The 57,182-nt window shown below is 41.8% G+C and carries 47 protein-coding genes and 2 pseudogenes; 30 read left to right on the forward strand and 19 right to left on the reverse strand.

What is annotated here, in order from left to right; translation table 11 throughout:
* Positions 1–91 (forward strand): annotated as a pseudogene (locus FTV37_RS13135) (IS5/IS1182 family transposase); the annotation flags it as partial.
* A 115-nt stretch (positions 92–206) separates the two neighbouring features.
* On the opposite strand, the gene FTV37_RS13140 reads toward FTV37_RS13135, so the two are convergent.
* A complete protein-coding gene (locus FTV37_RS13140) occupies positions 207–1,559 on the reverse strand; it encodes an 8-oxoguanine deaminase (RefSeq protein ID WP_180064059.1) in 1,353 nt (450 codons plus the stop codon).
* 447 nt (positions 1,560–2,006) lie between these two features.
* Between FTV37_RS13140 and FTV37_RS13145 the strand changes: the two genes are divergently transcribed.
* From FTV37_RS13145 to FTV37_RS13175, 7 genes are all read left to right on the forward strand, one after another.
* Complete coding sequence (locus tag FTV37_RS13145; protein ID WP_257224343.1) at positions 2,007–3,032, forward strand: BMP family ABC transporter substrate-binding protein; 1,026 nt, start codon at positions 2,007–2,009, stop codon at positions 3,030–3,032.
* A 75-nt stretch (positions 3,033–3,107) separates the two neighbouring features.
* A complete protein-coding gene (locus tag FTV37_RS13150) occupies positions 3,108–4,097 on the forward strand; it encodes an isopenicillin N synthase family oxygenase (protein ID WP_180064061.1) in 990 nt (329 codons plus the stop codon).
* Positions 4,098–4,400: 303 nt separating this feature from the next.
* Entirely contained in the window at positions 4,401–5,501 is a 1,101-nt protein-coding gene (locus FTV37_RS13155) for a BMP family ABC transporter substrate-binding protein (RefSeq protein ID WP_180064062.1), read from the forward strand.
* Between the two features lie 78 nt (positions 5,502–5,579).
* Positions 5,580–7,175: an ABC transporter ATP-binding protein gene (locus FTV37_RS13160; protein ID WP_180064063.1), complete on the forward strand. Its 1,596-nt coding sequence runs from the start codon at positions 5,580–5,582 to the stop codon at positions 7,173–7,175.
* 18 nt (positions 7,176–7,193) lie between these two features.
* Positions 7,194–8,291 carry an ABC transporter permease gene (locus tag FTV37_RS13165; RefSeq protein WP_180041880.1) on the forward strand — a complete coding sequence of 366 codons (1,098 nt, stop codon included), beginning with the start codon at positions 7,194–7,196 and terminating at the stop codon, positions 8,289–8,291.
* Between the two features lie 15 nt (positions 8,292–8,306).
* A complete protein-coding gene (locus FTV37_RS13170; RefSeq protein WP_180064064.1) occupies positions 8,307–9,227 on the forward strand; it encodes an ABC transporter permease in 921 nt (306 codons plus the stop codon).
* A 37-nt stretch (positions 9,228–9,264) separates the two neighbouring features.
* Positions 9,265–10,632 carry an amidohydrolase family protein gene (locus FTV37_RS13175; protein ID WP_180064065.1) on the forward strand — a complete coding sequence of 456 codons (1,368 nt, stop codon included), beginning with the start codon at positions 9,265–9,267 and terminating at the stop codon, positions 10,630–10,632.
* Between the two features lie 83 nt (positions 10,633–10,715).
* On the opposite strand, the gene pcaD is transcribed toward FTV37_RS13175, so the two are convergent.
* The 6 genes from pcaD to FTV37_RS13205 form a co-directional block, all read right to left on the reverse strand.
* Complete coding sequence (gene pcaD, locus FTV37_RS13180) at positions 10,716–11,495, reverse strand: 3-oxoadipate enol-lactonase (RefSeq protein ID WP_180064066.1); 780 nt, start codon at positions 11,493–11,495, stop codon at positions 10,716–10,718.
* 67 nt (positions 11,496–11,562) lie between these two features.
* Positions 11,563–12,768, reverse strand: a complete 1,206-nt coding sequence (gene pcaF, locus FTV37_RS13185; protein ID WP_180064067.1) for a 3-oxoadipyl-CoA thiolase — start codon at positions 12,766–12,768, stop codon at positions 11,563–11,565.
* A 124-nt stretch (positions 12,769–12,892) separates the two neighbouring features.
* Positions 12,893–13,543, reverse strand: a complete 651-nt coding sequence (locus tag FTV37_RS13190) for a 3-oxoacid CoA-transferase subunit B (RefSeq protein WP_180009434.1) — start codon at positions 13,541–13,543, stop codon at positions 12,893–12,895.
* Positions 13,544–13,562: 19 nt separating this feature from the next.
* The gene (locus FTV37_RS13195) at positions 13,563–14,249 is read right to left on the reverse strand and encodes a 3-oxoacid CoA-transferase subunit A (protein WP_078193765.1); all 687 of its coding nucleotides are present in this window, start codon (positions 14,247–14,249) and stop codon (positions 13,563–13,565) included.
* A 153-nt stretch (positions 14,250–14,402) separates the two neighbouring features.
* On the reverse strand, positions 14,403–14,693 hold the full coding sequence (catC, locus tag FTV37_RS13200; protein WP_180009435.1) for a muconolactone Delta-isomerase: 291 nt from the start codon (positions 14,691–14,693) through the stop codon (positions 14,403–14,405).
* Between the two features lie 20 nt (positions 14,694–14,713).
* Positions 14,714–15,823 (reverse strand): muconate/chloromuconate family cycloisomerase, encoded by a 1,110-nt coding sequence (locus tag FTV37_RS13205; RefSeq protein WP_180064068.1) that lies wholly within the window; start codon positions 15,821–15,823, stop codon positions 14,714–14,716.
* Between the two features lie 103 nt (positions 15,824–15,926).
* On the opposite strand from FTV37_RS13205, the gene catM reads away from it, so the two are divergent.
* Positions 15,927–16,850, forward strand: a complete 924-nt coding sequence (gene catM, locus FTV37_RS13210) for a cis,cis-muconate-binding transcription regulator CatM (protein WP_180059977.1) — start codon at positions 15,927–15,929, stop codon at positions 16,848–16,850.
* 76 nt (positions 16,851–16,926) lie between these two features.
* Here catM and FTV37_RS13215 read toward each other — a convergent pair whose 3' ends face one another.
* Both FTV37_RS13215 and FTV37_RS13220 read right to left on the reverse strand, forming a co-directional pair.
* Positions 16,927–17,922 carry an ABC transporter substrate-binding protein gene (locus FTV37_RS13215; protein ID WP_180064069.1) on the reverse strand — a complete coding sequence of 332 codons (996 nt, stop codon included), beginning with the start codon at positions 17,920–17,922 and terminating at the stop codon, positions 16,927–16,929.
* Between the two features lie 3 nt (positions 17,923–17,925).
* A complete protein-coding gene (locus FTV37_RS13220) occupies positions 17,926–18,513 on the reverse strand; it encodes an ANTAR domain-containing response regulator (protein WP_078190882.1) in 588 nt (195 codons plus the stop codon).
* Positions 18,514–18,959: 446 nt separating this feature from the next.
* Here FTV37_RS13220 and FTV37_RS13225 point away from each other — a divergent pair, with 446 nt between their 5' ends.
* The 18 genes from FTV37_RS13225 (at position 18,960) to FTV37_RS13310 (ending at position 42,874) form a co-directional block, all read left to right on the forward strand.
* Complete coding sequence (locus FTV37_RS13225) at positions 18,960–20,309, forward strand: MFS transporter (RefSeq protein WP_180064070.1); 1,350 nt, start codon at positions 18,960–18,962, stop codon at positions 20,307–20,309.
* Positions 20,310–20,375: 66 nt separating this feature from the next.
* Positions 20,376–22,922 (forward strand): nitrite reductase large subunit NirB, encoded by a 2,547-nt coding sequence (nirB, locus tag FTV37_RS13230; RefSeq protein WP_218947604.1) that lies wholly within the window; start codon positions 20,376–20,378, stop codon positions 22,920–22,922.
* A 113-nt stretch (positions 22,923–23,035) separates the two neighbouring features.
* Entirely contained in the window at positions 23,036–24,646 is a 1,611-nt protein-coding gene (gene nirD, locus FTV37_RS13235; RefSeq protein WP_180064071.1) for a nitrite reductase small subunit NirD, read from the forward strand.
* Positions 24,647–24,913: 267 nt separating this feature from the next.
* Positions 24,914–27,706 carry a nitrate reductase gene (locus FTV37_RS13240; protein WP_180064072.1) on the forward strand — a complete coding sequence of 931 codons (2,793 nt, stop codon included), beginning with the start codon at positions 24,914–24,916 and terminating at the stop codon, positions 27,704–27,706.
* Positions 27,706–28,329 (forward strand): molybdenum cofactor guanylyltransferase, encoded by a 624-nt coding sequence (locus FTV37_RS13245; RefSeq protein WP_373683585.1) that lies wholly within the window; start codon positions 27,706–27,708, stop codon positions 28,327–28,329. The genes FTV37_RS13240 and FTV37_RS13245 overlap by 1 nt, the downstream gene beginning before the upstream one ends.
* Before the next feature lie 356 nt (positions 28,330–28,685).
* A complete protein-coding gene (gene moaA, locus FTV37_RS13250; protein WP_180064074.1) occupies positions 28,686–29,726 on the forward strand; it encodes a GTP 3',8-cyclase MoaA in 1,041 nt (346 codons plus the stop codon).
* Positions 29,727–29,728: 2 nt separating this feature from the next.
* A complete protein-coding gene (locus FTV37_RS13255; RefSeq protein WP_180004419.1) occupies positions 29,729–29,980 on the forward strand; it encodes a MoaD/ThiS family protein in 252 nt (83 codons plus the stop codon).
* 2 nt (positions 29,981–29,982) lie between these two features.
* The gene (locus tag FTV37_RS13260) at positions 29,983–30,546 is read left to right on the forward strand and encodes a molybdenum cofactor biosynthesis protein MoaE (protein WP_180004420.1); all 564 of its coding nucleotides are present in this window, start codon (positions 29,983–29,985) and stop codon (positions 30,544–30,546) included.
* A 60-nt stretch (positions 30,547–30,606) separates the two neighbouring features.
* Positions 30,607–31,530 (forward strand): bifunctional molybdenum cofactor biosynthesis protein MoaC/MoaB, encoded by a 924-nt coding sequence (moaCB, locus tag FTV37_RS13265; protein WP_180064075.1) that lies wholly within the window; start codon positions 30,607–30,609, stop codon positions 31,528–31,530.
* Entirely contained in the window at positions 31,527–32,777 is a 1,251-nt protein-coding gene (locus tag FTV37_RS13270; RefSeq protein WP_180064076.1) for a molybdopterin molybdotransferase MoeA, read from the forward strand. Before moaCB ends, FTV37_RS13270 begins: the two co-directional genes overlap by 4 nt.
* Before the next feature lie 9 nt (positions 32,778–32,786).
* Positions 32,787–33,548, forward strand: a complete 762-nt coding sequence (gene modA, locus FTV37_RS13275; RefSeq protein WP_180064077.1) for a molybdate ABC transporter substrate-binding protein — start codon at positions 32,787–32,789, stop codon at positions 33,546–33,548.
* 3 nt (positions 33,549–33,551) lie between these two features.
* A complete protein-coding gene (gene modB / locus FTV37_RS13280; RefSeq protein WP_180027004.1) occupies positions 33,552–34,250 on the forward strand; it encodes a molybdate ABC transporter permease subunit in 699 nt (232 codons plus the stop codon).
* Positions 34,237–34,875 carry an ATP-binding cassette domain-containing protein gene (locus tag FTV37_RS13285; protein ID WP_180064078.1) on the forward strand — a complete coding sequence of 213 codons (639 nt, stop codon included), beginning with the start codon at positions 34,237–34,239 and terminating at the stop codon, positions 34,873–34,875. Before modB ends, FTV37_RS13285 begins: the two co-directional genes overlap by 14 nt.
* Before the next feature lie 213 nt (positions 34,876–35,088).
* The gene (locus FTV37_RS13290; RefSeq protein WP_180064079.1) at positions 35,089–36,492 is read left to right on the forward strand and encodes an amino acid permease; all 1,404 of its coding nucleotides are present in this window, start codon (positions 35,089–35,091) and stop codon (positions 36,490–36,492) included.
* A 195-nt stretch (positions 36,493–36,687) separates the two neighbouring features.
* Positions 36,688–37,119: a cation efflux protein, CzcI-like gene (locus FTV37_RS13295; protein WP_218947605.1), complete on the forward strand. Its 432-nt coding sequence runs from the start codon at positions 36,688–36,690 to the stop codon at positions 37,117–37,119.
* 47 nt (positions 37,120–37,166) lie between these two features.
* Positions 37,167–38,489, forward strand: a complete 1,323-nt coding sequence (locus tag FTV37_RS13300) for a TolC family protein (protein WP_180064080.1) — start codon at positions 37,167–37,169, stop codon at positions 38,487–38,489.
* A 13-nt stretch (positions 38,490–38,502) separates the two neighbouring features.
* Positions 38,503–39,729 (forward strand): efflux RND transporter periplasmic adaptor subunit, encoded by a 1,227-nt coding sequence (locus FTV37_RS13305; protein WP_180064081.1) that lies wholly within the window; start codon positions 38,503–38,505, stop codon positions 39,727–39,729.
* The gene (locus FTV37_RS13310) at positions 39,719–42,874 is read left to right on the forward strand and encodes an efflux RND transporter permease subunit (protein ID WP_180064082.1); all 3,156 of its coding nucleotides are present in this window, start codon (positions 39,719–39,721) and stop codon (positions 42,872–42,874) included. Before FTV37_RS13305 ends, FTV37_RS13310 begins: the two co-directional genes overlap by 11 nt.
* A gap of 114 nt (positions 42,875–42,988) precedes the next feature.
* Here FTV37_RS13310 and FTV37_RS13315 read toward each other — a convergent pair whose 3' ends face one another.
* The 9 genes from FTV37_RS13315 to FTV37_RS13355 all read right to left on the reverse strand — a co-directional run bounded on the left by FTV37_RS13315 (position 42,989) and on the right by FTV37_RS13355 (position 53,429).
* Entirely contained in the window at positions 42,989–43,687 is a 699-nt protein-coding gene (locus FTV37_RS13315) for a DUF1826 domain-containing protein (protein WP_180004439.1), read from the reverse strand.
* A gap of 128 nt (positions 43,688–43,815) precedes the next feature.
* The gene (locus FTV37_RS13320; protein ID WP_180004441.1) at positions 43,816–44,052 is read right to left on the reverse strand and encodes a VF530 family DNA-binding protein; all 237 of its coding nucleotides are present in this window, start codon (positions 44,050–44,052) and stop codon (positions 43,816–43,818) included.
* 519 nt (positions 44,053–44,571) lie between these two features.
* Complete coding sequence (locus FTV37_RS13325) at positions 44,572–45,909, reverse strand: MFS transporter (protein ID WP_180064083.1); 1,338 nt, start codon at positions 45,907–45,909, stop codon at positions 44,572–44,574.
* 200 nt (positions 45,910–46,109) lie between these two features.
* On the reverse strand, positions 46,110–47,141 hold the full coding sequence (locus tag FTV37_RS13330; protein ID WP_180064084.1) for an enoyl-CoA hydratase/isomerase family protein: 1,032 nt from the start codon (positions 47,139–47,141) through the stop codon (positions 46,110–46,112).
* Positions 47,142–47,158: 17 nt separating this feature from the next.
* Positions 47,159–47,932 (reverse strand): enoyl-CoA hydratase, encoded by a 774-nt coding sequence (locus FTV37_RS13335; RefSeq protein WP_180064085.1) that lies wholly within the window; start codon positions 47,930–47,932, stop codon positions 47,159–47,161.
* Between the two features lie 80 nt (positions 47,933–48,012).
* Complete coding sequence (locus tag FTV37_RS13340) at positions 48,013–49,140, reverse strand: acyl-CoA dehydrogenase family protein (protein ID WP_180064086.1); 1,128 nt, start codon at positions 49,138–49,140, stop codon at positions 48,013–48,015.
* Positions 49,141–49,260: 120 nt separating this feature from the next.
* Positions 49,261–50,916 carry an AMP-binding protein gene (locus FTV37_RS13345; RefSeq protein WP_180064087.1) on the reverse strand — a complete coding sequence of 552 codons (1,656 nt, stop codon included), beginning with the start codon at positions 50,914–50,916 and terminating at the stop codon, positions 49,261–49,263.
* A gap of 80 nt (positions 50,917–50,996) precedes the next feature.
* On the reverse strand, positions 50,997–51,896 hold the full coding sequence (gene mmsB / locus FTV37_RS13350; protein ID WP_180064088.1) for a 3-hydroxyisobutyrate dehydrogenase: 900 nt from the start codon (positions 51,894–51,896) through the stop codon (positions 50,997–50,999).
* Positions 51,897–51,911: 15 nt separating this feature from the next.
* Complete coding sequence (locus FTV37_RS13355) at positions 51,912–53,429, reverse strand: CoA-acylating methylmalonate-semialdehyde dehydrogenase (RefSeq protein ID WP_180064089.1); 1,518 nt, start codon at positions 53,427–53,429, stop codon at positions 51,912–51,914.
* Positions 53,430–53,592: 163 nt separating this feature from the next.
* On the opposite strand from FTV37_RS13355, the gene FTV37_RS13360 reads away from it, so the two are divergent.
* Together FTV37_RS13360 and FTV37_RS13365 are read left to right on the forward strand one after the other, a co-directional pair.
* Positions 53,593–54,474 (forward strand): LysR family transcriptional regulator, encoded by an 882-nt coding sequence (locus tag FTV37_RS13360; RefSeq protein WP_078193328.1) that lies wholly within the window; start codon positions 53,593–53,595, stop codon positions 54,472–54,474.
* 121 nt (positions 54,475–54,595) lie between these two features.
* Positions 54,596–54,754, forward strand: coding sequence for a hypothetical protein (locus FTV37_RS13365; RefSeq protein ID WP_168379604.1), 159 nt, complete (start codon positions 54,596–54,598; stop codon positions 54,752–54,754).
* Between the two features lie 201 nt (positions 54,755–54,955).
* Here FTV37_RS13365 and FTV37_RS13370 read toward each other — a convergent pair whose 3' ends face one another.
* Positions 54,956–55,771: a hypothetical protein gene (locus FTV37_RS13370; protein WP_180064090.1), complete on the reverse strand. Its 816-nt coding sequence runs from the start codon at positions 55,769–55,771 to the stop codon at positions 54,956–54,958.
* 197 nt (positions 55,772–55,968) lie between these two features.
* On the opposite strand from FTV37_RS13370, the pseudogene FTV37_RS13375 reads away from it, so the two are divergent.
* A pseudogene (locus FTV37_RS13375) lies at positions 55,969–57,057 on the forward strand (PLP-dependent aminotransferase family protein); the annotation flags it as partial.
* Between the last annotated feature and the right edge of the window lie 125 nt (positions 57,058–57,182).

Below are 57,182 nucleotides of genomic sequence, written 5' to 3' on the forward strand. Positions count from 1 at the left end.
TAGAGGAATTGCCACAAGATACGATAAGCTAAAACGTAACTATCAAAGCGCTGTTGCTTTAGCTTGTATATTTATATGGTTGCCTCTTTAGCTCAATTTATCGGCTGTAAATGTCAACACACCCTAAGCACTAATATTTGGGCATTAAAAGTATCGCCAAAATTAACAGTTTAGACCGAAGGACTCCAATACTTCGGTCTTTTTGATCATGCCGCAAGCAAGGCTTTTGCTACTACACGGTGTTTGGCCTGAAGTTCATCGACATCAACATTAACCAAGCTTTGATTTTTGACGACCCAATCGCCTTTGACCATGACATGTTCAGCACGGTCAGCACCACAGAGTAGCAAAGCCGCGATCGGATCATGTGAGCCTGAAAAACGTATGTCATCTAATCGGTAAAATGCAAAATCAGCTTGGAAACCTTCAGCAAGTTGTCCTAGGTGTTGCTCACGCCCCAACAGCTGTGCAGAGCCATGTGTTGCCCAGCGCAAGGCAAGTTCAGGTGTAATCTTTTCTGCGCCATATTTTAAGCGCTGCAAGTACATGGCCTGACGCGCTTCAAGGAGTAGGTTTGATGCATCACCTGATGCTGAGCCATCTACGCCTAAACCAATTTTGCTTCCTGCTTGGATTAAATCGAGTGTTGGACAGATACCAGAAGCCAAGCGCATATTGGAATGCGGGCAATGACAAATGCCTACTTTGGCTTGACCTAAACGTCGAATTTCTTCGGTATTAAAATGAATGCCATGTGCCAACCACGTACGTTCATTTAGCCAACCCACACTTTCCAGATAGTCGACGGTGCGCATGCCGAAGTTCTGAAGGCAGAAATGTTCTTCATCTATGGTCTCTGCCAAATGGGTGTGTAAACGCACATCCAGTGCTGCTGCAAGTTTGGCACTTTCACGCATGATGTCTTGTGTCACTGAAAAAGGCGAGCAAGGAGCAAGGGCAATATTCACCATGGCGTCTTCCTGCCGTTGATGATATTTCGATACTAAACGTTCAGAGTCTTTTAAAATGATGTCCATGTCTTGAACGGTATGCTGCGGAGGAAGACCGCCGGCATCTTCACCTAAACTCATCGAACCACGAGTAAGCATCACTCGTATACCTAAGTCTTGTGCTGCATTGACTTGTACATCGATGGCACGGTTTAGTTGATTTGGAAATAAATAATGATGATCCGCAGCAAAGGTACATCCTGACAGTAATAATTCTGCTAAAGCCACTTGAGTCGCCAAGTGTAATTGTTCTGGGTTTAATTTTGCCCAAATTGGGTACAAAGTTTTTAGCCATGGAAATAATGGTGCATTGACCACGGGTGCCCACGCACGTGTCAGGGTTTGGTAAAAATGATGATGGCTATTGATCAGACCTGGGAGCATAACCAAATCTTTTGCATCAAATATTTCGTCATAAGCTTGACGGGGCAGCGCATTTAGCCCAACCAGCTCAATAATTTTTCCTTGAGAAATCAGTACACCACCACGAGCGTCCTGATCATTGGCAGTAAATACCGCAAGCGGATTTTTTATCCATACTATAGTCATAACAAAATCCTGATCAAAGAAATAATGGATTTTGAGCAATTTCCATACCACTGAAATTTAAAAAAATGCAACTTAAAGCTGATTTCAGCAATATTTAGGTTGAATACCTATAATTTTTTTATAAGAAGCATGTATTTATTTAAGAGTAGTTTTTCCTGTTCTAATTTTTAGAAAGAATCTTCAAAAACTTAGCAATAGACCAAACAGCTAAAGCAACTTATTTATTGCATGGCGAACATCAATAAGTGTTGAGGACCTTTGTATTATAAATATGTGATTATTAAATTTAGAAAATAATGCTATTTATAATCAAAACAATTATTTTAAAATATATCCTTCATTTTAAATTGTATCGCATCAAATATATTTTAAACACTGTGGGGAAATAGAATGATTTTTAAATTAAAAGCATTGGTCAAAACGATTTTAGTCTTCTCGACAGTTGGTATGCTGGGTTTGAGTCAATCTTATGCAGCGGAAAAGGCCGCTTTTGTATATTTGGGTCCAACCAGTGACCACGGATGGTCATATTCACATGAACAAGGGCGCATCAAGGCAGACAAAGCTTTAGCTGGAAAATATAAAACCACGTATATCGAAAATGTACCTGAAACTGCCGATGCAGAGCGTGTTATCCGTAACTTGGCACAACAAGGCAACAAAGTCATTTTCGGTACATCCTTTGGTTATATGAACTCGATGGAAAAAGTTGCGAAACAATTTCCTAAAACAGTCTTTATGCACGCAACTGGTTATAAACAAGGGAAAAATTTAGGTGTGTATGAACTTCGAACTTATGAAGGTGCTTATATGCTTGGTGTGGTTGCGGGGCAAAAAACCAATACCAATACCATTGGTGTTGTCGCGTCATTTCCAATTCCCGAAGTCGTTCGAAACATCAATGCCTATACCTTGGGCGCGCAGAGTGTAAACCCGAAGGTCAAAACCAAAGTAATTTGGGCCAATACATGGTTTAACCCGGGTAAGGAACGTGAAGCAGCATTGGCATTAATCGCTCAAAAAGCAGATGTGTTGATGCAAAATACCGATTCACCTGCTGTAGTACAAGCCGCACAACAAAAAGGGGTGTATGCATTTGGCTGGAACTCAGATATGAGTAAATTTGGACCGAAAGCACACCTTGCAGCGGCAGTGCTACATTGGGAAAAAATCTATGAACCTGTGATGAAACAAGTCGCGGCAAATACATGGAAGCCTTCGGCGATCAAATATGGCGTAAAACAAAGTGCTGTAAATATTGAAAATTTTGGCCCAGAAACGACGGCTGCAATGAAAACCAAAGCCATTGCAGTTCGTGATTCATTACGTGCTGGGGCATTACATCCATTTACAGGACCGATTTATAAACAAGATGGCAGTCTACTGGTCGCAAAAGGCAAAACATTGACGGATATCGATTTGTCTAAAATGAACTACTATGTCAAAGGTGTAGATGGGTCACTGCCTAAATAAAAATTTGATAAACACTACATTTTAAAAATTGCAAGTTGCAAGAGAGGCAACTTGCTCTACATAGGTCGAGTGATTATGAGTATTCCCGTAATTGATTTAGCGCAGGCATTGACGCCTTCCTCAGCCAATATCTCGGATGTAGTAGAAAAGTTAAGAGCGGCAGCAACCAGTTCAGGTTTTTTCTATGTAAAAAATCATGGAATATCATCTGCGTTGATTCAACGTCAGTTTGAATTGGCAGCTAAAATCTTTGCATTGCCATTGGGAACCAAACTTAAATATGATCAAAGTTTGAATGATAGCCATCTGGGCTTTGAACAGCTTGCAGCGCAAAAGTCAGACTACAGCGCAAAGCCAGATATTAAGGAAGGTTTCTACTGTGCTAAAAATTACCCTACAGATCATCCCTATGTTTTAGCCAAATATCAGGGTTATGGCATTAATCAATGGCCGAGTGCTGAAGTACCTGAAATGGAACAGTTTTGTCAGGAGTATATAACACAGCTAAATGGCCTAGCACAGCGCATTATGCAACTCTTAGCACTGTCCTTGTCTTTAGATGAAAGCTATTTTGATGACTGTTGTATCGACCCCATGATTACCCTAAAAATGCTCTGTTATCCACCGCATCCTGTCGGTGCAGATGAATATAGCTTTGGCGTTGGAGCACATACTGATTGGGGATCTATCACAATTTTAGCGCAAGATGAATGTGGCGGACTGGAAGTTTGTTTACCAGATGGGACATGGGTTGCAGCGCCACCGATCAAAGATACATTTATTGTCAATTTAGGCGATCTGATCCCACGTTGGAGTAATGACTTGTACAAATCAAATCCACATCGTGTTAGAAATTTATTTTCAAAAGGTCAGTCTCGGTATTCGATTCCATTTTTTTATGGACCGAATTACATGACGCCAATCAATGCCTTACCAGGAACGGTGAAAGATGGTGAAATTTACCGTTATGCACCCTGTACGGCAGGTGAACACATGGAACAAATGTATCAGCAGGCTTATGATTTAAGTCTTGAAGAACAATCTGTATTGGAAAAAATCACTTAATCTCTCATTCTAATTTCTTGGTTTCCTTTTATAGCCCTTCGTTCAGCCCGATAGGGCTTTTTTTATGATCAATATAAAATCGATTTGTTATTAAATAATACTCTTTTAAATAAATTTCATGGATTCGATTTATATATAAATTCACCTTTGTTTTAATCGTGCAATTTTATTTAAAATATATTTTTATTTTAAAATAAATATTGGAACGATATTTGCTAACTATAAACAGAAAATCGCATTTATGCAGAATAATTTTAGTTTTTTATAAATTAGATCAAGTTTTAATATTTTAGGTGGAATGAAATGATGCAACAGAAAAGCTTTGTAACCCGTTTAAAAAAAATGGCACTGGTATTTAGCGCAGCAGGTCTCTGTGGTGCAGGCTTGATGACTCAGCTACACGCCGCAGATAAAGCAGCCTTTGTATACATTGGCCCAACTAGTGATCATGGATGGACCTATTCACATGATCAGGGGCGCATTAAAGCTCAAAAGGCCTTAGCTGGAAAATATACAACCACACATATTGAAAATGTCCCTGAAACCGCCGATGCCGAACGTGTGATCCGAAACTTAGCGCAACAAGGCAATAAAGTCATATTTGGGACGTCTTTTGGTTATATGAACCAAATGGAAAAAGTGGCAAAACAATTTCCAAATACCGTCTTTATGCATGCGACAGGCTATAAACAGGGCAAAAATCTAGGGGTTTATGACGTACGTACTTATGAAGGTGCATACATGCTTGGCGTGGTTGCAGGACAGCAAACGAAAAGCAACATCTTAGGTGTCGTTGGTTCATTTCCAATTCCAGAAGTTATACGCAATATCAATGCTTACACACGTGGCGCACAAAGCGTCAATCCTAAAATTAAAACCAAAGTGATTTGGGTCAATTCATGGTTTAACCCAGGTAAAGAACGTGATGCAGCTCTAGCATTGATTTCTCAAAAAGCTGATGTGTTGATGCAAAACACGGATTCTCCAGCCGTGGTGCAAGCAGCACAACAAAAAGGCGTATATGCCTTTGGTTGGGACTCAGATATGAGCAAGTTTGGACCTAAAGCACAATTGGCGGCTTCAGTGTTGCACTGGGAAAAAATCTATACCCCAGTCATGCAGCAAGTTGCAAATAAAACATGGAAACCAAGTGCAATCTGGTACGGCGTGAAACAAGATGCGGTCAAAATTGAAGCCTTTGCACCATTTTTAGCACCTGCTGTTAAGCAAAAAGCCTTAGGCGTACAAGCAGCAATTCAAACTGGAAAATTACATCCATTTGCAGGCCCTGTATATAAACAAGATGGCAGTTTAGCGCTCGCTCAAGGTAAAAACATGACTGATGCAGATCTTAACAAAATGAATTATTACGTGAAGGGCGTAGAAGGGGTTTTACCTAAATAATTTTGAAACATACAAGCTGTGACCAAAAGTGCATCTCACTTTTGGTCCTATAAATTTACGTTGAAGAGAGCTTAAGTTATGAATGCATTTCAACAAGAACCTGCAAACCCATTCGATCGAGCTGAGCATAAAAATGTCATTCCTCGTCTTGAGCTCATTAATATTTGCAAGAGCTATAACTCACTCAAAGCCAATCATCAAATTCATTTAACGGTTCAGCCCGGTGCAATCCACGCCATTTTGGGAGAAAACGGTGCGGGTAAAAGTACCCTGATGAAGATCATTTATGGGGCAACACGTGCAGATGAAGGCCAAGTCATTTGGAATGGCAAAGAGGTCAATATTGATAGCCCATCAGCTGCAAGAAAGCTGGGTATTGGTATGGTCTATCAGCACTTTTCACTATTTGAAACCTTAACCGTTGCTGAAAATATTCTGTTGGGACTCGATGAAAAAGTAGATTTAAAACAATTGCATGAACGTATCGTTGCCGTGTCTGAACAATATGGATTACGAGTAGACCCGCGTCGTGAAGTCTTTTCTTTGTCGGTGGGTGAACGTCAACGCGTCGAAATTATTCGCTGTTTATTACAAAATCCGTCTTTAATCATTTTAGATGAGCCAACATCGGTACTCACACCTCAGGCGGTCAAACAATTATTTAAGACCTTGAAATTACTCGCTTCTCAAGGCGTATCTATTTTATATATCAGTCATAAATTGCATGAAATTAAAGAACTTTGTGATGAAGCGACGATTTTAAGAAACGGTCTGGTGACAGGACATGTCTATCCAAAAAATCAGTCAACCAGTGACTTAGCTCGTTTAATGATTGGTCGAGATTTGCCAACCTACCAGCATGTGGATTTTTCAGGTCAAAAAGAACAGCTTTTCTCTGTTGATGATTTGAATTACGAATCCGAAGATCCATTTGGAGTATCGCTTAAACATATCCAACTGGATTTGTATGGCGGTGAAATTTTAGGAATTGCAGGTATTTCGGGCAATGGTCAAGCGGAACTACTGTCCTTACTTTCAGGTGAGCAAGTTTCAAAAAAAGGCAGCATTGTTTTTCAAGGTGTCGATATTTCTCTGCAAAGTGCAGGACTGCGCCGTGATCAAGGGTTGGGCTTTGTACCAGAAGAGCGTTTGGGCCGAGGTGCTGTTCCAAATATGACACTGTCACAAAACGGTTTATTAACCGCTTTTCGTAAAGAATTAACCGATTGGGGTCTAATCAATTTTACAAAAATGCGAGCCTTTGCAGAGCAGTGTATTGAAAAGTTTGGCGTCAAAGCTTCAGGTGCTGATGCTGAAGCTCGGTCACTTTCGGGTGGGAATTTACAGAAATTCATTGTCGGACGTGAAATTCTACAAAACCCCAAAGTGCTGATTGTATCGCAACCAACATGGGGCGTTGATGTAGGCGCAGCGATGTTTATTCGACAAACCCTGATCGATCTATCACGACAAGGGGTTGCAATATTGGTGATCTCTGAAGAATTAGAAGAACTGTTTGAGATTAGCGACAGAATTTGTGTACTTGCCGCAGGGCAATTGTCAAAACCGATGAAAACCACGGATACCAATGCCGAGCAAATTGGTCTATTGATGTCGGGTATTTCCAATACTTCAAACTCTACAGAAATGTCTCTGAATCAGGCACATGCCTAGCAATGAAAGGATAAATCCATGCATTTATTAGAACCTAGAGAGCATCCCTCTCAAATGATGAAATGGCTGTCTCCGATTATTGCGCTTTTGGCAATGTTGGTGGTGGGCAGTCTGTTATTTTTAGCCTTAGGTGTTGATCCGCTCAATGCGCTGTATATCTTTTTTATCGAGCCTTTAACCTCGATCTATAGCTTAAGTGAACTTGCGATTAAAGCTTCACCCCTGATTTTAATTGCGTTGGGTTTAGCCATTGGTTTTCGTGCCAAATTATTCAACATCGGGGCCGAAGGTCAGCTGACCATGGGCGCTATTTTTGGTGGCGGAATCGCAATTTTATTTCACGAACAAATGGGGTGGTGGATTTTGCCGCTCATGGTGCTGATGGGGGCAATTGGTGGCGCATTGTGGGGACTCATTCCGGCATTACTCAAAACGCACTTTAATGCTGAAGAAACCCTGACGACGCTCATGATGAATTATGTGGCCTTATTTGTTCTTTTATATCTGGTCAATGGGCCGTGGCGTGATCCTGATGGCATGAATTTTCCACAATCAGTCATGTTCAGTGAGTCTGCGACATTACCCTTAATTTGGGAAGGGACTCGAGTCAATGCATCTATTTTCATTACGATCATTGCCGTGGTGATATTTGGGATTTTTATCCGTAAAAGTTTAACTGCTTACAAACTTGAAGTAAGTGGGCAAGCACCATTGGCCGCGAAATATGCAGGGTTTTCATCTAAAAAGGCCATTTGGCTCAGTTTAGGTTTATCTGGATTGATGGCGGGGATTGCAGGCATCTGTGAAGTTGCAGGGCCTATTGGACAGTTAAATCCAAACATTTCTCCTGGCTATGGTTATGCAGCCATTATTGTGGCGTATTTAGGTCGTTTAAACCCAATTGGAATCGTTCTTTCAGGTTTATTGATGGCACTGATTTATTTGGGCGGGGAAATGGCACAAATGCAGCTGCAACTTCCGGTTGCGATTACAGGTATCTTCCAAGGCTTATTGTTATTTTTCCTTTTAGCTTCAGATGCCTTGATTGAAAACCGCTATCGTTTTGCACCGAAAAAAAATAAAACGCTGACAGATCGTCAAGCGACTACGGCTTAGATTGAGGAGAAATGTATGAGCATTGAAATTACAGCCATTTTAGCTGGCACGATCGCCGCAGCAACGCCACTCATTTTTGCAGGTCTTGGTGAATTAGTCGCAGAACGGACAGGGGTCATAAACCTCGGTGTAGAAGGTATGATGTTGGTTGGTGCTATCGCTGGCTTTGCCTTCGCTGCACAGTACGATGCGAGTGTTGCAAGTGCCTTAATGGTCGGTGGCCTTGCAGGCACATTGATGGCACTGATTTTTGCATTTTTTACCCTCTCTTTAAGTACTAACCAGTCCGCTTGCGGTTTAGCACTCACAATTTTCGGTATCGGAATTTCAGCATTTATAGGACAAAACTACGTGAGCATGGCATTGCCCGGCTTACAGGGTTTAGACATCCCGCTTTTAAGTGAAATACCTGTCTTAGGGCCTATTTTATTTCAGCATAACTATGTTGTGTATTTGTCCATGTTGGCTTTTGTGATTATTTGGTGGGTACTCACAAAAACTCGCCTTGGTCTGCTACTCAAAGCAGTGGGCGAGTCACCAGAAAGTGCGCATGCTATGGGCTATAACGTCTTAGCGATTCGCTACTGTGCGGTTCTTTTTGGTGGTGCTATGGCTGGAGTAGGTGGCGCATTTTTATCAACAGTCTATACGCCGATGTGGATTGAGAACATGGTGGCAGGTCGGGGGTGGATTGCGATTGCATTGGTGGTCTTTGCAACATGGAAACCTACCCGTTTAATGCTCGGAGCTTATCTATTTGGTGGCGTGACGATCCTGCAGTTCCATGCTCAAGCATTAGGTTTAAATGTGCCGAATGAATTGCTTTCTGCACTTCCATATGTGGCAACGATTGCGGTCTTAGTGCTTATTTCTCGTAATAAAAAACATCTAAAACTGAATTTACCAGCTTCACTTGGGAAAACCTTCAGCCCTTAATTTTGGCCGATAACACAATGTTCAAAGGAGCAAATGAATGAAATTACTGAGTGCAGGCCATGTATTAACCATGAATTCGTCCTTAGACTATATTCAAGATGGGGCAGTATTAGTCAACGGCCAAGTGATTCAAGCGATTGGGAAGCGAGAAGATCTTTTAAAGCAGTTTCCAGATGCGATACATGAGCATTATCCCGATGGATTGTTGATGCCAGGTTTAATCAATACACATTGTCATTCGGGCTTACTTCGCGGCACCGCGGAGGGCTTACCTGTTTGGGACTGGTTACAACAATTTATTGATCCCATGCACCGAGTGTTATTACCCGAAGATGCAAAATTGGCTTCTTATTTATGCTATGCCGAAGCACTACTGTCAGGGACGACCACGATTGTTGATATGTGGCGCTATATGGATGGCAGTGCCGAAGTAGCCGAAGACTTAGGGATTCGAGCTGTATTGGTTCCGTATGTCGCAGAACATCCAGACCATAATTATTTTGAAACACTAGAGAGCAATGAAGCGCTGATTCAACGATGGCACATGCGAGCAGAAGGTCGCATTCAGGTCTGGGTGGGGCTAGAACACTTATTTTATGCAGAAGATCAGGCCTTAGGTCGTATCCAAAAAATGTGTCAGGACTATCAAACTGGATTTCATACTCATAGTAATGAAAGTAAGTTTGATGTCGTGGAAAATCTGAAACGTTACGGCATGCGGCCTGTTCAAACCCTTGAAAAATTAGGCATGCTCGATGTGCCAAAATGCTTGCTGGCACATTGTGTATGGTTAGATGATGACGAAATTCAGCTGCTAAAACATTATCACGTTGGGGTCGCACATAACCCCATTTCAAATATGAAACTTGCCTCAGGCGCTGCACCTGTGACTCAATTGCTCAAACAAGGCGTCGCAGTGGGTTTAGGTACAGATGGTGAAAAGGAAAATAACAATTTAGATTTATTTGAGGAAATGAAAACGGCTTCATTATTGGCTAAGTTTTCAAATTTAGATGCAGCGGCTTTAGATTCATGGTCAGTTTGCCAAATGGCGACACGAGATGGAGCGCGTGCATTAGGACTTGAACAGCTAATTGGTTCAATCGAAGTCGGTAAGCAGGCAGATTTAATCGTGGTAAATACCGCTACACCTCGCATGACACCTTTAATAAACCAAGGCAGTTTATTTAATTTACATACAAACTTGGTCCATGCGGTTCAGGGCCAAGATGTCGTGATGACGATGGTTGCAGGAAAAGTTTTGGTCAAAAATGGTCAACTGCTTAATGCAGACTTACAACAATTTATTGACCAAATTAATTTTGCCGCACCTGCATTATTTAAACGTCGTTCTGACTGGCTCAGTTTACGCGGTGCAGCAGTCAATGAGTTGCAAAGAACCTAAAGCTTTCAACACATAAAACATAAAGCCCAAATCAATTTGGGCTTTATGTTTTTTAAATTTTATCGAAGAACAACATGCAGGATTTAAGCACTGATAAAAGAGATGAGTGCTTGGTTAAATGCATCAGGCTGTTCAATGTTTGAAATATGCGATGCATTAATTTCAAATAATTGGCTATTTGCGATGCGTTCTTGCATGAATTGACCATCTACAACTGTAGTTACAGGGTCTTGTTGACCTGCAATAATCAATACCGGTATGCGAATAGACGAGATTTCATTGCGTAAATCCGCTTTAGCCAAAGCTTCACAACAACTTGCATAACCTTCTGGGCTGCCAGCTCCGAGGTCGTTACTCAAAGATTGTACAGTTGCCGTGTTACTTTGGATAAAGGGTTCTGTAAACCATCGTGATGCTGCCGTTTCTGCAATTGGTTTCAGACCTTGTTGACGGACTAACTGTGCACGTTCATTCCAAGCTGATTCTTGCCCAATTTTTGCAGCGGTATTGCATATAATGACATGGTTAAAGCGTTTAGGATGATGTATTGCAAGCCATTGGCCTGTTAAACCACCCATCGATATTCCACAAAATATGGCCTGTTGAATATTTAAATGATCCAATAAATGGATGACATCTGTACCCAATTGATCAAGGCTATAAGGCCCTTGAGGGGCAGAAGATGCACCATGACCACGTGTATCATAACAAATCACAAAATAATCCTGCTGTAGTGCCTCTATCTGAGGCTTCCACATGCTGAACTTTGTGCCTAAAGAATTAGAAAAGACAATCGCAGGTTTGTTGGTATCACCAAAAGTTGCGTAATTAATCAAAGCATCATTGGATATGAATGTAGGCATGTTTTGAATCCTTAATTTTAAAAATCCCCCTAAATCCCCCTATGAGAAGGAGGACTTTTATTGAGGATTAAACACGTTCAATAATCAAAGCGATGCCTTGACCGACACCAATGCACATTGAACAGAGGGCATATTGACCTGAAATTGCCTCAAGCTGATTTAATGCAGTCGTGACTAAACGTGCTCCAGATGCACCTAATGGATGCCCCAAAGCAATAGCGCCACCGTTTGGATTGACATGTTTAGCGCCATCTTCCAAACCTAGTTCACGGGTAACCGCTAAAGCTTGAGCCGCAAAAGCTTCATTCAGCTCGATCACATCCATTTGTTCAAGGCTTAGACCTGTTTGAGCTAATAGCTTTTTGATGGCAGGCGCAGGACCAAAACCCATGATTTTGGGTTCAACACCCACCACCGTTGCTGCAATAATTTTGGCTCGTGGCTTTAACTTAAATCTATTAACAGCATCATCTGAAGCAATCAGTAGTGCAGCCGCACCATCATTGATCCCTGAGGCATTGCCCGCAGTTACCGTCCCATCTGCTTTCACCACAGGTTTGAGTTTTGCTAAACCTTCTGCTGTCGTCGATCCGCGTGGATGCTCATCTGTATCAACTATCAGTGGGTCGCCTTTACGCTGTGGAATGACGACAGGGATGATTTCTTTCTCAAAAAAACCATTGGCTTGTGCAGCAGCTGTACGGCGCTGACTTTCTAAGGCAAAAGCATCTTGATCAGCACGGTTAATATTGAATTGTTCTGCCACATTTTCAGCGGTTTGAGGCATGGTTTCCACGCCATACATTTGTTTGAGGATTGGATTGATAAAACGCCAACCCATGGTGGTGTCTTCTATCTTTTGGCTGCGTCCATAAGCACTTTCCGATTTACCCATAACAAAGGGCGCACGGGACATACTTTCAACACCGCCAGCAATAATTAAGTCTGCTTCATTTGCTTTAATTGCACGGGCTGCCATCGCAATTGCATCAAGTGATGAACCACAAAGTCGGTTCACAGTTGTAGCAGGAACTTGAAAAGGTACACCTGCGAGTAGCGACGACATTCGTGCAACATTACGGTTATCTTCACCGGCTTGGTTCGCACAGCCGTAAATCACGTCATCAACAGACTCCCAAGCAATACTTGGATTTCGCTGCATCAGTGCCTTAATGGGTAAGGCACCTAGGTCGTCGGTACGCACTGCTGCTAAACCGCCCGCATAACGACCGAAAGGGGTGCGGATTGCATCAATAATATAGGCATTTTTCATTTTATAAATCCTAAAAACTCAGCTCCCCCCTTTTTAAAGAGAGGTTGGGAGGGATTTACAGGAAGTTAATTTTTAAATTAATCCTCCCTAAATCCCTCCTTTAATCAAGGAGGGACTTTTTGCTTTATGCTGTCGTATCTATCAGCTTTGCACCGGTCATTGACTGTAATTCGTCAAAGCTCAAGCCCTCGACTTTTTCAATCACTTTCAAACCTTCAACCGTCACATCAATGACGCACAGATCTGTGTAAATACGATCGACACATTGCAGGCCTGTCGCAGGGTATGACAATTCAGCGACAATTTTCGGTTCACCTTTTTTGGTCACATGGTCTGTAGTAATAAAGACTTTTTTCGCCCCAACAGCCAAATCCATTGCGCCACCTACAGCAGGAATCGCATCAGGCGCGCCAGTATGCCAATTTGCTAAGTCACCATTTTGGGCAATCTGAAAAGCGCCTAGTACTGCAATATCTAAATGACCGCCACGCATCATGGCAAAAGAGTCTCCATGGTGAAAAAAGCAGCCACCCGTCTGCATAGTGACAAACTCTTTTCCTGCATTAATTAATTCAGGGTCTTCTTCGCCTTTAGCCGGAGGAGGACCAAAAGCCAAAAGGCCATTTTCTGAATGTAGAAAAACATCTTTGTCCGTTGGTAAATAATTTGAAATTTTGGTGGGTAAGCCAATGCCTAAATTGACATAAGCGCCATCTGGAATATCTTGTGCAACACGTTCTGCAATTTGATCACGGGTTAATTTGGTATAGCTCATGGTTCTTTCCTCACGTGATTTATGCAGATTGCTCAAGCTGTGCAGGTTGAACAGCCACAACATGTTGTACAAAAATGCCAGGGGTAATAATGTGCTCTGGGTCCAATGCACCAAGTTCAACAACTTCAGAAACTTGTGCAATTGTCACATCTGCCGCCATGGCCATAATGGGGCCAAAGTTACGCGCTGATTTGTTGTAAACCAAGTTCCCCCAGCGGTCGCCCTGATGTGCTTTGATTAAAGCAAAATCGGCCTTAATTGGATTTTCGAGAACAAAATCTTTACCTTCATAATTGAGGGTAGGTTTGCCTTCTGCCAACAATGTACCGAAACCTGTTGGTGTATAAATTGGACCCAGACCCATACCTGCCGCTTGAATACGGCAAGCCAAGTTACCTTGTGGTACAAGCTCAAGTTCTATCTTTCCTGCACGGTATAATTCATCGAACACCCAAGAGTCCGATTGGCGAGGGAAAGAACAGATCATTTTACGGACAGCACCAGCTTTGAGTAATTTAGCCAGTCCATAGTCACCATTACCTGCATTGTTATTGACGATGATTAGGTCTTTGATCCCAAGTTCTATCAGTCCATCAATCAGTTCAGCAGGCTGACCAGCCGTACCGAAGCCGCCGATCATAATGGTTGATCCATCCTTAATTTGAGACAGTGCTTCTGTTAAGGAAGCGGTACTTTTATCAATCATGCTACGATCCTTCATCAAGAACGATAAAACTATTTACCTGACTAACCACTTCAGCTATATAAGGCAGATAATCTTTTATTTCAAATGTTTACTAACTTAAAAAGCAGATAAATGGATTTCAATCATGTGTTACACAATTGGAATCCAATCACATCAGCTGTCATCACTACGAATAGAAGAGGGATGACGATTTAAAGCCATGACTTCAATATTCATATAAGGGTAAAGGGGCAATCCTTGTAAAATGTTGTGTAGCTCTTCATTGCTTTCAACATCAAAAATACTGATATTTGAATATTGACCAGTAATGCGCCAGATATGACGCCATTTGCCTTGACGTTGTAGATCTTGTGAATAAGCCTTTTCTACAGCTTTAATTTCATTGGCTTTTTCGACTGGCATATCTAATGGAATATTGACATCCATGCGTACTTGGAAAAGCATTTCTCACTCCTAGCTAAATGTTATTTGCGACGTAAGTCATCAATTTTGTTTTCATCAATTTCAATCCCTAAACCCGCTGTGGTCGGAATCTTGAGTTCGAAATCTTGATATTGAAGTGGGGTTTTTAAAATTTCTTCAGTTAGCAGCAATGGACCAAAAAGCTCTGTGCCATAAGCTAAATTGTCAAATGTAGAAAATGCATGTGCCGATGCAATAGTGCCCACAGGGCCTTCAAGCATGGTTCCACCATATAAATCGATACCCGCAAGTTTGGCGATTTTAGAAACCTCACAGCCTTCGATTAAACCGCCAGACTGTGCAACTTTGACTGCAAAAACAGAGGCAGAATTCTGCCGCGCAAGTTGATATGCCGTTTGCGGCCCCATCAGTGATTCATCTGCCATAATGGCAATATCAAAACGACGAGTTAAACGGCGCATCGCGTCAATGTTATCGATCGCACAAGGCTGCTCAATCAGATCAACACCACCATCTTGTAACAATTGAATGCCTTTAATGGCATCTAGTTCAGACCATGCACGGTTGACATCCACACGAATAGAAATGTCCGAACCTAACGCTTTTTTTATGGCTAATACATGCTCAACGTCAGCTTCAACGGGGCGTGAACCGATTTTAAGTTTGAAAATATTATGTCGTTTTGCCGCAATCATTTTTTGTGCTTCGGCAATGTCTTTTTCTGTATTGCCAGACGCAAGTACCCAAAGAACAGGTAAGCTGTCACGTAAGCGCCCGCCCAATACTTCGCTTAAAGGCAGATTTAAACGCTGCGCCAAAATATCGAGTAGCGCCGTTTGAATGGCACATTTAGCAAAGCGATTGCCGTTAATATTACATTTAATGGCTTGCATGGTTTGAGCAACATTCAAACCAGTGAGGGTTTTCAGTAAAGGACTAAAATAAGTTTCAATATTGGTACGAATGCTTTCAGGGCTTTCTTCACCATAGCCTAGACCGCCAATCGTCGTCGCTTCACCCCAACCAATATAACCATCTTCGGTGGTGATTTTAATCAAAACAAGGGTTTGCGTTTGCATGGTTGCAACAGCCATCTTGTGCGGACGGATTGTTGGGATTTCCACGAGCAGGGTTTCAATCGACTTATACATCTTGCGTATTTCTTATCTATCCAACTATTTATATACCCTAATTTAATGTAATATCTTTAACTAGAGCGATTTTGGTATTTTTAGATACTTAAAAGGTATATAAATGGAATTAAGGCACTTACGTTACTTTGTCACCGTGGTTGAAGAGCAAAGTATTACCAAGGCAGCAGAAAAATTATGTATTGCTCAGCCGCCTTTGAGCCGCCAAATTCAAAAACTTGAAGAAGAACTGGGGATTACCTTGTTTGAGCGTGGTTCTAGACCCGTGAAAACCACAGAAGCAGGTATGTTCTTTTATGAGCATGCTGTGCAGATATTGACGCATACCGCCCAGGCCACAACCATGGCACAGCGAATTAATGCCGTTGATAAAACTGTCCGCATTGGTTATGTCAGTTCGCTTTTATACGCATTATTGCCGCAAATTATTTATCTATTTCGACAACGCAACCCAGATATTCATGTTGAACTAATAGAATGTGGCACACGCGACCAGATTGAAGCCTTAAAAACCGGTCGAATCGATATTGGTTTTGGACGACTTCGCTTAACCGATCCGTCCATTAAACGTGTTTTATTAAGAAAAGAAGCGCTACGTTTAGCTATTCATAAAAACCATCATTTGGCTGAATTTAAAGACAAAGGCATTTATCTTTCTCAAATTTTAGATGAACCAATTTTTGCCTACCCAACAACACCTAAACCGAATTTTTCCACCCTCATTCAATCGATATTTACCGAATTAGGACTTGTACCTAAACATTTAACCGAAGTGCGTGAAATTCATATGGCTTTGGGCTTGGTGGCGTCAGGAGAGGGCATTTCCCTGATTCCTGAAAGTGCCAGTGATATTGGCATGAAAAATTTGATGTACATCCCAATCTTAGATTTGGAAGCCTATAGTCCAATTTCTTTGTCGGTGCGCAATATGGATCATAGTAATTACATTCCAAAGATACTGGATTGCATTCGTGAAGTCTTCGTTGAAGAAAATATCGACTTACACGCCATCGATGCAGATGCATAACTAATCAAGGTTTCATGGTCGATGTAACACAAGATCCACTATTCAGATGATAGGGTCTTATGGAATATCAATCACTTCAGCCCAAAGCATCCTGATAAATACAAGATTGTGCTATTTCAAAAATCTTTTCATCTTCAATATTTAATTGATCGTATTGCTGCATTTTTTGAATCATCCATTCAAAGTCTGAAATTTGTGGCGCTTGGGTCTTGCCAAAATTTTGAATGATGCTTTTGATCCGATGAAAAGCCTCGACGTGAATCTGCTCAGAACAATCAAAACGGATGATGTGATATTGCTTTAACAAAGAAAATATTTCAGAAAAATGCGTTTGTTGAAGCAGATCGTTTTGGGCTTTTTGGATGGCAAGATTGATTGCGTTTAAGGTATTAGGATGTTTTTCTGCCCAATCATGGGTAAAAGCCAAAACTTTATCTGGAATATGATCAATAATATCTTGGCTATTGACGATAATACGACTATAGCCTTGTATTTCAGCTTGCGTATTCCACGGCTCTCCGACACAAAATACATCAATTCGTTGCGTTGATATTGCTTCGACCATATAAGGCGGTGGTAAAGTTGAAAACGTTTGCGTTTGAGCAATTTCTGTGTCTGCAAGTGCCAGCCATTCTCTTAGAATATAATGATGAATCGAATGCTGAAAAACATGCGCCAACTGAATCGTTTGATTCTGTTTTATCGCAGATACGATTTTCTCTGCTGAATTAATTGGTAGATCTAAAGCATGGATCTTTAATTCATAGCACAGCTTTTGACTCAAACTAATATAAGCACAATTAGTACTGAGTGTAAGAGATGTTTGTAAGGGAATGCCGAGATGGTCTTTGCCCGTCACAGATGCTGGCAGCATGGCCGATAAACAGTGCGCTGCATCTAAAAATCCAAAAGCCAGACGGTCGCGTAAACTTGCCCAAGATGGTTCTTGAGTCAGTGAGACATTCAACCCTTGTTCCTTAAAATAACCTTGATGTTCTGCCCAGAGCAAAGCAACACAGTCGAGTAAAGGAATATAGCCCAATTGAATATCTGTTTTTTCAAGCTTTTGCATGGTTTATTCCTTAAATTGAGACTGTAACAGTGCTTGCGCATCAAGCAGCCGACGCGCCATTTCACCCATCGTCATACGGTGACTCATGGCATTTTTTCTCAGCAAATTAAATGCTTGATCTTCGGTTAAACCATGCATTTGTATTAAAAGCACTTTGGCTTTTTCAATATCTTTTCGATCGGCCAATTTGCACTTGGTTTCAGCCAAATCATTCAGCAGTTTTTTATGCTTTTTATATTGTTCAATCGAAATTTCTAAAATGCTATTCAAACGTGCAGGGTCAATACCATCGACAATATATGCCGTGACACCCGCATCAATCGCGCTTCGGATGATTTCAAGACTCGAATTTTTAGTGAACAGAACAGTCGGTAAGTCAAATTGGCTGACACAGCTTTCAATGACATCGCGATGTGGATGATCCATATCCAATAAAATCACATCTGCCTGAATATTTTGCAGATATGACATATTTAAATGATCAATCATGAAACTGGCGACCACATCAAAGTCATGTTGAATTAATGAGGCTTGAATAAATTCAGCGCGTTCTTGATCATCATCAATTAGGGCTATTTTTAGTTTTGGCATGCAAACGCTCAGACAGAGCCAAACAAATACGTATTGAGTTTTCTAAGCAATTTAAATGCCAAATTTTAAGACAATACAAAATATAAATCTGCTTCTAAATTTTAGCTTGGTTATATGCACATTTTAAAATTGAACCATTTCCGTGCACTGATCTTGTGCAGGGCTGAACCACGTTTGAACATTCAGCCGCATCTCTATAGGCATATTGACTATCTATTTACCTTAATTCGCTTATTTTCGGATAGATCGGCGCTCAATGCTTAAATATAGAGATGAAATTTACGATTAAAATAAAAACTTGGCACGTATCGTGCTTAATACTTATTGAGTCAAAGAAGACTCTAAAAATTTGTTAGACGGCCAACGACGTCCGTTCTGATCGACTCTGTTATGTGTTAGCGACATAACCGAGTAATTCATGCGTTCAGTTCAGTCAGGAGAAGGTTATGTCTTCAAATTTAAATGCCAAAAAAGCCACAAAAATAAGTCTATTTAATTTTTCTTCAGCAGCAATGCGGGCCTTCCACATGAGTTGGCTCGCATTCTTTGTTTGCTTCTTTGCATGGTTTGCCTGTGCACCGTTGATGCCAGTGATTGCTGGCGAATTTCACCTCACGAAAGATCAAATTGCCAATATTAATATTGCCGCTGTTGCGATCACGATTTTAGTTCGTCTGATCGTTGGGCCTTTATGTGATAAGTACGGCCCGCGTAAAACCTACACTGCATTATTAATTGTCGGCAGTATCCCAGTCTTTGGTGTGGCCTCTGCGAATAGCTATGAATCCTTTCTTTTCTTCCGCTTGCTGATCGGTGCGATTGGCGCAAGCTTTGTCATCACTCAATACCACACTAGCATTATGTTTGCGCCTAATGTCGTGGGTACAGCCAATGCGGCAACCGCAGGCTGGGGTAATGCAGGCGGAGGTGCAACTCAAGCCTTAATGCCTTTACTGCTTGGCGCACTCGTTATGTTTGGTGTAGAGCAAGCAATGGGCTGGAGAATTGCACTGATTGTACCGGGTGTGATGATGCTGATTGTTGGTGCGCTTTACTGGAAGTTCACACAAGACTGTCCGCAAGGCAACTTTAAAGAACTTCGCGAACAAGGCATCAGTGTTGGCAGTGACAAAAAAGGCGGCTTGGCAATTCTAATGCATGCAGCGCGCAATTACCGTGTATGGATTCTATTTGGCGCTTACGCAGCTTGCTTCGGTATTGAAATCTTTATTCACAACATTGTAGCAATGTACTACGTCGACCACTTCAGCTTTGGATTAAAAGAAGCAGGTATGGCAGCAGGTATTTTTGGTTTGCTTGCACTGTTTGCCCGCGCGCTAGGCGGCATTGTTTCAGACAAAGTCGCGACTAAAAAAGGCTTAGATGGCCGTACCAAAGTGTTATTCGCCATGATTCTGCTCGAAGGGCTGTTTTTAATTCTGTTCTCGCAAATGAGCACGCCAATCTTCGCCATTCTTGCAATGACAGTATTCGCACTCTTCACTCACATGGCGTGCGGCGCAACCTATGCCTTGGTGCCATTCATTGACCGTGATGCTTTAGGCGGCGTGGCAGGCATTATCGGTGCAGGCGGTAACGTAGGTGCAGTGGCTGCAGGCTTCTTGCTTAAAGGCATGCTGGATATTCAAACCACGCTTATGGTGTTGGGCGGTCTAGTGGTTATCGCTGCAAGCTGTGTGCTGATGATCCGCTTCTCTGTAGAGCATAAAGAAAAAGAACAGCGCCTATTTGAACAAGCTGTAAATGAACGAAATTTAGCTGAAGCTCAAAACTAATACTGAAAAGTTGCCTCTAAACATCGCGATTTAGGGGCAAATAAAAAAATCTTGCGGAGAAAGAATATGAAAATCATCATGATTGGACATGGCATGGTTGGCCATAAATTTATCGAATCTGTACTGGAACACGCAGGTGATGATGTTGAATTAACCATTTTGGCTGAAGAGCCGCGTTTAGCCTATGACCGTGTGCATTTAACTGAATATTTCAGCGGTAAATCGGCTAAAGATTTAACCCTATGCCGCAGCGACTTTGCCGATGCATACGGTATAGATTTACGCCTTAGCACCAAAGCGGTTGAAATTGATCAGCGCAATAAAACGGTCACAACCAATCACGGTGATATTCTTTCTTTTGACAAGCTAGTGCTCGCAACAGGTTCATACGCTTTTGTGCCACCAATTCCAGGCAATGAACGTGAAAACTGCTTTGTGTACCGTACCATTGAAGACTTGGATGCCATCCGTGCCGCAAGCTTGAATGCTAAAACAGGTGTGGTGATCGGCGGCGGTTTATTGGGTCTGGAAGCAGCAAAAGCGCTGCGTGATTTAAACTTAGAAACCCATGTTGTTGAATTTGCACCACGCTTAATGGCAGTTCAGATTGATGATCTAGGCGGTAAAGTTTTACGCTCGAAAATTGAAAATCTAGGTGTTAAAGTCCATACGCAAAAAGCAACATCTTGCATTGAAGACGGTGCAAATGCGAAGCATGTAATGAAGTTTGGTGATGGTTCTGAACTGGAAACCGACATCATCTTATTCTCTGCAGGTATCCGTCCACGCGATGAATTAGCGCGCCAAAGTGGTTTAGCCATCGGTGAGCGTGGCGGTATTGTAATTAACGATTATTGCCAAACTTCAAACCCTGACATTTATGCCATTGGTGAATGTGCGCTTTGGCAAAATAAAATTTATGGCCTAGTTGCGCCGGGCTATGACATGGCACGTATTGCAGCAAAGCATGTGATGGAACAAAACTGCACGCTTTTCGCTGGTGCAGACATGAGCACTAAGTTGAAACTGATGGGTGTGGATGTTGCATCTGTAGGCGATGCGCATGCAATGACACCAAATTCTTTAAGCTATTTCTATGCAGATGAAGCAGCTCAGGTTTATAAAAAAATTGTCGTGAATGCAGAGAAAACTAAGCTGCTAGGTGCAGTATTGGTGGGCTGTGCTAAAGAATACAATGACCTGCTGCAAATGATGCTGAATGGCTTAGAAGTTCCAGAAAGCCCAGAAAGCCTAATCATGCCTGGCTATGCACAATCTGCAGGTAAATCGGGCGGAAGCGGTGTCGATCTGTTGCCAGACAGCGCAACGATTTGTTCATGTAACAACGTCTCTAAAGCAGACATTTGTTCAGCCATTGCTGACGGATCGACTTCTTTAGGCGCATTGAAAAAATGCACCAAAGCTGCAACAGCTTGCGGCGGCTGTGCACCATTAGTCACTCAAGTACTTAAATCGGAGCTTCAGCGTCAAGGTGTAACTGTAAATAACCATTTATGTGAACACTTTGCTTATTCACGCCAAGAGCTCTATCACTTGGTACGTGTGAACGAAATCAAAACCTTTGATGACCTGATTCAACAGCATGGCCATGGTTTAGGCTGTGACATCTGTAAACCGACGGCAGCCAATATCCTAGCGTCATGCTGGAATGACTTTGTACTTAAACCAAGCCATGCGGGCCTGCAAGACAGTAATGACTACTACCTCGGCAATATCCAAAAAGATGGTTCATATTCAGTAGTACCGCGTATGGCTGGCGGTGAAGTTACTCCGGACGGATTAATTGCCGTGGGTCAAATTGCTAAAGAATATGGTCTATATACCAAACTTACAGGCGGTCAGCGTGTTGATATGTTTGGTGCACAAGTGCATCAACTGCCTGAAATTTGGGAAAAATTGATTGCTGCTGGTTTTGAGTCTGGCCATGCCTACGGCAAATCACTGCGTACGGTGAAATCTTGTGTCGGCAGTACTTGGTGCCGTTATGGCGTGGACGATTCAGTCGGCTTGGCGATTTTTTTAGAGAACCGCTACAAAGGCCTTCGCTCACCGCACAAACTGAAAATGGCTGTGTCGGGCTGTACCCGTGAATGTGCTGAGGCGCAAAGTAAAGATGTAGGCGTGATTGCGACAGAAAAGGGCTGGAACCTTTATGTATGCGGCAATGGCGGTATGAAGCCACGTCACGCAGAGCTTTTGGCATCAGACTTAGATACGCAAACATTGATCAAATACATTGACCGTTTCTTTATGTTCTACATTCAAACAGCAGACCGTTTGCAGCGTACTTCTGTATGGCGCGACAACATGGAAGGCGGTTTAGATTACCTGAAAGATGTCGTTGTGAATGATTCGCTTGGCGTAGCGGGTGAACTTGAACGCCGTATGAGCCATGTTGTGGGTACATATCAAGATGAATGGCGTACTGCTGTAGAAGATCCTGAAGTACGTAAACGCTTTGTGACTTTCGTGAATGCAAAAGCAGAACAGCAAAATGATCCGCATATTCAGTTTGCATCCGTTCGCGGTCAAATCAGACCCAAAACAGAAGCTGAACGCGATTCGTCACGCATTCCAGTGGTTGAAGCTTAAGAGAATAACGAATTTAAAACTTCTTTTATTTGATTTACATCCTTATTCGGTTTCTCGTTAAAGCGGAAACGAAAGATGGTGAACTAAAAGAAGTTTAAAAAAGGATGAAGAATATGACAATTTTAAAAGAAATGAATGATTTAGACTGGTTTGATGTTTGTGCATTAGAAGATATTACGCCAAATACAGGTGTGGGCGCACTGATTGAAAATCAGCAAATTGCGATATTCCGTGTCGGTGAAGAAAAGCGGGTTTATGCACTGAGCAATCAAGATCCGTTTAGTCAAGCCTATGTTATGTCCCGCGGTATTATTGGTGACTTGCAGGGTGAGCGTGTTGTGGCATCACCCATTTATAAACAGCATTTCAGCCTTGCTACTGGACGCTGCTTAGAAGATAAAGACCAAAAACTCTTGGTTTTTCCAAGCAAAATTGAAAATGGCCGTGTGCTGATTAGTCCAACTGCTCAAAAAACCTATATTACCAATAACGCGCCATCGTCTGAGTTGATGAAACTTGTTTTGGTCGGCAATGGCTTAGCAGGTATGCGTTGCTTAGAAGATCTGCTGGATATGGCGCCAGAGCGTTATGAAATTACGGTCATTGGTGAAGAACCTTGGGGTAATTACAACCGAATTATGCTTTCACCTGTGCTTTCAGGTGATAAAACCATTGAAGATATCATGCTGCATTCACATGCTTGGTATAAAGACAAAAATATCCGTTTTGTAGCAGGTGATGCGGCGGTACGCATAGACCGTCCGCGCAAGCAGGTATACACAGAAAAAGGCTTGGTCATCGATTATGACCGTCTGATTTTAGCGACAGGTTCTAAGCCATTTATTCCGCCTATACCGGGAACTGACTTAAAAGGTGTTCTCAGCTTCCGTGATATTTATGATGTAAACCGCATGCTGGATTACTGTAAATCTAAGCAAAATGCAGTGGTGATTGGCGGCGGTTTACTTGGCCTAGAGGCTGCGTATGGCCTGAAACAGCGTGGCATGAATGTCACAGTACTGCATTTGATGGATCGTATTATGGACCGTCAGTTAGATGAAAAAGCCAGCTTAATGCTCAATCATGCGATTGAACAAAAAGGTATAAAAATCATGACCGCAGCAAATACCCAAGAGTTGATGGGTGAAGATGGCCATGTGACACAATTACGTTTGCAGGATGGCACGGTATTAGCTGCAGATCTTGTCGTGTTTGCAGTCGGTATTCGCCCAAATATTGCATTGGCACAAAGTGCAGGACTGCGCTGCGGCCGCGGTGTGATGGTGAATGACACCATGCAAACCTTTGACCCGAGTATTTATGCGGTGGGTGAATGCATAGAACACCGCAGCCAAACTTTCGGTTTAGTTGAACCGCTTTGGGGACAGGCATTCATTTGTGCATCGCATCTGGCCGAACATGGCAGTTTAACCTTCAAAGCGCCCACGGTTCCGACGCAGTTAAAAGTCAGCGGCTGTGATGTATTTTCAGCTGGCAACTTTGAACCGCAGGATGATTTTGAAGACATTATTTTGAATGATGAAAAGCGTCAGATTTATAAACGCATTATTATTCAAAAAGATAGAGTGATTGGCGCTGTGCTGTTTGGCGATACTGAAGACGGTGCATGGTATGCAGAATTGATTTCAGATCAAACTCCAATTTCAAGCATCCGAAACAAATTGCTGTTTGGTAAGGATTTTGCATTAAAGAAAGCAGGGTGATTCATTATTAATCAAAGAATATAGTCACGACCGCGCAATTTCATTTTTAAGAAATTTGTATTTGCGTAGGTGTTGCCTCACTTTTGAAGGATCAAAAGTGACAAAAATCCTTTGTTGGGCGAAGGGTACATCCTATACCCCGCCCAACGGTGGCATCCATGCCACCACACGATAGTTAGTTTTAACTTAAATTTAAATAATTTAGTCATCTTTTGAAATTGGTCGTAACACTCAATTAATTGAGTTTGGAAAAAGGAGCCGGCAGAAGTGAATAGCATCCCGATCGTGGAACTGCATAGCTCCACAGAAAATAAAATTAAAACAACGCAAACCACTTGTCCATATTGCGGTGTCGGCTGCGGCGTGAGCGCAACAGTTGAACAGACAGCTTTAGGGCAAAAAGTGAGCGTGACTGGCGATGCGAACCATCCATCAAACTATGGCAAGCTGTGCATTAAAGGCAGTAACTTAGCCGATACGATTGGATTAGAAACACGTGTTTTACAGCCGATGCTTGGGCGTCAAACATCACCATTTCATACTCGTCAGGCTACAGATTGGAACACAGCAACAGCACTGATTGCCGAAAAATTTCAGCAATGTATAGATCTTTACGGACGTGAAAGCATCGCTTTTTATGTGTCGGGCCAACTGCTGACGGAGGATTACTATGCCGTTAACAAATTTGTCAAAGGCTATTTAGGTACTGCAAATATTGACACCAATTCACGGCTTTGCATGTCATCGGCTGTGGCGGCACATAAGCGTGCATTTGGTGAAGATCTTGTACCAGCAAGCTATGAAGACTTTGAACACACTGACATGGTTGTTTTGGTGGGTTCTAATACTGCTTGGTGCCATCCAGTGCTGTATCAGCGCATAATGAAAGCCAAAGAAGAACGTGATTTATTTGTTGTCGTGATAGATCCGCGTTTTACCAGTACATGTGAAGCTGCAGATTTGCACTTGCCAATTTTACCTGGCCAAGACGTTGCATTGTTTAACGGCTTACTTCAGTACTTAGTTAAAAATAATTATAGCGATCTTAAATTTATAGCGAGTCATACACAAGGTTTAGCTCAGGCTTTGCAACAAAGTGAATCAGAAGCATCTATTGAAGCTGTTGCAGAACGCACAGGTATTTCATTAGAAAAATTAAATATTTTCTTTGAAAAATTTGCCAAAACAGAAAAGGTCATGAGCCTATTTTCTATGGGCGTCAATCAGTCTTCACGTGGTGTGGACAAAGCCAATAGCATTATCAATTGTCATTTGCTGACTGGAAAAATTGGCAAATTAGGCGCAGCGCCATTTTCCATGACAGGACAGCCGAACGCGATGGGTGGCCGTGAAGTTGGTGGCTTAGCCAATATGCTGGCGGCACATTTAGACCTCGATAACAGAGCGCATCAGGCATTAGTACAAGAGTTTTGGCAAAGTCCTCATATTGCCAACAAGGCTGGGTTAAAAGCAGTCGATTTATTTCAAGCTGTCGAAAGCGGAAAAATTAAAGCCATTTGGATTGTGGCGACAAATCCTGTCGTTAGCTTGCCAGATGCGGATCAAGTCAAACGTGCACTTGAACAATGTGAGTTTGTAGTGGTGTCAGATATCTGCAAGGACACTGACACAACGGTATATGCAGATGTGCTTTTACCAGCTTTAGGCTGGGGTGAAAAAGACGGAACCGTTACCAACTCTGAACGCCGTATTTCACGTCAAACTGCATTTTTAGATGCTCCGGGTGAAGCTAAAGCAGACTGGTGGGCGATAGCGCAAATTGCGAAAAAAATGGGGTTTTCAGGTTTTGACTTTAAAAATAGTCATGAGATATTTATAGAACATGCAAAATTATCTGCGTATAAAAATGTACCCTTAGCGCAAAGAGCTTCGGCAGAGCATTTTCGTTATTTTAATCTTCAAGGCCTAACTGAATTAAGTTTAGAAGATTATAACCAATTTGCGCCAACCCAATGGCCTGTATGGCAAGCTGATCAAGCCGATGATGCTGTTAGCCGTTTGTTTGCCCAAGGCCAATTCAGCCATGCGGATGCCAAAGCTAAATTTGTGGCGACAGCCGCAATTAACCCTGTGCATCAGGTCTGTGGCGAATATCCTTTAATTTTAAACACAGGCCGTATTCGTGACCAATGGCATACTATGAGCCGTACAGGTTTGTCGGCAAACTTAAGTACGCATCGTGCAGAGCCGTATTGTGAAATTCATCCGCAAGATGCCTTGAAGTTTGGTGTCAAAGATGGCGAATTGGTTGAAGTTAAATCCAATTGGGGACTGTGCATCTTACGTGCACAAGTCAGCAGCAATATACGCCGTGGACAAGTTTTTGCGCCAATTCATTGGAATGATCAGGTAGCGTCCGATGCGAGAATTGGTAAAGTGGTTAACCCTGTGGTTGATGCGCTTTCAGGCGAACCTGATTTTAAACACACACCTGTATTTGTGCAGCCGTTTTATACACAGTGGCAAGGCGTGCTGTACGTGCGTCAGGGCTTTGAACACATTGTGCAATCTACCATTCAAAATACGATTTGGTGGACTAAAGTCACCACAGCAAAAGCTACTCGCTATGAACTTGCAAACCGTCAAAAATTCAGCACTACAGCGCAGCAGCTGAAAAACTTGCTGCCATTTACTGACGAATCATTTGAATGGCTGAATTTAGAGGATCAAACGGCACATTTAAGCCATTCTGTGGTTCTGCAAGACGGTCATCTGATTGCAAGCTTGTATATTGCGCCTAGAGCATTGCTGCCTGATCGTGATTGGATTGCAGGCATGTTTAAGCGTGAACGGCTGAGCGCAATGCACCGCAAAGCGCTGCTGGCAGGTCAGCCAATGAATATGACCAACAGTGCAGGTCCGCTGGTGTGCAGCTGCTTTAAAGTCGGCAAAAATACCATTATCGAAACCATTAAAGAAAAGAATATTAGCCATGAAAAACAAGTCACAGCATGTTTAAAAGCCGGCGGTAATTGCGGTTCGTGCTTAGCAGAAATACGGGGTTTGATTAAAGCCTGTCAGACGGAGTACGCAGAATGATGAAGAAAATCACCAAATCAGTAGGCTATCCAGAAACAGACTTGGTTATTTTGGCGGGTGGTCAGGCCCGCAGAATGAACGGAATGAATAAAGTGCTGCAAAAATTTGATAATGAAATTCAGCTGATTAAGATCCATCAGCAGTTGAAATCACGGGTTGAAAATGTCTGGATCAACAGCCATCGTGACCATTCGATTTATAAACGGCTCATTCCCTCGATCCGCTTTTATCAAGATGATGAAGCCGGATTTTTAGGGCCATTGATAGGGATGAAAAGCGCGTGGTCACATGTTGAGTCTGATTATGTTTTGTTTGTCCCGTGCGATGTGACCTATATCCCGAAGAAAGTGCTTTCGAGATTGCATCAGGCCATGCAGCGGGATCCCTTGTGTGAAGTAGCTGTAGTGGAAATTAATGGCAAAGCGCTGTATCCATTTTGTTTGCTGAAACGAAGCAGTCTCACAATGCTGCAGGTGCATCTTGATCAAAAACAGCGCAGTTTGAAGGGGTGTTTTAGTAAAATGCACATGCAAGTTGCACGTTTTCAAAATAATGCACTCTTTTTTCACAGCATTAACTCTCTAGATGAGCTGCAGCAGCACCGTCAGCTGAATGTTCTCTAAAAGCTGTACCTTTTGCGGAGCTTTCATTTCAAATAATGAGCCTAATGTGCTGTTTTTGAACCCAGAGAGAAAATCTACAGCCAATATGAAGCTTTTGAGCATGATATCTAGAGATAAAACAGACTGCTTTTATACCTTAGATAATGGGCTTAACGGCAATTTATATTTTTAATTGCTATTAGTTATTTATAAGTTATTGATTTTGTGTGTCAAAAAAACAAACCAAATCCTCTGAAATAAATATTCAAAAAAGCGCAAAGTTGGAACACTTATTGCAATTTTTACTGCAAGAAAAGAGGGCGCAAAATTTGTACTGAGCTAAGACAGGGCAAATGACAGCACCATGGAAGATAAACATGAACAGCATGACACAATTACAGCCAGCGACCATTTTTAAGGATCAGTTTGGCCGTGAAAAACGCAAATTGCGCATTTCAGTGACAGACCGCTGTAATTTTAAATGTGTCTATTGTATGCCTGAACACCCTGAATGGATGAAAAAGCATAATCTTCTCAGTTTTGAATCACTTTACAATTTTTGTGAGTTTATGGTGCTGCGCGGGATTGATCAGATCCGGATCACGGGCGGCGAACCTCTCATACGTCAAGGCGTTGTGCATTTTATTGAACAGCTGCAACAGCTGAGAAAGCTAGGCCTTAAACGTATATCCATGACCACCAATGGACATTATCTGAAACAATATGCACAGGCCCTAAAACAAGCTGGCTTAGATGGCATAAATATCAGTTTAGACAGTTTGGATGAAGCGCAATTTTTTCAGCTGACGCAAAAACAATTACAGCCAGTATTAGAAGGGATTGAAGCGGCTAAGCAAGCGGGCTTTGACATTAAGATTAATACAGTTTTGATTAGAGGTCTGAATGATCAGCAGATTATTCCTTTAACTTATTGGGCACAGCAGCAGCGTTTTGAGCTGCGCTTCATTGAGTTCATGCCTTTAGACGGTGATCAAAACTGGACTAAAGATTCCGTTGTCACTGAACAAGAAATATTAACGACATTGAAAACCGTTTTTGAGGTGAACATCTTGTGTGGGCAAGGTGCATCGCCAGCCCGCAGCTATGAAGTAAACGGTTTACCGATTGGGATTATCTCAACCATCAGTAATTCATTTTGCGGTAGCTGTGACCGTTTAAGACTGAATGCTCAAGGTGAGTTTTTTAACTGTTTATTTGCAAAAAAAGGCTTAGACCTGAGCAAGGACATACGCTCACTTAAAAGCACACTGGCTGAAAATGAAAATCCGCTGGATACGTTGAACATGCAAAACAAACTTGGCAGCTATATTTGGCAAAAAGAACAGGGCTTTCACACGATTACAGCGTCTAGTACTAGCAATACCAGAAAAATCAGCATGCATATGATTGGAGGTTAATGATGACTCAAATCACCATCAAAATTGAATCTTTTGGCGCTATTGAGCGTCTATTGCCAGCGCATTTGAGTCTGACTTGCTTGGCACAGCAGTCAATTGCAGAGGTTTTGCAGCAAGTTGCAAATCAATTTCCAGAATCATTCAGCATGCTTGAGCGCTGCGCCTGTGCCATTGGGGAAGACATTGTGCCAAGACAAACCGCATTGATGCAGGACAGTACCGTTGTGCTGCTGTCACCTGTGGCGGGAGGCTGAATATGGAGCTCAAGCATATTTCACGCATACAAGATACAGTATTCAGCCAAGCTGATTTTGACAGCATTGAGGCATTTCCTGAATGCGGCGGTATAGGTGTATTTATTGGCGCGGTTCGTAATCACCATGAAGGCAAAGCGGTAAAAGCCCTGAAATATACAGCTTATGCGCCTGTGGCTGAGAAAATGATCCGACAAATTGAACAGGAAATTCAAGCCAAATACGACGTGTCATATGTACGGGTTGTGCATCGTATTGGCAGTTTAGATATTGGTGATACTGCAATTATTGCTATGGCTTATGCACCGCACCGCCGTGAAGCTTTTGCAGCCTGCGAAGAAGCGGTTGAACGTGTAAAGCATGAAGTGCCTGTTTGGAAAGAAGAGTTTTATATGGATGGCAGCAGTCAATATGTAGAGGGCTGCTGTATTCGTAAGGATCACGCGCCTGAAGTGGCAGATCACGAAACGAAGCATGCTCATGTTCATAGCGAGTCATGCGAACATTCACATCAAAATAGCCAGACCATGCATTTGAACGCCAATATTTACCAATGGCATTTATAAAACCCAAAATTCAATATTTTCAATATTACAGCTGAAAATGAACAAAATAAGGATAAAGCAATGAAAAATGTGGGCATGAAAGCGGAAAGTTACCGTACAGCCATTGCAACTGGAATTCTGCATGCGCCGCCACATTGCATTGAACTGCTGCGTAATGGCAATACAGAAAAAGGCGATGCGCTGAAAACCGCACGGATTGCAGGTATATTGGGCGCAAAACGCACGGATGAACTCATTCCGCTGTGTCATCCGCTGCCGATCTACCGTGCAGATGTCGAATATGAATTATTTGAGGCGCATGTCGAAATCAGTGCTGTGGTTGAAACCATTGGCCCAACGGGTGTGGAAATGGAAGCTTTAACTGCTGTCAGCCTTGCGGGTTTAACGCTGTATGACATGCTTAAACCACACTGTGAACCAGAGAATTTGTGCCTAGATCAGGTAAAACTGCAAAAGAAAAAAGGCGGTAAATCACATTTTACTCGTGTGCTTAAAGAAAGCTTATCGGCATCAATTATTGTGCTTTCAGATACAGTTGCAACTGGTAAAAAACCGGATACCGCTGGGCAAAATGTCCTCGAAATATTGGAAGAAGCAAACTTCAGCAATATCAGCTATCAAGTGATACCAGACAGTCCTGAACAACTGCTTGCCTTGATTGAGCAGCAAAAAAATCAATACCCGCTGATATTGACGGTTGGCGGTACGGGTTTAGGGCCAAAAGATTTAACTGTAGAAACGATACAGCCGCTGTTAAAACGTGAAATTCCGGGTTTGATGGAGGCTTCACGCAGTTTTGGTCAAAAACGCACGCCTTATGCTGCGCTTAGCCGTGGTGTTGCGGGCTATATAGATAACAGCCTTGTCATTACATTGCCGGGCAGCAGACAAGGCGCAAAAGAATCACTTATTGCCATTTTACCTGCCTTGGTACATCTATTTGATGTGCAGAAGAATATTCCGCATGCAGGAGGCTATCAATGAGCCAAGCTGTATTGCATACAGGCTGCGGTGCTGAGGCTGGACTGATTTCAGTTGACGAGGCTCTTGCGCTGATTCAGACACATACGCAAAGTTTGGCGCATGAAACTTTGGAACTTCAACACGCTTTAGGCCGTTATTTGGCGGCAGATGTGCATTCACAAATTCAGCTGCCCTTATTTGCTCAAAGCGCTGTAGACGGCTATGCCATTTGCGCGGCGGGTGAAATTAAAGCAGGTACGCAATTTGAGCTCATTGGAGAAATCCGCGCAGGGCAAACGGCTGAAACTATTTTAAAAGCAGGCCAAGCTGTCCGTATATTTACTGGCGCGCCGATTCCTGAAGGCACGACTACAGTAGCACGGCAAGAAATTGTGAAAGCGGATGCACAGCAAATTGAATTGACTTCAGTTTTAAATAAGCATGCGGATATTCGTGATGCAGGTGAGGAATTCTCAGAGGGTCAAATATTGGCAAGAAAAGGCCAAAAACTTTCTGTGGGCGCAATTGCAGCACTGAGTATGGCAGGTATTTCTCATTGTGAGGTCTACGCTTACCCTAAAGTTGCGGTGGTCATTACAGGTGATGAAGTTGCACAAAATATAGAAGATTATCGTGCAGGTAAAATATTTGATGCCAATGCGCCGCTGATTTTAGTATGGTTTCAGTCGCAGCACGTCCAAGTTGAAGTGATTCATATTGCAGATGAAAAACAGGCGGTTTTAGATTTATTCAACCGTTTAAAAGACAGCTTTGATTTAATTTTAACGACTGGCGGCGTATCTGTCGGTGATTATGATTTTGTTCGGCCGGCAGCCTTGGACATCGGTTTTCAGCAAATTTTCTGGAAAGTGAAACAAAAACCCGGCAAACCGATGCTGTTTGCACAATATCGACGTCCTGACAGCAGTTCCTGTTATTTACTCGGACTGCCGGGCAACCCCGCTGCAGTCTATGTCGGCATGCAAATTTATACAGATAGATTATTGAAAGCCCTACAAGGTCAAACACCTGCGCTGGACTGGTTCAGCGCAGTCATGACACATGACCTAAAAGCAGATGCACGTGAGCGGTTTTTAAGAATGTCGGCGCACTTTGATAAGCAAGGCAAGCTTCAACTAACCAGCCTGTCTAAACAGCAGTCGCATATGTTGAGCAATTTAATGCAAGCTAATTGCATTGTTCGGATTCCTGCAGGGCAGTCTGTGCAAGCAGGACAAATTCTTCAAGGCGTATTTATTCAGCATTAGGAGTTTGCTATGCGATTCAAATTTATTTTAGCACTAGGAGTGAGCTTCATTGCTGGCGCATCTCAGGCGGAAACAGTCAAAATTTATGCTGCAGCCAGTTTAAGCAATGCTATCAGCGATATTGCAAAGCAATATCAGGCACAGAATCCAGACATCAAAATTGTACCGGTATTTGGCGCGTCATCTGCTTTAGCCAAACAGATTGAAGCCGGTGCGCCAAGTGATTTGTATTTTTCAGCAGATGTGGACTGGATGAATTATTTGGTGCAAAAACAGAAAATACCTGCAAAGCAAGTATTCAACATGCTAAGCAATGATTTGGTGCTGATTACGCCTAAAGCGGTGAATATGCAATTTAAAGCCGTGCCGCAGTTTAATTTTGCCAAGGCATTCAAAGGTCACTTATGTACAGGGCAAATGGAGTCTGTACCTGCTGGAAAATATGCCAAACAAAGCCTAACCAAGTTGGGCTGGCTATCAAGTTTGAATGGAAGGATTGTCGGGACAGATGATGTACGATCGGCTTTGGCTTTTGTTGAACGCGGTGAGTGCCAAGCGGGGATTGTTTACCGTACCGATGCGCTGATCAGTTCTAAAGTTAAAATAGCCGGGATTTTTCCAAATCATACTCATCAACCGATCATTTATCCATTGGCTTTAACACATCAAGGCGCAGCTAAACCTGAGGCCGTGAAGTTTTACCGTTATCTTAAAGACCATGCGCAAAGCAAAATGCTGTTTAAGAATTATGGCTTTGGTGTGAAGGGCTAAAGCATGCTAAGCCCTGAAGAGTGGAGCGCCTTGTATCTGTCGGCTAAGGTTGCCATTTGCGCCACTGTATTTTGCTTACCATTTGCTATAGGGCTGGCATGGGTTTTGGCGCGCTATGAGTTTCATTTAAAATTTTTGGTCGAAGCACTTTTACAAATGCCAATGGTGCTGCCGCCGGTGGTTCTAGGATATTTGCTATTGGTGCTGTTTGGTTCAAATGGCTGGATCGGCAAGATGCTAATTGAATGGGGAATTCAGCTGGTTTTTAATTGGAAAGGCGCCGTTTTAGCATCGATGATTGTGTCATTTCCGCTGATTGTGCAGCCGATCCGTTTGTCTTTTCAAATGATCAATCAACAGCTTGAGCAGGTTGCAGGCTCACTAGGCGCACATCCTTTACGGGTATTTGTCTCAATCAGCCTGCCGCTGGCTTTACCAGGGATTTTAATTGGCAGCATTTTAGGCTTTAGCCGAAGTCTAGGTGAGTTTGGCGCAACCATTACCTTTGTCGGCAATATTCCAGATGAAACCCGAACCATTCCTATCGCCATTTATTCGCTGATACAGCAGCCAAATGGTGAAGAGGCCGCAATGCGTTTAGTGATCCTTTCATTGCTGGCGGCTTTTGGCGCATTGATTGCCAATTATTATATTTTACAGCGCTATCAGCGAAAACTCGGAGCCGGCCATGCTTCAGTGTGATTTTCAGTTTCAATATGCAGATTTTCAATTGCAGGCTCGGCTGCAGATGCAAGAACAGCTGCTTGGCATTATGGGGCCATCAGGCAGCGGCAAGTCTACGCTGCTGAAAAATTTGGTTGGTTTGCTGCAGCCGCAGCAAGGTTATATATCGCTGAATCAGCGTGATGTGTTCGATACGGCGCAGAAGATTAACGTGCCGATGCATCAACGCAGTATTGCGCTGATTTTTCAAAAATCATGGCTTTTTCCGCATATGAATGTGCAGCAAAATCTGCAATATGCGGAGAACTTAGGCGCTCAGGAAAATGCGAAATTTAAATTTGAGCAAGTGACTAATCTGCTTGAGTTACAGCCACTGCTCAAACGGCGGGCGCATGAACTTTCTGGCGGAGAGGCGCAGCGCGTTTCCATAGGACGCGCATTGCTGTCACAGCCTGACTTACTGCTGTTAGATGAACCGCTGACAGGACTGGACCGCAGGCTGAAAGATCAAATATTGCCATTTTTAAACACGGTGAAAGAACAGTTGGCGCTGCCGATGATATATGTTACGCATCATGGCGATGAATTAGATTATTTAAAAGCCCATGTTTTGCATCTAGAAAATGGTCAAATAAGTTTTTAAATAAATATAAATTATATAAGTAATAACAATAAATTAGATGAAAAAATGGCATTAAGTTGCATCTTAAAGTTTTGATTAGAACTATGAAAAACTCATTTTCTAGATTAAATTGTTACAAAACAAGGGAGAACACAGCGTTTTCCCTTTTTTATTCCTAATGATCTTGGAAATAATGATTTGTACGACTGAACGTGCAGACAGGGAATCTAATCGATGCATGATGATAGCTTAGCCACACATAATTCAACTGCAAAACTGGGTGCAGGGCTATCTAATCGGCATATCACGATGATCAGTATCGGTGGTGTAATTGGTGCTGGACTGTTTGTTGGATCATCTGCTGCTATCGCAAAAGCTGGGCCTGCCGCTGTTCTTGCTTATATTATTACCAGTATATTGGTTTTTTTAGTCATGCGAATGTTGGGGGAGATGGCAGTAGCTCAACCTGACACAGGCTCATTTTCAACCTATGCGAGAAAAGCCATAGGGCCATGGGCTGGCTTTACCATCGGATGGTTATATTGGTGGTTTTGGGTATTAGTTATTCCTATTGAAGCAATTGCCGGTGCAGAAATTTTGCATGCGTGGTTTCCATCAATATCCAGCGCTGTCTTTGCAACTATTTTTATTATTTTCCTCAGTTTAGCCAACTTTTTTAGTACACGGAGCTTTGGTGAGTTTGAATTTTGGTTTTCTCTGATAAAAGTCTTGGCTATTGTAATTTTTATCGCCATTGGACTCACCGCAATATTTGGATTTTGGCCGTTAGCACCTAATGTAAGTGGTGTAGAAAATCTATTCAAAAATGATGGATTTATGCCAAATGGCCTGGGTGGAGTACTTTCAGCAATATTGATTTCAGCATTTTCATTCTTTGGTGTTGAAATCTTATCGATCGCTGCAGCAGAATCAAAAGATCCTGAGCAAAAAATTAAACGCGCAACCAATTTAGTGTTGTATCGAGTCATCTTATTTTTTGTGGTTTCAATTTTTATAACGGTTGCATTGGTAGATTGGCGTTCACCGCAATTACGACAATTAGGCACCTTCCAATATGTCTTGGTCAGTTTAAATGTTCCACAATCAAAATTAATTATTGATAGTGTGGTCTTTATTGCGGTTGCAAGTTGTATGAATGCTGCACTTTATAGTTCTTCAAGGATGCTATTTTCATTGGGGACACGCAAAGAAGCACCTCAATGGGTCACATCAATTAATGCCTCTGGTGTGCCTGCAATTGCAGTATTGGCATCGTCTGTAGTGGGCTTAATTTGCTGTGCAGTCAATTATTTATTTCCAGGCCAAGTATTTGGATTTTTACTGTCTACAACAGGTTCAATTGCCTTATTGGTTTATTTAGTGATTGCATTTTCACAGCTTAAATTGAGAACACAAATCGAAAAAAATGGAACTGAGGTTGCGTTTAAAATGTGGCTCTTTCCATGGCTGACATGGGCTGTCATTTTGGTGATCTTAAGTGTGCTGATCTATATGTTTTTATCTCCAGCCTACAGTTATGAAACTTCATTATCTTTAGGTGTTACGACATTGGTGGTTCTCTGCGGCTTAGTTGTGACAAGAAAAGCTAAGTTGAAGAATGATTCAGAACTAAATTAAAAAAGGTTTCTCCGATAAAAATCGTAATCATGAACCAATGGATTGTCTTTAGCATGTGCCGTGTCAGGAGATTAAAGCGAATGCCTTACGTTATATCTCTATGGCAATCCATTTTTAAGACAAATTCAAAGATTCACTTGACCTTCGACCGACTCCAAGCTTTATAATCGTTAAAATTTTCTTGATTGATGGAATATGCGTTCTGCGACATGGATAACAGTCTTAGTTGGATTGTTCATGTTCCAAAGCCTTTGGAACGTGGCAGCCGCTTTCTGTGTGCATGAAGAGCAAACTCAAGTTGTTCAAAGCTATCATTTTGGTCATCATCAAAATACCTTATGCGTCAGCAGTGAAACCAATCCACAGCATTCGTTGCATCAAGCATCTGATGAATCTAGTAGCAAACCAGTCAAAAATATCGCTAACGATCTGCAACTTGGTGAAGATCATCAAGACCATTTGCCGTCTATGGCGCATTTGATTGTGCAAAATCAACAATCGATTCTTTTTATTGCACATCAGAGCTTTGAATATTCGCCAAAATTTGTTTGGAAGAATCTTTATCAAGCCCCTGATTTATTACTGCAAACACCTCCTCCTGTTTATGCCCCGCTAATGGCGGGGTAGCCTAAAACATTCCCGCCACTTTTTTTAATAAATGAGTGGGAAAAATCATGTCTTTATATTTTATGGCGTTTATACGTCTAGGCTTAGCTGTCGGTATTTCGACGGCCTTACAAAGTACTTTTGCGGAAAATGTCAGTAGTTTTGAATCTGCATTTGCCAAAGTACAAAACTACCAAGCCCAAACTGATATTTGGCAACAACAACAGCAAATCTCTGATTTTAATCTGCGTCAAAGCAAGCTATGGCAAAACCCAAGTCTATCGATTGAACAAAATGGTTTTGGTAAAAATCAAGATCAAGAGCTCAGTATCGGAATCAGCCAGCCAATGGATGTATTCGGTCAGCGTAAAATCAATCAAGCACTCGCGAGTACCTCTGCACAGCAAATACAGTTGCAACAGCAAATTTGGAATGCGCAAAGTCAGCTGATTGTGAAGTTTGCATGGTCACAGCTAGCCATCGCTCAAAATGAGCAATCGATTTACGCTACACAGCTCAAACTCAGTAAATCTAATTTGGACAGCGCGCAAAAACGCTATCAGGCAGGCAGTATAGCTTTGGTGGATGTAGAGCGCGCTCAAATTGAAGCTTTGGAAATACAGCGTCTATACCAACAGGCGCTTTTAAAACAGCAAACTGTGGCGCGTCAGCTTTCTAATTTATGGGGTGAATCCACGTCGCAAATCGCGTTGAATAACAGCGTTACGCCTTGGCCTGAACAGAGCCAAAGTTTAGTTGAGCGTAATTTATCGGAAGGTTGGCTACAAAAATTGTATGCCTTGAATGTTCAGCAGGCAAATCAGCAAATTGAACATTTAAAAGTACAAGCACGTCCAAACCCAACCCTAAATATGGGCATGTCACGTACCAAGTCTCCAACTGACGCCAATGATACGGCCTTGGTACTTGGTGTGGATATTCCGCTCAATATTTTTAACCGCCAGCAATATGCCATTCCAATGGCGCAAAAACAGCAAATTTTATTAAATCATCAGCAACAGCGCGAGTTAAAACAGCAAGTTTTGGACATTGCCAATAGCATTCACCAGCTTAAAGGTCTACGTACGCAGTTTGATGCCACAAGCAATCAGATTGGCTTGGCTGAAAAGGTTCAAAACCGAACTTTGCAAGGTTTTCAGGCAGGTAAATTTGCCATTACAGATGTACAGCAAACCACAAAACAACTCCAAGACCTTCGACTTAGCCAAATGCAAATTTTGGCGCAGGCTTGGCAAAGTGCACTCAGTGCTGAAGCCCTAAGTATTGGCACCAGTTATGAAGAAATCAGCCGTTCAGATGCTTATAGCCAACTCAATAAAAAAGCCATTGAAGCATCCCAAACCCTCATCAACAGCGCATCAGCACAATAAGGCAGTTAATCACATGAAAATTAAACAAGATGGAAAAATTTCACAGCCTTTGATGATTGCAGTTTTGATTGGCCTAACGCTGATGCTCTGTACTGCTATTTGGTTCAGTACAAATAAATCCGATGCGGATAAAACTGAGAGTGATGGAGATCATAACGAGGCTAATGATAGTGATGCTGAAGCAGAACATGCAGAAGAAGGTGAACTGCAACTCACCGCTCAGCAAATGGTGGAACAAGGAATTAAAATTGCGACTGTAGAAAATGGTCTGGTCGAAAATATTATTCAATTGCCAGGTAAATTGGCCGTTAATACTGATCAGCAGGCACATATTTCCCCAAACTTCAGCGGTCATGTCGAGCAAGTCAGTGTGGCACTCGGTCAAACTGTACAAAAAGGGCAAACTTTAGCTGTGCTGTCAGTACCTGAATTGATTGATCAGCAAGCCAATTTACGTATGGCTGAAGCTAATTTAGATTTAGCCCGTCAAGATTATCAGCGTGAGCAGAAGTTATGGTCTCAAGGGATTTCTGCCAAACAGGACTTTCAGCGTGCTGAAAATGCCTATCGTCAAGCTCAAATTAGCGTACAGTCAGCACAATCGCGCTTGCAAGCTTTGGGCGCGAATAGTGGTCAAAATGGGCGATTTATTATTCGTGCACCAATTGCTGGTGTGATTAGTCAAAAAGATATTGTGGTGGGGGAAAATGTGCAATTGGCAGACCAATTGTTCACCATCGAACAGCTTAAAGATTTGTGGCTGGAATTTAACTTAGCTCATCAATATTCCGCACAATTACAAACGGGTCAAAATGTCTCTTTCAAAATCAATGGTTCAGATCAGCTCTATAGCGCGGAGGTACAAAGCCTGACATCACAGGCAGATGTACAAACTGGACGCTTGGTGGTACGCGCCAAATTAAAACAACAATCTGCTGAGCTTCGCCCAAATGTGATGGTCAATGTGCTATTGGCAGATTCAGGTAACAAGAATGTATTACGGGTGCAAAAGTCCGCCGTGCAAAGTATTGAGGGTCAAGACAGTATTTTTATTGTTGAATCTGAACAAAAAGGCCAAGTGCATTTAAAAGCGCAAGCTCTAAAACTTGGACAAGCATCCAGTGATGGACAATGGCTAGAAGTGATTTCGGGTCTTGAAGCAGGGCAAAAGTATATTTCCCAAGGCAGTTTTTTACTGAAATCTGAACTGGAAAAAGACGAGGCTGGCCATGAACACTAATTCAGAGAACCCGAACACAAATTTACCAAAGCCAGAAGGTCTATTCGAACGCATTATTCAGTTTTCAATTCAAAATGCAATTTGGGTGATGCTGTTTGTTTGTACGTGGATTGCCGTCGGGATTTATAGTTATCAAAAACTGCCGATTGATGCAGTCCCTGATATTACCAATACCCAAGTGCAAATTAATACACAGGCCAGTGGCTTTACAGCGCTTGAAGTGGAACAGCGGATTACCTATCCGATTGAAAATGCGATGGCTGGTATTCCAGATTTGGAATTGACCCGTTCTATTTCCCGTTATGGCCTGTCACAAGTCACGATTGTCTTTAAAGACGGTACGGATCTTTACTGGGCGCGTCAGCAAATTAATCAGCGGGTACAGGAAGTACAGTCGTCATTGCCTGCTCAAGTTTCTCCGACGATGTCGCCCGTTTCGACAGGTTTGGGTGAAATTTATCAATGGGTGCTTAAAGCTGAACCCAATACAAAAAAAGCAGATGGCACAGCATATAGCGCGATGGATTTGCGTGAAATTCAAGATTGGATTGTGCGTCCGCAATTACAGCGTGTACAAGGTGTTGCCGAGGTCAACAGTATTGGTGGTTTTAATAAAACCTATGTGGTTTCACCTGATTTAAACCGCATGCAACAGCTGAACCTGTCATTAGAACATTTACAGCAAGCGCTCACGGAAAATAACGAAAACCGTGGTGCAGGATTTATTGAAGAAAATGGTCAGCAGTTAACAGTTCGAGTGCCGGGAACCTTAAACACCATTTCAGATATTGAAAACACCATGATTGACAGTCCTAATGGCAGTCCAATTCGGGTGGGTGATATTGCACAAGTATCGATAGGACATGATTTGCGCACAGGTGGTGCAACCTATAACGGCGAAGAAACCGTTTTAGGTATTGCCATGATGGCTATGGGACAAAATAGCCGAACTGTCTCGAAAGCTGTAGATTCCAAAATTAAAGACATTCAAGCCAGCTTACCCAAAGGGGTAAAAATTGAAACAGTGTATGACCGTACCACATTGGTGGAGAAAGCGATTAAAACCGTTCAAAAGAACTTGGTTGAAGGCGCAATTCTAGTCATCATCATTTTATTTATCTTTTTAGGCAATATCCGTGCAGCACTCATTACGGCCTGTGTTATTCCGCTGTCAATGCTGTTTACCTTAACCGGCATGGCACAAAAGAATATCAGCGCGAATTTGATGAGCTTAGGTGCGCTGGATTTCGGGATTATTGTTGATGGTGCTGTGGTCATTGTTGAAAACTGTATCCGCCGCTTGGCGCATGCACAGCAAACATTAAAGCGTCCATTAACGCAAAATGAACGTTTTAAAGAAGTCTTTTTGGCTGCACGTCAGGCGCGCCGTCCGCTGATATTCGGTCAGTTAATTATTTTAGTGGTTTATTTGCCAATTTTTGCTTTAAGTGGTGTAGAAGCAAAAATGTTCCATCCGATGGCATTAACTGTGGTATTGGCACTTGTGGCGGCGATCATTCTGTCTATTACATTTGTACCTGCTGCTGTAGCGCTTTGGGTGAAAGGTGAAATTAAAGAAACAGAAAGCCGTTGGATGAATTGGCTGAAAAAGCAGTATCTTCAAATTTTAAATAAAGCCTTTCATTACAAGGCTGTAGTGATGACTTTTGCACTGTGTTTACTGCTCATTACTGGGCTTTTAAGCACCAAAATTGGCAGTGAGTTTGCACCACAGCTGAGTGAGGGTGATTTTGCAGTTCAGTTGATGCGCTCACCAAGCACAGGCCTAGAAGAATCATTAAAAATGCAGGAGAACGCTGAGAAATTGCTGCTGAAAAAATTTCCAGAGATTCAGGCTGTATTTGCTCGTACAGGTACAGCAGAAGTGGCAACCGATGTAATGCCTCCGAACATTTCCGATGGTTATATTATGCTTAAACCACGAAATGAATGGCCGAACCCTAAAGAAAGTGTGGATGAACTGCGTGGCCGTATGGTGGCTTATGTGGCTACGATTCCAGGTAATAACAGTGAGTTTTCTCAACCGATTGAACTACGCTTTAATGAGCTGATCTCAGGTGTACGTAGTGATGTGGGCGTTAAAATATTTGGCGATGATATGCAAGTGCTCAATACAGAAGCCACTAAAATTGCCAAAATTATGCAGCAAGTTGCAGGGAGTAGCGCCGTAAAAGTTGAACAAACCGCAGGTTTACCTTTATTAAATATTGAAATAGATAAGGCTTTGGCTGCGCAATATGGTTTAAGCGTTAAATCGATACAGGATACTGTGGCAGCCAGTGTCGGTGGACAAAGTGTAGGGGAGATTTTAGAAGGCGATCGCCGTTTTGACTTTGTTATTCGTTTAAATGATCAAGATCGTAATGTAAGCACGATTTCACAACTCCCGTTAAAGTTGCCAAATGGTGGCAGTATTGTACTCTCAAATGTTGCCACAGTGTCTAATGTAGATGGGATCAATCAAGTCAGCCGTGAGAATGGTAAACGCCGTATTGTAGTGACTGCCAATGTTGAGGGCCGTGATTTAGGTTCTTTTGTGGCGGGTATGCAGACTCAGCTGAAACAATATGCATTACCAAGCGGTTATTGGATTGAATATGGCGGTCAATTTGAAAACCTTGCATCTGCCAAAGCAAGAATGCAAATTGTCATTCCTTTAGCACTACTGACCATCTTTATTTTATTAATGGCAGTATTTCATAATGTGAAAGAAAGTCTGCTGGTCTTTACTGGCGTACCCTTTGCCTTAACGGGCGGTGTATTGTTTCTTTGGTTAAGAGATATTCCGCTTTCGATGTCTGCAGGGATTGGATTTATTGCACTCTCAGGTGTTGCTGTGCTGAATGGCCTGGTCATGCTGACCTTCATTAAAGAACTGGGGGACAAGTATCCATTGCATGAAGCCGTATGGCAGGGCGCTGTACTTCGATTACGCCCAGTACTCATGACTGCCTGTGTTGCCTCTTTAGGTTTTGTACCAATGGCTTTGGCAACAGGTACAGGTGCGGAAGTGCAACGGCCTTTAGCCACGGTTGTGATCGGCGGTATTCTTTCTTCCACCTTGCTGACCTTGGTGCTATTGCCAGTGCTTTACCGCTGGCTTAATACAGCTCGATCTCAATAATCTAGACTAAGCAATTTTGATTAAAACGATATTGCATTAACCCATACGGTTCATTCATTAGACAGAATGGATCGTATGGACTTACGATTTATCAATATTTAAACACAGCTAAAATCAGCAAATCAGTATAAGCCGATATTCACCTACATTTTCTACAGGTGCGCGGTGTACACAAGGCAAAACTTGCTGTGTAGGATGATCCACCGCTAAACGCCAAAGATGACCATTGCCTAGATTTACAGGCACAGCATTTTCTTTGAGCTGATAATGTAAATCAAAAAAATATTCCGCTAAAAAATCATCAAATTCTGAGGTAGGGCCATCGTACAAATCTTTAAGTTGTTCTCGTATTTTAGGAATTAAGATTCTTTGTGTCACTTGATCATTTGGCACAATATCACTGGAAGCACCATAATATGTACATAAAAAGGTATCGGTAGCGATAGGTGATCGATCGACATGAAAGGAATAAACATCGGTTGAGATGAAATCGAATTCATCATCTCGTTCATAACATTTGAGCAAGTTCAACGAAGGTGATGCACCAAATTCTGTTAATTGTTGCAGATCATTTAAAATAACTTCTCTGGCTAAATGGCCTTGCGATGAAAGTGTTAACTTCATCAGATCATCTATAGAAATTTCGGTTATATTTTCAATCAGTTCGAGTTTTTCGACTATTTCTTTAAAGTCGCCTTGTATGCTGCGTTGCCAGCAAAGCGCATTCATTTGACCTTCGAAATGACTATGAATCAATTCAGAAAATGTAGTGACTACACCAATTTGAGGATGCTGGGAAAAAGTATTGCTCATAATAGGGATCAATTTAAATCTGAGGCGAAGATACTGCGTACAAGGAAGTGCTAGAAGGATTAAGCAGTTTTATTCTATCTTAAACCATAAACTGCTATACAAAATTATTCGAGCATAGGCATTCATCGTTACGCTTTCTGTTTGGCTTTTTGGCGTAAGACATACAAATATAAGCTTTCTACTTTTTCACGTGCCCAAGGTGTAGTACGTAAGAATCGTAGTGATGATTTAACGCTTGGATCTATGCAAAAACATCTAATTTCAATTTTGCGGCTTAAGCTTTCAAAACCACCGTAGTAATCCAATAATTCATCCAAGATGTCAGCAAGTTTTTTGCCGTGTAAAGGGTCATTGGAGGTGCTCATATTAGATCAATCATATTTTGGGAGACCATTATTATAACCTGAGCGAGTTGAAAAAATGAGAGGGTTTGAATTTAAACATCAGGAACGTCAGATTCGCCAATTGATAAGATTCTGATTTCGGCATAACGTATATTATGTTCATTAGCGTACTCGGCATCGTGAATGATAATTTTACAGATTCACGATGTCGAGCTGTGGCAACGGATGCGTTGTGTAGGCCACAGTCTTGGATATGCTATTTAACATAATATATATTATACGAAATAGTATAATTAAGACTTTGATATTTAATATTTTTTAATTTATTGGTGCTTAAGTCTTTCATCTGTGTAACAAACTTGATTTGTTGCTCTTACACATCAAACATATTTTGTGCCGCCAAGATCCTACGCAATACTGACAATATTATTTGTCCTGCTACAATCCTCAGACAAGAAAAAAGCCATAACAACGATTGCTATGGCTAATTCACATTAATTTCTATATTTAAATCAGCCTACTGTTTACCTGATTTTTGATTTATGAAGATTTAATTTCTTTACTGCTAAATGCTTTTGTTTTTTGCTCTATTTGATCCGGCTTTAAAAATGACGACGCAATAATCGCAATCACTGCAAAGCCTGAAATATAGGCAATAATTAAATTGGGGCTTCCATCACCAATACTCAACAATTTCGTCGCGATTAATGGAGCTAAACCACCACCTAGCACGCCTGCAAATTGAACTGAGATTGAAATACCGCTATAACGTATTTCTGCTGGAAATTGGCGTGAAAATAACTGTGACTGCGGCGCATACATCAAAGGAAAAACTACGCCAATACCAATCACAATGGCCGTCCAAACCAATACAGGATCCTTGGTATTTAACATTGCAAAAAATGGATAGCTGTATAAAGCCAGTACGCATAAACCAAATCTGAACATGTTTTTTTGCCCAACTTTATCAGACAAATGTCCAAAAATTGGCGTAATAACCATGATGACTGCAGCACCACAAATCGTTGCAAACAAGATATCTTGCCTAGGAATATTTAGCTGTGTGGTGGTATAGGCTAAAGCAAATGTCGATGCCAAATAGAACCAAGCATTTTCAGCAGCTCGAGATAAAATAATCGTAATCAACTGCTTAGGATGATTTTTAAACACTTGTTTTGCTGGAACTTTAATTGATTTGGTTTGCGCTTTAACTTTTTCAAAGTCTGGTGACTCAGGCACTTTTACTCGGATATACCAACCTACAGCCAATAAAATAATGCTGGCTAAAAATGGTAGACGCCACCCCCAGCTAAATAGTGCTTCTTCAGGCAACATTGAGACTAATCCTAAAGCCACCGAAGCGAGTAATAAACCACCACCTGTACTGGCTTGCGGTAAACTTCCCCAAAAGCCTTTTTTACCCGCTGGCGCATGCTCTACCGCCATGAGGACTGCTCCGCCCCATTCTCCACCCATGGCCATGCCTTGTATAAATCTTAAAATAATTAAACAGACCGTTGCCCAATAACCAATGGTTTCGAAAGTCGGTAACAACCCAATCATCACCGTTGGAATACCCATCAACATTAGTGTGACCAATAACATTGATTTACGACCAATTTTATCGCCAAAATGGCCAAAAACAATTCCACCAAGTGGTCGACCAATAAAGCCTACAGCATAGGTAGCAAATGCTGCCAATACGCCCGTTAACGGATCAAGATTTGGGAAAAAAAGTCGATTAAATATTAGTGCTGCGGCAGCACCGTAGATAAAAAAGTCATACCATTCGATGGTTGTACCCACCATACTGGAAATACCCGCTAAACGATGCGAGGACTTGGCTGGTGGAGCTGTATTTCCCTGTACATTTTGCATTGTTATCTTCCTTATTCTGCAAGATATTTCTATGTTGCATTTTCACGATGCCTGGTTTATGTGATGATTTTCTTCTTGAAAATCAATATTTTTAGATCTTATATGTTTAATTTACGCTGAGTCACTTGTTCATATCGAATAACAAATTGAATATGAATATTACCCAAGTGTTTGAACCGTTAAAAATATAAACCAACTGATTAAATAGATATTTCCTCCATTATTTTGTCTAAAGTCGGACTAGATTGTTGCCACTTTGGCTGCTTGTCTTTATCCACAATTAATGCGCGAACACCTTCGACAATATCGCCATGTTGAAACCAAACATCTTGCAAATGTCGTTCAATTTGCATGCATTGGTTTAGTGAAAGACTTCGACCTAAATGTTGGAGTTGCAAACTGATCCTTTTCGCGATTGGAGATCGTTGTTCCAAGGTATTGCGTATTTTTAACGCCCACGCTTGAGCATCATTATGCTGTTCATTTTCAAGACTATTTTCAATGGCATCAATGCTCTCAAAACCAAAATGCTTACGAATTAAATCTGCATTCTGACTAAGTTCACTTTCCGCTGGTCGAGTAATATATTTCGCAATCAATTGTTCAATATTTTCTTTGCTGAGATGATTGGAATTTCTTAAATCTTCTTCTAATTGAACAAGTTGCTCACTCGGAACATGGTAGTCAATCAAATCTAGATACAACGCATCGCTAGCACTGATTTGATCGCCCGTAGTTGCCATGTACACACCAATATCATCTAAACGTGATAAAAAGTGTGTCGCAGCCACATCTGGGAAAAATCCAATGGCAGTTTCAGGCATGGCAAATCTAGATTTTTCGCTACTCACAAGCACATGACATGCTTGCGCTAAGCCAAATCCACCGCCAAGTACATAGCCATCGAGTATGACAATAATGGGTTTTTCATACGCACGAATGGTGTTCAGCATTTCATACTCAGCTTGAAAATAAGCTTGATGATCATCTCTACCATTCATATAACTATCATAGAGATAGCGAATATCTCCACCTGCACAAAATGCTTTGGGACTATTTGAGCGAATAAGCACGGCATGAATATTGGTTTGATCAGCCCATAGTGCTAATTGCTGTTGAATCCCCTGAATCATTTCCAAAGACAAGGCATTTAAACTTGCCACGCGATCTAAACTGATTTGGCCTAAATGTCCATGTTCTTCAATCATTAAGTTATTTGTACTCATATCCATATAATCCTTTTTTATTTTTAATTGTCTTTAAAATTGGCTTGGCGCTTTTTAACAAATGCTTGCATGCCTTCTTTTTGGTCTTGAGTGGCAAAAATCGAATGGAATGTTCTGCGTTCAAAACGCAAACCTTCTTGCAAACTGACTTCAAATGCACGGTTAATTGACTCTTTGATCATCATGGTTACCACCACAGATTTTTCGGCTATTTTTTCAGCAGCTTTTAAGGTCTTTTCGACCAACTCCTCTTTAGGAAAGACTCGAGCAACTAAACCACTCTGCTCTGCTTCTACTGCGCCCATTTGTCTGGCAGTCAGACACATTTCCATGGCTTTGGCCTTACCAATAGCAAGCGTTAAGCGCTGTGTACCACCTATTCCTGGAATTACTCCCAAAGTCACTTCTGGTAAACCGAATTTTGCATTATCGGCACAGTAAATAAAGTCGCACATGAGTGCTAACTCACAGCCTCCACCTAACGCATAACCACAGACAGCTGCGATTAAAGGTTTACGGCGCTGAGCAATTCGATCTGCCAGATGAAAAAAATCATCCAAATAAATATTCGGAAAACTCAGTTCAGCCATTTCCTTAATATCTGCACCAGCGGCAAAGGCTTTTTCTGAACCTGTAATAACCATACAGCCAATGGAAGAATCTCTGTCTAAATCATCTAAGGCCAAATTAAGGTCTTGAATTAATGTGCTATTTAACGCATTTAAGGCCTGAGGACGATTTAAAGTAATGAGTCCAACACCCTTGTTCTTTTCGAGTAGAATCGTTTCAAATTGCATGTAATATCCCTATATTTGTTCAATATTTATAAGTAGGCTTCGCCTGAAGCCTTGTCGTTTTAAATGTCTTAATGACCACGTTATAAGCTGCGAGCAATCACTAAACGTTGGATATCACTTGTGCCTTCATAGATTTGGCAAATACGTGCATCACGATAAATACGCTCTATAGGGAAATCTTTGAGATAGCCATAACCTCCAAAGACTTGTAATGCTGCGGAGCAAACTCGTTCTGCCATTTCAGATGAAAAAAGCTTGGCCATAGACGCTTCATTTAAACAAGGTTGTCCTGCTTCTTTTAAACGTGCCGCGTGATATACCAATTGACGTGCGGCCTCTATTTCTGTTGCCATACTTGCCAATCTGAACGCAACTGCCTGATGTTCAAAAATTGGTTTACCAAAGGTAATACGCTCTTTGGCATATCGGGTTGCTTCTTCTAATGCTGCACGTGCAAGACCAACCGCTTGCGCCGCTATACCAATACGACCGCCTTCTAGATTTGATAAGGCAATTTTCAAACCTTCACCTTCTTTTCCTAACATTAGGCTTTCATGCACTCGCACGTCTGTGAGTGCGATTTGGCAGGTATCTGAGGCATGTAATCCAAGCTTTTCTTCAGTACGAATCACTTCATAACCGGGTGTTTCTCTTGGAACAATAAAAGCACTCATGCCTTTTTTCCCTGCACTCGGATCAGTCACAGCAAAGACAATAATGACCCCTGCATTATGTCCAGAGGTAATAAACTGCTTAGCACCATTAATCACCCATTCATTGCCATCTTTAACTGCACGAGTTTTAATGGCAGCAGCATCTGAACCTGTATGCGGCTCAGTTAATGCAAATGCACCGATCATTTTGCCTTGTGCTAAAGGCACTAAATATTTCTGCTTTTGTTCTTCTGTGCCAAATTTAGCAATAGGAACACAGCCTACCGAGTTATGTACACTCATAATGGTTGAGGTTGCCCCATCGGCCGCGGCAATCTCTTCTAAAGCCATAACATAGGCAAGATTACCTGTATCTGAACCACCCCATTCATCTGATACCAACATACCCAATAAACCCAGTTCTCCCATCTGCGCTAATGCCGCTTTGGGAAAGGTTCCGTGTTTATCCCATTCAGCTGCTTGAGCTTTAATTTGTTCCTGTGCGAAACTGCGTGCCATGTCCTGAATTAATAATTGTTCTTCGGTAAATTGCATCTTATCTTCCTGTACATCAATCAATTGCTTTCATCCACTTTGAAAATGACTAAAACTGAATGAAAGCTTGATTTTGATCCTGATTGTTCGGCATTAATTAAGGGTTAATCGTTGCGTCATTTAACTTGCATGCTGCGTGGATTGTTTCGCAATCTCTTGATTTCTTAATAAGAAACGCTGAATTTTTCCACTTGGGGTTTTTGGTAGTTCTTGAACAAACTCCACCAATCGTGGATAAGCATGTGCAGATAAGCGCTTTTTCACAAATTGACCCAGCTGCTCTGCTAATTCTTCTGACGCTGTGACATGCTCAGCTAAAATCACAAAAGCTTTTACAATTTCTGTCCGATCCGGATCAGGTACACCAATGACCGCAGCTTCAATCACTGCATCATGCTCAAGTAAAGCGCTTTCTACATCGAATGGCCCAATACGATAACCTGATGTTGTAATCACATCATCATTACGACCAACGAAGCTCATACTGCCATCTGCGTGTAATTCTGCGGTATCACCCGTGAGGTAATAGTGCTTTACAAAGGGTGACTTACGACTTTCTTTATAGCCACCAAACCACATCATCGGTGATTGACTGATATCGACAGCCAGTACACCCGGTGTACCTGCAGCCAGCTCTTGTCCTTGTTCATCAACAACCGCCACGCGATATCCCGGACTGGCATAACCTGCGACACCTGCGCGAATATCATGTTGTAAACCATGATGATTACACACCACCATACCGACTTCAGTCTGCCCATAATGGTCAAAGATGGGTGCATCTAAAACTTGTTTAAACCAGCGGAACACTTCAGGGTTAAGTGGCTCACCAGCACTACTCACGACACGAAATTTGCCTTTAAGTTTTGCCATTTGTTCAGGATCAGCCGCCATCATCATTCGATACGCTGTCGGTGCGCCTGCAAGGTTCGTCACCTTGTAGTCATCTACGATCTGACACAAACTATCAATGCTAAAACCACCTTCGTAAAAGAGTGTTGCATGTCCAAGTAAAAGTGGCCCAGTAATTCCGTAATACAAACCATAAGCCCAACCCGGATCGGCAATATTCCAAAATGAATCATCTTCACGCAGCCCTACCGCATTTTTCATATATTGACCAAAAGCGATTAAGGCTTTGAGCGGGACTTCTAATGGTTTTGCAGGACCTGTGGTACCTGAGGTAAACATTAGAAGAAATGGATCATTGATGCTCTGTAAGACGAAGTCGCACGCTGTAGACTGTGCTTTGACTTCATCCCAAAAGTTTAAATCCCCCTGCTGAATCCCTTGACCCGCTCGATCTGCAACAGTAACGATTTGGGGACAATGTGCAACTTCATCTAATTTACTACGATTACCAACATCGCTAATCACCAATTTGCTTTGTGCAAGGTGTAAACGATGTTCAATAGCTTTGGGGCCAAAGGCGGTAAATAGCGGTTGATATACAGCACCTATTCGCCAAGCCCCTAAAATCACCACAAGTAATTCAACTGTACGGGGTAATAAACCCGATACACGATCACCCTTTTGCACACCCTGTGACTTTAAAAAATTGGCAAATTGGCTTGACCACTGTTGCAGCTCTGCAAAGGTATATTGTTCTTTCCGCCCATCTTTACCTTGCCAATACAGTGCAACCTTATTTTGATCAATCGCATGACGGTCGCAGCATTCATAACATGCATTTAATTGCTCTAAAGAGCCTGATAGCATTTCTTTGGCAGCATGATTTAAGTCAAATGCCTTTGCAACATCTTGATAATTCGACATCTTCTCTACCTCAGTCTCAATTTATTGTTATTCCGACACGAGTGTTAGTATTTTTAGCCATCCCTAGGCTAGATTGGTGTTCAATGTGATTCAGCGTCCTTAGGCAAGTATTGCTGCACGATGCTGGAAAAATCTAAGTGTGCATTACCTTGTAAACACAGCTGTTGATACATCTGCTGAACTAGTCCGCCTAAAATAATCGGCTGTTTGACTTGTCCTGCGGCTTCTACAGCCAATCCTAGATCTTTCAACATCAACTGCGTTGCAAAACCATCGGTATAGCCGCGTCCAGCGGGTGCATTTGCTGAAATACCCGGCCATGGATTACATACATCCGAACTCCAGCAACGTCCACTCGAACTATTCACCACACCGGCTAGGGCTTGAGGATCAATCCCCAGACGTGCTCCAAGCGCCATACCTTCAGCAACGGCTGCCATGGAAATACCAAGAATCAAGTTATTGCAAATTTTCGCAATTTGGCCTGCACCCACATCACCACAATGCACAATGTTTTTACCCATGTGGCCCAATACCGCTTTGGTTCTTTCAAAGGTTTGATCATCTGAACCGACCATAAAGGTTAATGTACCTGCCTGAGCACCAATAGTTCCGCCTGAAACAGGGGCATCACAGATTTTTATCTGATGTGCAGCACCCACCTCAGCTATATCCTTAATGGTTTGCGGATCAATGGTACTGCTATCGATACATAAGCTTCCTGCTTTCATTACCGCCAATACACCATTTTCTCCCAAGTACACCTCTTTGACATGCTTGGCAGCAGGCAACATGCTAATCACGACATCTGCTTGTTTCGCGGCATCTTGTGGGCTGTGGCAAACGATGCCACCTGCTTCAGTAAAATGCTGAATCGCAATTTCACTTAAGTCGAAACCGTAAACCGTAAAACCTGCTTTGAGTAGGTTTTGGGCCATTTTTCCGCCCATGTTTCCTAAACCGATAAAGGCAATATTCATCCTTGAACTCCTAAATTAACGTAGGTTAATGGTGGTATTCACTTCACCTTTTTCTTGTGTATCTTCGAACCAACGACTGGTGATGGTTTTAGTTTGTGTATAGAACTGAACTGCTTGCTTACCATATGGACCTAAGTCACCCAGTTTTGAACCACGCGATCCTGTAAAACTAAAGAAAGGTACAGGTACAGGAATTGGAATATTGATACCCACTTGACCAATATCGATATCACTTTGGAATGTACGAGCAACTGCACCACTTTGTGTAAACAGTCCAACACCGTTGCCGAATGGATTAGCATTAATCAATTCAATCGCCTGCTCCAAAGTATCGACATGAATAATGGCTAAAACGGGCCCAAAGATCTCTTCGGTATAGATGCGCATATCGGTTGAAACTTGATTAAAAATCGTCGCTCCGACAAAGTTTCCTTGCTCATAGCCAATGACTTGAACATCACGACCATCCAGCAACAGTTCTGCGCCTTGTTCTACACCGCTTTGAATTAAATCCAATACACGTGCTTTTGCGCGAGGTGAAATGACTGGGCCAATATCGGTATTCGGTTCATGGCCTGCATTGACCTTCAGCGTTTTGGCTTTTTCAACCAGTTCATTGACCCATTCTTTACTTTCACCAACCATGACAGCAACCGACAAAGCCATACAACGCTGACCTGCCGCACCGAATGCTGCACCAACGAGGGCATTTAAAGTTTGTTCTTTATTGGCATCCGGCATTACCACGACATGGTTTTTAGCCCCCATCATCGACTGCACACGTTTTCCATGCTGTCCTGCAAGGTTATATACATGTGTACCAACGGCTGTAGAGCCTACAAATGAAATGGCCTTAATAGCTTGATGTGTGCATAAACGATCAACAACGTCTTTACCACCATGCACTACGTTTAATACACCTGCTGGAATACCGGCTTCAATCGCAAGTTCGACAAGCATCATGGTCGATAATGGATCTTGTTCAGATGGCTTTAAAACAAAGGTATTTCCACTGACAATGGCCATTGGGAACATCCACAGTGGAATCATCGCAGGAAAGTTAAATGGCGTAATTCCTGCACATACACCCAAAGGTTGCTGCAAAGTATAGGTATCCACACCACGTGCAACACCTTCTATATATTCGCCCATTTGAAGTGTGCCAACCGAACACGCATGCTCAACGACTTCTAAACCACGTTGAATATCACCTTCAGCATCTGCAAGCGTCTTTCCTTGCTCAGCAGTCAGTACCCGGGCAATGTCTTTCATATTGCTACGGATCAGATCTTGTAGCTTCAGCATAATGCGCATACGTGCTTGAACAGGCGTTAAGCGCCATGTTTTAAAAGCCTCTTGCGCTGAAGCAATCGCTGCATCCACTTCTTCCATAGTCGCCATTGGAACACGACCCAAAACCTCTTGAGTTGCAGGATTTAGAATGTCTTGCCACTCTGTAGTGTTTGACTCTATAAATTTACCGTTAATTAATAATTTAGCCGTCGCTGACTGAATATTTGACATGGTGTTCATGACCTCTCCATAGGCACTTATTGTTTTGTACTGACTTAGAAAATATCCAAAAGCCTTATATTTATATTTTCCAATTCACTTCAAACTAGCAAAGAAAATTTTGACTACCAATAGAGATTCACGCACGATTGATGTGCAAATATGCACAGGGATGACAATAACAATGAAAGTAGATTGGGATCATTTACAGTATTTTTTGGTTTTGGCTCGTGCGAAAACCCTAACCAATACCGCACGAATTATTGGTGTTGAGCACAGTACGGTTTCTCGACGTATACATGCGCTAGAACTGGCTTTAGGCACACCATTATTTAAACGTGAAGCCACAGGTTATGAGCTCACTTTAGAAGGTTTGGCACTGGTTCCTCGCGTTGAACAAATGGAACAGGCTTTTTTACAAATCGAAAAACCTAACCAACCTATGCAAGGTCGTGTGCGAATTGGCACACCCGAAGGGTTTGGAACAGCATTTTTGACACAGCTCTTGGCAGAATTGTCCAAAAAATACCCTCTATTGACTATCGACCTTATTCCTGTCCCGAAAATGATCAAACTTTCACATCGTGAAGCAGATATTGTTATTTCCATCGATCGACCGAAATCAGGACCTTATATTATTACTCGACTGGCAGACTATTGTTTAAAGATTTATGGCAGTAAAGAATACTTAAAAAACACGCAACCCATTCATACATTAGAAGATTTAAAATCACATACCTTTGTGAATTATATAGATGATTTAGTCTATAGCCCTGAACTGTATTGTTTAGAACGTTTACCTATTCAGCTCAATGCAAACTTTAGAAGTAGTAGTATTTTGGCTCAACAAATTGCCGTGAGTGCGGGTGCAGGATTGGCAATATTGCCCAAGTTTTTGGCCGAGGAAAAACCCGAATTAGAACAAGTCTTGGCGCAAGATGTTCGTTTTGTGCATACCTTTTGGATGCTGACCTTAGTCGATTTACAGCATGAGCCGCGCATTAAGCTGGTCTGGGACTTTTTGAGAAAAAGAACCGATCAATATCATAGTTTATTAATGGATTAAGTCAGGATGGCTGCTTCTAAACTATAACTGTTATAGAAATTTAGATGAATGTTGTATCTATGCTTTCAAGTGATATACCCCAATAATCACCTATAACCATTAGGGATTTAGAGTACATCTTATGAGCAATCAAGAGCCTAAAAAACCGCAAAAATATGCAGACAGTGAAATTTCAGATAAGGCCTTTAAGCGTGCCATTATTTGGTTCTCGATCTATGTGCTTTTATTCTGTATTGGTGTAGCGTTTGTCGTTGGTGCAGATAATTCCTATCTACCTTAAGCGATAATCTATTCGCTTATTGCAACTCGCTATTGCATGTATATCTTACATTTCATGTTTGCTCATGATCAGTTCATAATGAATTGATCATTAGGCCAAATAAATTGGTTTAAATTTGAATTTTAAAAAAGCTTGTAAGTCTACATTTACAAGCTTTTTTGCATTTTTAAAGTGATAAAATTACTTGCCCATCTGAATCTCTTATGCAGGACTTTGCTTTTTAACTTGGTGCTGTAGATGTGTTTGAATATATTCACCGTAGACCGACATTTTTTCAAAGATGTGTTCTGAATAAAACATGTCTTCTACCAAGACTTGCGCACGATCAAATTCATATAAACCCAATCGTTGTAAAATTTTGGCGTTAATAAACGAAAATTTTTGGCATAAATCGAGATATTGCTGATCTTTGTCTTTAAATAGCAGCTTTAACATATTGATTTTATTTAGATCAAAGTCAATCGGTTCAGCTTTATCCGCCAAGACATGGATTTCAACATCTAAAAATTCAGCGAGCTGTTTTAATTTTTCTAAGTCGATATGTAGATGTGTAATACATATGATTTTGGAAACCTTCGGATTACATAAGCTATTGATCAAACTAAAATAGAAGTATTCTGCTGGCGATAATTGTTCATTATGTAGCTCAATGTAGACATTTAGTCCCGATAAAACATCATCAACTTTAAATGCGCTAAGTTTAGCCTCAGCATGGTAATAACGATTTAATATTGCAACATTTTCAGGGCTTTGTGGTGTAGCGTAGATCACCTTCTGATTCAAATTCGCTAAGATAAAGGGTGCAAATAAGAAAGCTGCATTTTCAGCCTTGGCATTCATATGCTCCTGACAAATACTGACATAGCCCACTTGCTGTACTTGTCGTAAAATTCGACTGCGTAAAAGTACTGCTTCTAAATTAGTATGCTGTTGTTGCAACAGATGCAGCGTTGAATCTGTCAATGGAACACCCACCAGTAAATGTTGTAACAGTTCTAATTCACTGGCTTTAAACATAGTCAACTCCCTAACTTCCATACCATTTGACACCACAAGTGTTGTGGTCAATGCACCTTATAAAAAATTCAAGCTTAAAACTAGATACAGTGAATTTGAAAAAACATATAACAGTACCGACCCATCTGTTATAAAAATATAATGCTGGGAAACTTTTACTGATATATTTATAACAGAATCTTGACTTGTTGATGACTATGTATAAATCGGAACAGCTCGCACAGCACCTACGTCAACTGATTGAAAATGGCACTTTAAAAGCGCACGAAAAACTTCCGTCTTTACGTGAACAAGTGCAGTTGTCCGGCTTTAGTTTAATCACAGTCATGAATGCATATCAGGAATTAGAATCGCGTGGCTTAATCTATGCACGTGAAAAATCAGGCTACTATGTGGCGCAAGGCTTACTCGAAATAGAAGCTGAACACACTCAGATCGTGTCCTTAAACACACCGGTTGAAATTAACTCTCTGGTCTTTAAGTATTTAAAATCAATACAAGATGAAAAAATCGTTCCCTTGGGTTCAGCTTTTCCAGCTCAAGACATTGTTTTTTCTAAAAAGTTAACCCAAATCATGGGGCAAATTTCCCGAAATCCCAAAAGTTACGATGCCATTGATAATCTTCCACCCGGAAATTTAGCCCTTCGTAAGTTGATTGCACAGCGTTATTGCATGCAAGGCATTGCCACAGATCCAGAGGATATTGTGATTACCTCAGGCTGTATGGATGCGCTGAATCTTTCCTTACAGGCCATAGCCTCACCGGGTGACTATATTGTGTTACAGCAAAATATTTTCTATGGCGCCTTGCAAGCTGCAGAGCGCTTAGGCCTTAAAGTGGTGACCTTACCTGAACATCCACAAGACGGTTTTGATTTAACCGCGTTTGAACATATTTTAAAAACTTATCCCGTCAAGATCTGTTGGCTGATGCTGAATTCGCATAATCCTGTGGGCTTTACAGTGAGTGATGAAATCAAGCAAAAAATTGCCGTGTTATTACACCAATATCATGTGCATTTAATTGAGGACGATGTGTATGAGGAAATGCATTATGCCTCTAAGAAGCCCGTTTCAATGAAATATTTTGACCAAAATAATATGGTCTTACATTGCTCTTCTTTTTCTAAAACGTTGGGCGCTGCATTTCGGGTCGGTTGGGTGCATGCGGGTAAATATTCTCAAGCGATTCAACACTTACAGCTTATGAGCACGATTTCCGTTAATACCTTATTGCAAAATGCCTTGGTGGAATTTATTTCAAATTATCATTATGAAAAACATTAGATCTCTTTCATAAATCAAAAAACGATCTTCTTTTTGGTTAATATTTGCACTCCGGATTTCTTAGCATTCGTGCATAATCTGCGGATGAAATACATCGATTCAAACAAGCTTTCTGATCCTCA

The sequence above is a fragment of the Acinetobacter sp. YH16042 genome (assembly GCF_013417245.1).
Classification (GTDB): Bacteria; Pseudomonadota; Gammaproteobacteria; order Pseudomonadales; family Moraxellaceae; genus Acinetobacter; species Acinetobacter amyesii.

Bases quoted from the DNA above. Each gene is read 5' to 3' on its own strand.
- FTV37_RS13305 (WP_180064081.1), top strand. From the start codon at position 38,503: ATGAAAATTAAACAAGATGGAAAAATTTCACAGCCTTTGATGATTGCA.
- FTV37_RS13160 (WP_180064063.1), top strand. From the start codon at position 5,580: ATGAATGCATTTCAACAAGAACCTGCAAACCCATTCGATCGAGCTGAG.
- FTV37_RS13300 (WP_180064080.1), top strand. From the start codon at position 37,167: ATGTCTTTATATTTTATGGCGTTTATACGTCTAGGCTTAGCTGTCGGT.
- pcaD (WP_180064066.1), bottom strand. From the start codon at position 11,495: ATGCCTACATTCATATCCAATGATGCTTTGATTAATTACGCAACTTTT.
- FTV37_RS13270 (WP_180064076.1), top strand. From the start codon at position 31,527: ATGAGCCAAGCTGTATTGCATACAGGCTGCGGTGCTGAGGCTGGACTG.
- catM (WP_180059977.1), top strand. From the start codon at position 15,927: ATGGAATTAAGGCACTTACGTTACTTTGTCACCGTGGTTGAAGAGCAA.
- nirD (WP_180064071.1), top strand. From the start codon at position 23,036: ATGACAATTTTAAAAGAAATGAATGATTTAGACTGGTTTGATGTTTGT.
- modA (WP_180064077.1), top strand. From the start codon at position 32,787: ATGCGATTCAAATTTATTTTAGCACTAGGAGTGAGCTTCATTGCTGGC.
- FTV37_RS13295 (WP_218947605.1), top strand. From the start codon at position 36,688: ATGCGTTCTGCGACATGGATAACAGTCTTAGTTGGATTGTTCATGTTC.
- FTV37_RS13330 (WP_180064084.1), bottom strand. From the start codon at position 47,141: ATGGATATGAGTACAAATAACTTAATGATTGAAGAACATGGACATTTA.
- FTV37_RS13170 (WP_180064064.1), top strand. From the start codon at position 8,307: ATGAGCATTGAAATTACAGCCATTTTAGCTGGCACGATCGCCGCAGCA.
- FTV37_RS13365 (WP_168379604.1), top strand. From the start codon at position 54,596: ATGAGCAATCAAGAGCCTAAAAAACCGCAAAAATATGCAGACAGTGAA.
- moaCB (WP_180064075.1), top strand. From the start codon at position 30,607: ATGAAAAATGTGGGCATGAAAGCGGAAAGTTACCGTACAGCCATTGCA.
- FTV37_RS13190 (WP_180009434.1), bottom strand. From the start codon at position 13,543: ATGAGCTATACCAAATTAACCCGTGATCAAATTGCAGAACGTGTTGCA.
- FTV37_RS13145 (WP_257224343.1), top strand. From the start codon at position 2,007: ATGCTGGGTTTGAGTCAATCTTATGCAGCGGAAAAGGCCGCTTTTGTA.
- FTV37_RS13155 (WP_180064062.1), top strand. From the start codon at position 4,401: ATGATGCAACAGAAAAGCTTTGTAACCCGTTTAAAAAAAATGGCACTG.
- moaA (WP_180064074.1), top strand. From the start codon at position 28,686: ATGAACAGCATGACACAATTACAGCCAGCGACCATTTTTAAGGATCAG.
- FTV37_RS13150 (WP_180064061.1), top strand. From the start codon at position 3,108: ATGAGTATTCCCGTAATTGATTTAGCGCAGGCATTGACGCCTTCCTCA.
- FTV37_RS13245 (WP_373683585.1), top strand. From the start codon at position 27,706: ATGAAGAAAATCACCAAATCAGTAGGCTATCCAGAAACAGACTTGGTT.
- FTV37_RS13140 (WP_180064059.1), bottom strand. From the start codon at position 1,559: ATGACTATAGTATGGATAAAAAATCCGCTTGCGGTATTTACTGCCAAT.
- FTV37_RS13310 (WP_180064082.1), top strand. From the start codon at position 39,719: ATGAACACTAATTCAGAGAACCCGAACACAAATTTACCAAAGCCAGAA.
- FTV37_RS13195 (WP_078193765.1), bottom strand. From the start codon at position 14,249: ATGATTGATAAAAGTACCGCTTCCTTAACAGAAGCACTGTCTCAAATT.
- pcaF (WP_180064067.1), bottom strand. From the start codon at position 12,768: ATGAAAAATGCCTATATTATTGATGCAATCCGCACCCCTTTCGGTCGT.
- modB (WP_180027004.1), top strand. From the start codon at position 33,552: ATGCTAAGCCCTGAAGAGTGGAGCGCCTTGTATCTGTCGGCTAAGGTT.
- FTV37_RS13215 (WP_180064069.1), bottom strand. From the start codon at position 17,922: ATGCAAAAGCTTGAAAAAACAGATATTCAATTGGGCTATATTCCTTTA.
- FTV37_RS13315 (WP_180004439.1), bottom strand. From the start codon at position 43,687: ATGAGCAATACTTTTTCCCAGCATCCTCAAATTGGTGTAGTCACTACA.
- catC (WP_180009435.1), bottom strand. From the start codon at position 14,693: ATGCTTTTCCAAGTACGCATGGATGTCAATATTCCATTAGATATGCCA.
- FTV37_RS13320 (WP_180004441.1), bottom strand. From the start codon at position 44,052: ATGAGCACCTCCAATGACCCTTTACACGGCAAAAAACTTGCTGACATC.
- FTV37_RS13370 (WP_180064090.1), bottom strand. From the start codon at position 55,771: ATGTTTAAAGCCAGTGAATTAGAACTGTTACAACATTTACTGGTGGGT.
- FTV37_RS13325 (WP_180064083.1), bottom strand. From the start codon at position 45,909: ATGCAAAATGTACAGGGAAATACAGCTCCACCAGCCAAGTCCTCGCAT.
- FTV37_RS13360 (WP_078193328.1), top strand. From the start codon at position 53,593: ATGAAAGTAGATTGGGATCATTTACAGTATTTTTTGGTTTTGGCTCGT.
- FTV37_RS13220 (WP_078190882.1), bottom strand. From the start codon at position 18,513: ATGCCAAAACTAAAAATAGCCCTAATTGATGATGATCAAGAACGCGCT.
- FTV37_RS13355 (WP_180064089.1), bottom strand. From the start codon at position 53,429: ATGAACACCATGTCAAATATTCAGTCAGCGACGGCTAAATTATTAATT.
- FTV37_RS13175 (WP_180064065.1), top strand. From the start codon at position 9,265: ATGAAATTACTGAGTGCAGGCCATGTATTAACCATGAATTCGTCCTTA.
- mmsB (WP_180064088.1), bottom strand. From the start codon at position 51,896: ATGAATATTGCCTTTATCGGTTTAGGAAACATGGGCGGAAAAATGGCC.
- FTV37_RS13285 (WP_180064078.1), top strand. From the start codon at position 34,237: ATGCTTCAGTGTGATTTTCAGTTTCAATATGCAGATTTTCAATTGCAG.
- FTV37_RS13165 (WP_180041880.1), top strand. From the start codon at position 7,194: ATGCATTTATTAGAACCTAGAGAGCATCCCTCTCAAATGATGAAATGG.
- FTV37_RS13345 (WP_180064087.1), bottom strand. From the start codon at position 50,916: ATGTCGAATTATCAAGATGTTGCAAAGGCATTTGACTTAAATCATGCT.
- nirB (WP_218947604.1), top strand. From the start codon at position 20,376: ATGAAAATCATCATGATTGGACATGGCATGGTTGGCCATAAATTTATC.
- FTV37_RS13255 (WP_180004419.1), top strand. From the start codon at position 29,729: ATGACTCAAATCACCATCAAAATTGAATCTTTTGGCGCTATTGAGCGT.
- FTV37_RS13340 (WP_180064086.1), bottom strand. From the start codon at position 49,140: ATGCAATTTACCGAAGAACAATTATTAATTCAGGACATGGCACGCAGT.
- FTV37_RS13290 (WP_180064079.1), top strand. From the start codon at position 35,089: ATGCATGATGATAGCTTAGCCACACATAATTCAACTGCAAAACTGGGT.
- FTV37_RS13205 (WP_180064068.1), bottom strand. From the start codon at position 15,823: ATGTATAAGTCGATTGAAACCCTGCTCGTGGAAATCCCAACAATCCGT.
- FTV37_RS13260 (WP_180004420.1), top strand. From the start codon at position 29,983: ATGGAGCTCAAGCATATTTCACGCATACAAGATACAGTATTCAGCCAA.
- FTV37_RS13335 (WP_180064085.1), bottom strand. From the start codon at position 47,932: ATGCAATTTGAAACGATTCTACTCGAAAAGAACAAGGGTGTTGGACTC.
- FTV37_RS13225 (WP_180064070.1), top strand. From the start codon at position 18,960: ATGTCTTCAAATTTAAATGCCAAAAAAGCCACAAAAATAAGTCTATTT.